Annotated in this window: 45 protein-coding genes and 4 tRNA genes (1 of these 49 running past the window's edge); 25 read left to right on the forward strand and 24 right to left on the reverse strand. The window is 66.2% G+C overall.

What is annotated here, in order from left to right; translation table 11 throughout:
• Positions 1-132: 132 nt before the first annotated feature.
• The 12 genes from folP to N5D91_RS14750 all read left to right on the forward strand — a co-directional run bounded on the left by folP (position 133) and on the right by N5D91_RS14750 (position 11,984).
• On the forward strand, positions 133-1,029 hold the full coding sequence (gene folP, locus N5D91_RS14695; RefSeq protein WP_164162093.1) for a dihydropteroate synthase: 897 nt from the start codon (positions 133-135) through the stop codon (positions 1,027-1,029).
• Complete coding sequence (miaA, locus tag N5D91_RS14700; RefSeq protein ID WP_180855348.1) at positions 1,029-1,982, forward strand: tRNA (adenosine(37)-N6)-dimethylallyltransferase MiaA; 954 nt, start codon at positions 1,029-1,031, stop codon at positions 1,980-1,982. Before folP ends, miaA begins: the two co-directional genes overlap by 1 nt.
• 96 nt (positions 1,983-2,078) lie before the next feature.
• Entirely contained in the window at positions 2,079-2,354 is a 276-nt protein-coding gene (gene hfq / locus N5D91_RS14705; protein ID WP_004152891.1) for an RNA chaperone Hfq, read from the forward strand.
• 14 nt (positions 2,355-2,368) lie between these two features.
• A complete protein-coding gene (gene hflX, locus N5D91_RS14710; RefSeq protein ID WP_180855347.1) occupies positions 2,369-3,679 on the forward strand; it encodes a ribosome rescue GTPase HflX in 1,311 nt (436 codons plus the stop codon).
• Between the two features lie 122 nt (positions 3,680-3,801).
• Positions 3,802-4,296, forward strand: a complete 495-nt coding sequence (locus N5D91_RS14715; RefSeq protein ID WP_180855346.1) for a nicotinamide-nucleotide amidohydrolase family protein — start codon at positions 3,802-3,804, stop codon at positions 4,294-4,296.
• Positions 4,297-4,330: 34 nt separating this feature from the next.
• Positions 4,331-6,013: a 2-polyprenylphenol 6-hydroxylase gene (gene ubiB, locus N5D91_RS14720; protein ID WP_180855350.1), complete on the forward strand. Its 1,683-nt coding sequence runs from the start codon at positions 4,331-4,333 to the stop codon at positions 6,011-6,013.
• 211 nt (positions 6,014-6,224) lie between these two features.
• Positions 6,225-6,860: a transcriptional repressor LexA gene (gene lexA, locus N5D91_RS14725; RefSeq protein WP_110711851.1), complete on the forward strand. Its 636-nt coding sequence runs from the start codon at positions 6,225-6,227 to the stop codon at positions 6,858-6,860.
• Between the two features lie 204 nt (positions 6,861-7,064).
• Positions 7,065-8,102, forward strand: a complete 1,038-nt coding sequence (gene recA / locus N5D91_RS14730) for a recombinase RecA (protein WP_010484252.1) — start codon at positions 7,065-7,067, stop codon at positions 8,100-8,102.
• Between the two features lie 110 nt (positions 8,103-8,212).
• Positions 8,213-8,704, forward strand: coding sequence for a recombination regulator RecX (recX, locus tag N5D91_RS14735; RefSeq protein ID WP_014036760.1), 492 nt, complete (start codon positions 8,213-8,215; stop codon positions 8,702-8,704).
• A 109-nt stretch (positions 8,705-8,813) separates the two neighbouring features.
• The gene (gene alaS / locus N5D91_RS14740) at positions 8,814-11,462 is read left to right on the forward strand and encodes an alanine--tRNA ligase (protein WP_180855345.1); all 2,649 of its coding nucleotides are present in this window, start codon (positions 8,814-8,816) and stop codon (positions 11,460-11,462) included.
• A 147-nt stretch (positions 11,463-11,609) separates the two neighbouring features.
• Positions 11,610-11,813, forward strand: coding sequence for a carbon storage regulator CsrA (gene csrA / locus N5D91_RS14745; protein ID WP_004152909.1), 204 nt, complete (start codon positions 11,610-11,612; stop codon positions 11,811-11,813).
• A 78-nt stretch (positions 11,814-11,891) separates the two neighbouring features.
• Positions 11,892-11,984, forward strand: a tRNA-Ser gene (locus N5D91_RS14750).
• Positions 11,985-12,068: 84 nt separating this feature from the next.
• Here the strand turns inward: N5D91_RS14750 and N5D91_RS14755 are convergent.
• Entirely contained in the window at positions 12,069-12,530 is a 462-nt protein-coding gene (locus N5D91_RS14755) for a DUF4189 domain-containing protein (RefSeq protein WP_180855344.1), read from the reverse strand.
• 121 nt (positions 12,531-12,651) lie between these two features.
• Entirely contained in the window at positions 12,652-14,982 is a 2,331-nt protein-coding gene (locus N5D91_RS14760) for a TonB-dependent receptor (RefSeq protein ID WP_180855343.1), read from the reverse strand.
• A gap of 139 nt (positions 14,983-15,121) precedes the next feature.
• On the opposite strand from N5D91_RS14760, the gene N5D91_RS14765 reads away from it, so the two are divergent.
• Positions 15,122-16,060 carry a helix-turn-helix transcriptional regulator gene (locus N5D91_RS14765; RefSeq protein ID WP_153855152.1) on the forward strand — a complete coding sequence of 313 codons (939 nt, stop codon included), beginning with the start codon at positions 15,122-15,124 and terminating at the stop codon, positions 16,058-16,060.
• A 111-nt stretch (positions 16,061-16,171) separates the two neighbouring features.
• Entirely contained in the window at positions 16,172-18,343 is a 2,172-nt protein-coding gene (locus N5D91_RS14770; RefSeq protein ID WP_164162090.1) for a TonB-dependent siderophore receptor, read from the forward strand.
• A 17-nt stretch (positions 18,344-18,360) separates the two neighbouring features.
• On the opposite strand, the gene N5D91_RS14775 is transcribed toward N5D91_RS14770, so the two are convergent.
• The 4 genes from N5D91_RS14775 to N5D91_RS14790 all read right to left on the reverse strand — a co-directional run bounded on the left by N5D91_RS14775 (position 18,361) and on the right by N5D91_RS14790 (position 24,468).
• Complete coding sequence (locus tag N5D91_RS14775) at positions 18,361-19,467, reverse strand: YdcF family protein (protein WP_110711889.1); 1,107 nt, start codon at positions 19,465-19,467, stop codon at positions 18,361-18,363.
• Positions 19,467-21,962 carry a TonB-dependent receptor gene (locus tag N5D91_RS14780; protein WP_153855150.1) on the reverse strand — a complete coding sequence of 832 codons (2,496 nt, stop codon included), beginning with the start codon at positions 21,960-21,962 and terminating at the stop codon, positions 19,467-19,469. The genes N5D91_RS14775 and N5D91_RS14780 overlap by 1 nt, the downstream gene beginning before the upstream one ends.
• An 86-nt stretch (positions 21,963-22,048) precedes the next feature.
• The gene (locus N5D91_RS14785) at positions 22,049-23,206 is read right to left on the reverse strand and encodes an ROK family protein (RefSeq protein ID WP_164162089.1); all 1,158 of its coding nucleotides are present in this window, start codon (positions 23,204-23,206) and stop codon (positions 22,049-22,051) included.
• Positions 23,203-24,468, reverse strand: a complete 1,266-nt coding sequence (locus N5D91_RS14790; protein WP_279922699.1) for an MFS transporter — start codon at positions 24,466-24,468, stop codon at positions 23,203-23,205. Before N5D91_RS14790 ends, N5D91_RS14785 begins: the two co-directional genes overlap by 4 nt.
• Before the next feature lie 154 nt (positions 24,469-24,622).
• Here N5D91_RS14790 and N5D91_RS14795 point away from each other — a divergent pair, with 154 nt between their 5' ends.
• Entirely contained in the window at positions 24,623-25,105 is a 483-nt protein-coding gene (locus N5D91_RS14795; RefSeq protein ID WP_153855149.1) for a LuxR family transcriptional regulator, read from the forward strand.
• A 51-nt stretch (positions 25,106-25,156) separates the two neighbouring features.
• Here N5D91_RS14795 and aceE read toward each other — a convergent pair whose 3' ends face one another.
• Both aceE and N5D91_RS14805 read right to left on the reverse strand, forming a co-directional pair.
• A complete protein-coding gene (gene aceE, locus N5D91_RS14800; RefSeq protein ID WP_180855341.1) occupies positions 25,157-27,829 on the reverse strand; it encodes a pyruvate dehydrogenase (acetyl-transferring), homodimeric type in 2,673 nt (890 codons plus the stop codon).
• A 244-nt stretch (positions 27,830-28,073) separates the two neighbouring features.
• Complete coding sequence (locus tag N5D91_RS14805) at positions 28,074-28,373, reverse strand: hypothetical protein (RefSeq protein ID WP_049422680.1); 300 nt, start codon at positions 28,371-28,373, stop codon at positions 28,074-28,076.
• 138 nt (positions 28,374-28,511) lie between these two features.
• Here N5D91_RS14805 and N5D91_RS14810 point away from each other — a divergent pair, with 138 nt between their 5' ends.
• The 4 genes from N5D91_RS14810 (at position 28,512) to N5D91_RS14825 (ending at position 34,727) form a co-directional block, all read left to right on the forward strand.
• Complete coding sequence (locus N5D91_RS14810) at positions 28,512-29,027, forward strand: sigma-70 family RNA polymerase sigma factor (protein ID WP_094000044.1); 516 nt, start codon at positions 28,512-28,514, stop codon at positions 29,025-29,027.
• Entirely contained in the window at positions 29,024-30,046 is a 1,023-nt protein-coding gene (locus N5D91_RS14815) for a FecR domain-containing protein (protein WP_279907748.1), read from the forward strand. Before N5D91_RS14810 ends, N5D91_RS14815 begins: the two co-directional genes overlap by 4 nt.
• A gap of 141 nt (positions 30,047-30,187) precedes the next feature.
• Entirely contained in the window at positions 30,188-33,121 is a 2,934-nt protein-coding gene (locus N5D91_RS14820; RefSeq protein ID WP_180855339.1) for a TonB-dependent receptor, read from the forward strand.
• A gap of 10 nt (positions 33,122-33,131) precedes the next feature.
• The gene (locus N5D91_RS14825) at positions 33,132-34,727 is read left to right on the forward strand and encodes an alkaline phosphatase D family protein (RefSeq protein WP_180855338.1); all 1,596 of its coding nucleotides are present in this window, start codon (positions 33,132-33,134) and stop codon (positions 34,725-34,727) included.
• A 114-nt stretch (positions 34,728-34,841) separates the two neighbouring features.
• On the opposite strand, the gene N5D91_RS14830 is transcribed toward N5D91_RS14825, so the two are convergent.
• The gene (locus N5D91_RS14830) at positions 34,842-36,950 is read right to left on the reverse strand and encodes a phospholipase C, phosphocholine-specific (protein WP_180855337.1); all 2,109 of its coding nucleotides are present in this window, start codon (positions 36,948-36,950) and stop codon (positions 34,842-34,844) included.
• A gap of 8 nt (positions 36,951-36,958) precedes the next feature.
• Entirely contained in the window at positions 36,959-39,337 is a 2,379-nt protein-coding gene (locus N5D91_RS14835) for a TonB-dependent receptor (protein ID WP_180855336.1), read from the reverse strand.
• 150 nt (positions 39,338-39,487) lie between these two features.
• On the opposite strand from N5D91_RS14835, the gene N5D91_RS14840 reads away from it, so the two are divergent.
• Positions 39,488-41,017: an OmpA family protein gene (locus N5D91_RS14840; protein ID WP_180855335.1), complete on the forward strand. Its 1,530-nt coding sequence runs from the start codon at positions 39,488-39,490 to the stop codon at positions 41,015-41,017.
• A gap of 12 nt (positions 41,018-41,029) precedes the next feature.
• Here the strand turns inward: N5D91_RS14840 and N5D91_RS14845 are convergent, their stop codons facing one another.
• Positions 41,030-41,956, reverse strand: coding sequence for a c-type cytochrome (locus N5D91_RS14845; RefSeq protein ID WP_153855145.1), 927 nt, complete (start codon positions 41,954-41,956; stop codon positions 41,030-41,032).
• Positions 41,953-43,299 carry a cytochrome c gene (locus N5D91_RS14850; RefSeq protein ID WP_180855334.1) on the reverse strand — a complete coding sequence of 449 codons (1,347 nt, stop codon included), beginning with the start codon at positions 43,297-43,299 and terminating at the stop codon, positions 41,953-41,955. Before N5D91_RS14850 ends, N5D91_RS14845 begins: the two co-directional genes overlap by 4 nt.
• Positions 43,300-43,484: 185 nt before the next feature.
• Between N5D91_RS14850 and N5D91_RS14855 the strand changes: the two genes are divergently transcribed.
• Positions 43,485-44,636: an alpha/beta fold hydrolase gene (locus N5D91_RS14855; RefSeq protein WP_110711901.1), complete on the forward strand. Its 1,152-nt coding sequence runs from the start codon at positions 43,485-43,487 to the stop codon at positions 44,634-44,636.
• Between the two features lie 84 nt (positions 44,637-44,720).
• On the opposite strand, the gene N5D91_RS14860 is transcribed toward N5D91_RS14855, so the two are convergent.
• Positions 44,721-45,860, reverse strand: a complete 1,140-nt coding sequence (locus N5D91_RS14860) for an MFS transporter (protein WP_180855349.1) — start codon at positions 45,858-45,860, stop codon at positions 44,721-44,723.
• A gap of 184 nt (positions 45,861-46,044) precedes the next feature.
• On the opposite strand from N5D91_RS14860, the gene N5D91_RS14865 reads away from it, so the two are divergent.
• Together N5D91_RS14865 and N5D91_RS14870 are read left to right on the forward strand one after the other, a co-directional pair.
• Positions 46,045-46,740 (forward strand): alpha/beta hydrolase, encoded by a 696-nt coding sequence (locus N5D91_RS14865; protein ID WP_180855333.1) that lies wholly within the window; start codon positions 46,045-46,047, stop codon positions 46,738-46,740.
• 147 nt (positions 46,741-46,887) lie between these two features.
• A complete protein-coding gene (locus tag N5D91_RS14870; RefSeq protein WP_180855332.1) occupies positions 46,888-49,092 on the forward strand; it encodes a TonB-dependent siderophore receptor in 2,205 nt (734 codons plus the stop codon).
• A 52-nt stretch (positions 49,093-49,144) separates the two neighbouring features.
• Here the strand turns inward: N5D91_RS14870 and N5D91_RS14875 are convergent, their stop codons facing one another.
• On the reverse strand, positions 49,145-49,846 hold the full coding sequence (locus N5D91_RS14875) for a pirin family protein (RefSeq protein ID WP_012510689.1): 702 nt from the start codon (positions 49,844-49,846) through the stop codon (positions 49,145-49,147).
• A gap of 140 nt (positions 49,847-49,986) precedes the next feature.
• Here N5D91_RS14875 and N5D91_RS14880 point away from each other — a divergent pair, with 140 nt between their 5' ends.
• Positions 49,987-50,907: a LysR family transcriptional regulator gene (locus N5D91_RS14880; protein WP_100443621.1), complete on the forward strand. Its 921-nt coding sequence runs from the start codon at positions 49,987-49,989 to the stop codon at positions 50,905-50,907.
• 628 nt (positions 50,908-51,535) lie between these two features.
• On the opposite strand, the gene N5D91_RS14885 is transcribed toward N5D91_RS14880, so the two are convergent.
• The 10 genes from N5D91_RS14885 to N5D91_RS14930 all read right to left on the reverse strand — a co-directional run bounded on the left by N5D91_RS14885 (position 51,536) and on the right by N5D91_RS14930 (position 57,485).
• Positions 51,536-51,612: transfer RNA gene (locus tag N5D91_RS14885), tRNA-Arg, on the reverse strand.
• 32 nt (positions 51,613-51,644) lie between these two features.
• Positions 51,645-51,721: transfer RNA gene (locus N5D91_RS14890), tRNA-Arg, on the reverse strand.
• A gap of 69 nt (positions 51,722-51,790) precedes the next feature.
• A tRNA-Arg gene (locus N5D91_RS14895) sits at positions 51,791-51,867 on the reverse strand.
• Entirely contained in the window at positions 51,858-52,784 is a 927-nt protein-coding gene (locus tag N5D91_RS14900) for an alpha/beta fold hydrolase (protein ID WP_180855537.1), read from the reverse strand. Before N5D91_RS14900 ends, N5D91_RS14895 begins: the two co-directional genes overlap by 10 nt.
• Complete coding sequence (gene thiD / locus N5D91_RS14905; protein WP_049423499.1) at positions 52,781-53,590, reverse strand: bifunctional hydroxymethylpyrimidine kinase/phosphomethylpyrimidine kinase; 810 nt, start codon at positions 53,588-53,590, stop codon at positions 52,781-52,783. The genes N5D91_RS14900 and thiD overlap by 4 nt, the downstream gene beginning before the upstream one ends.
• A 106-nt stretch (positions 53,591-53,696) precedes the next feature.
• Positions 53,697-54,365, reverse strand: a complete 669-nt coding sequence (locus tag N5D91_RS14910) for a YoaK family protein (protein ID WP_180855538.1) — start codon at positions 54,363-54,365, stop codon at positions 53,697-53,699.
• A gap of 12 nt (positions 54,366-54,377) precedes the next feature.
• Positions 54,378-54,884, reverse strand: a complete 507-nt coding sequence (locus tag N5D91_RS14915) for a hypothetical protein (protein ID WP_032128845.1) — start codon at positions 54,882-54,884, stop codon at positions 54,378-54,380.
• Complete coding sequence (locus tag N5D91_RS14920; protein WP_010484287.1) at positions 54,881-56,281, reverse strand: PhoH family protein; 1,401 nt, start codon at positions 56,279-56,281, stop codon at positions 54,881-54,883. Before N5D91_RS14920 ends, N5D91_RS14915 begins: the two co-directional genes overlap by 4 nt.
• 84 nt (positions 56,282-56,365) lie before the next feature.
• On the reverse strand, positions 56,366-56,845 hold the full coding sequence (locus N5D91_RS14925) for a peroxiredoxin (protein WP_049434212.1): 480 nt from the start codon (positions 56,843-56,845) through the stop codon (positions 56,366-56,368).
• Positions 56,846-56,924: 79 nt separating this feature from the next.
• A complete protein-coding gene (locus N5D91_RS14930; protein ID WP_005409051.1) occupies positions 56,925-57,485 on the reverse strand; it encodes a glycine cleavage system protein R in 561 nt (186 codons plus the stop codon).
• 164 nt (positions 57,486-57,649) lie between these two features.
• Between N5D91_RS14930 and dapA the strand changes: the two genes are divergently transcribed.
• A protein-coding gene (gene dapA / locus N5D91_RS14935) for a 4-hydroxy-tetrahydrodipicolinate synthase (RefSeq protein ID WP_110711908.1) crosses the window boundary here: on the forward strand, positions 57,650-57,671 show its 5' portion. 872 nt of this gene lie beyond the right edge of the window; the window shows 22 of its 894 coding nt (coding positions 1-22); its start codon is at positions 57,650-57,652; the stop codon falls past the right edge of the window.

Consider the following 57,671-nt stretch of genomic DNA (forward strand, 5'->3'; position numbering starts at 1 on the left):
CCCCCGCAACCGGACCCACCCCGCCATCCAACGGAATGCCGCACTTGCTGTTGCTGTCGCTCTGGCCTCTGCGGGTGCAGGGCGCCGCCCTGCCGAACTAAACTACCCGCCGTTGTCCCTGCAGGATTGCCCATGTTCGATACCTCGCCCCAGCTCGATTGCGCCGGCCGCATCCTGCGCCTCGACCGTGCCCGGGTCATGGGCATCGTCAACGTCACTCCGGATTCGTTCTCCGATGGCGGCGCGCACGACACCACCGAGGCCGCGGTCGCACATGGCCTGAAGCTGGTCGAGGAGGGCGCGGACCTGCTCGATATCGGCGGTGAATCCACCCGTCCGGGCGCCGCCCCGGTATCGGTCGAGGACGAGCTGCGCCGGGTGATTCCGGTGATCGAGCAGCTGGCCGCCCGTACCCAGGTGCCGATCAGCATCGATACCTTCAAGCCGGAGGTGATGCGTGCGGCGGTGGCCGCTGGCGCCGGCATGATCAACGACATCTACGGCCTGCGCCAGGAGGGGGCGCTGGACGCCGCCGCTGTAGCCGGCGTGCCGGTGGTGCTGATGCACATGCAGGGCGAACCCGGCCACATGCAGGCCGATCCACACTACGATGATGTGGTCGCCGAGGTGCATGGCTTCCTGGTGCAGCGCCTGTTCGCTGCCGAGATGGCCGGCATTGCGAAGAAGAACCTGCTGGTCGATCTCGGTTTCGGCTTCGGCAAGACCACCGCCCACAACATGACCCTGCTGGCGCGCTCCGAGCGCTTCCTGGAACTGGGCGTGCCGATGCTGGCCGGCTTGTCGCGCAAGCGCAGCCTGGGGGAACTGACCGGCCGCGACACGCCGTCCGAACGCGTGGCCGCGTCGGTGGCCGCGCACCTGATCGCGGTGCAGCGTGGTGCGCGCATCGTGCGCGTGCATGACGTAGCCGCCACTGTGGATGCGCTGAAGATCTGGCAGGCGGTCGAGGCGGTGCCGACGCCACGCGCCGACGCCACGCCGACGATCCGCTGGCCGGACGAAGACTGATGGGCATCGACCGGCGGCCGCTGGCGATCGCCGTCATGGGGCCGACCGCCAGTGGCAAGACCGCCACCGCGATCGCCCTGGCGAAGCAGCTGGATGGCGAGATCGTCAGCGTCGATTCGGCGCTGGTGTACCGGCACCTGGATATCGGTTCGGCCAAGCCGGATGCGGCCGAGCGCGCGCAGGCCCCCCACCATCTGCTGGACCTGCGCGATCTCTGGCAGACCTACTCGGCAGCCGAATTCGCCGCCGATGCCGGCCGGGTCGTGGCCGGCATCGTGGCACGCGGCAAGATGCCGATCCTGGCCGGTGGCACTGGCCTGTACTTCCGCGCCCTGTTGCAGGGCCTGTCGCCGATGCCGGAGGCCGATCCGGCGACGCGCGAAGCACTCAGCGCCGAGGCGGCCGAGCGTGGCTGGGCGGCACTGCACGCAGAGCTGGCCCAAGTCGATCCGGCGGCGGCCGCACGCATCCATGCTACCGACCCGCAGCGCATCCAGCGGGCGCTGGAGGTCTATCGCCTGACCGGCACCCCCATCACTGAATGGCAGCGCCGGCCGGGCGTGGCGCCGTTGCCGGTGCGCACCCTCAAGCTGATCCTGGCGCCGCGTGACCGCGCGGTGCTGCACCAGCGCATCGAGGCACGCTTCGACGCCATGCTGGCGCAGGGCTTCCTCGACGAGGTGCGGGCGTTGCGCGCGATGCCGGAAATGGCTGCCGTGGAGGCGCCGCTGGACCTGCCGGCAGTGCGCGCGGTCGGCTATCGCCAGGCCTGGGAGTACCTGGACGGGGAGGGCGATGCTGCCCGCTTCCGTGACAAGGCCATCTTCGCCACCCGCCAGCTGGCCAAGCGCCAGCTGACCTGGCTGCGCGGCGAGCTTGATGCGCGCTGGTTCGACCCCCATATCGACCACGAGCGCCTTGCCGGCGCGGTGTCGACCTTCGTCGCACGCTGAACCCCCGCCAGCCGTGTAACATCATCGGTCGGCGGGCGGCTCGGGGGCCGTGGCAACCGTCGGCAACCCAATAAGAACAATAATCAGGAGTGTGCAATGTCCAAGGGGCAATCGCTGCAGGATCCTTTCTTGAACGCACTGCGGCGCGAACGCGTGCCGGTTTCGGTGTACCTGGTGAACGGCATCAAGCTGCAGGGCACGATCGAGTCGTTCGACCAGTTCGTGGTCCTGCTGCGCAACACGGTCAGTCAGATGGTCTACAAGCACGCCATTTCCACGGTCGTTCCGGCACGCAACGTGAAGGTCGGTCCGGGTGGCGGTTACGTGCAGTCGGGTGAAGGTGGTCAGGCAGGTGATGAAGCAGACGAGTAATACCGGAGCGGTGAATGTTTGACCGCTCGAAAAAGGGTGAACACGCCCTGTTGATCCAGCCCCATTTCGGCAAGCTGGAAGACGATGTGCTGGAAGAATTCGGTGATCTGGCCCGCTCGGCTGGGGCCAGCATCGCCGCGACGATCACCGCGCGCCTGGATCGTCCGAATCCGTCGACCCTGATCGGCAGCGGCAAGCTGGACGAGATCAAGGCCGCGGCCGACGCCAGCGGTGCCGACCTGGTCCTGGTCAACCATGCGTTGAGCCCGGGCCAGGAGCGCAACCTGGAACGCTTCCTCGAGCGCCGGGTGATCGACCGAACCGGCCTGATCCTGGACATCTTCGCCCAGCGTGCGCATAGCCACGAAGGCAAGCTGCAGGTCGAGCTGGCGCAGCTGCGTCACCTGGCCACGCGGCTGGTGCGCGGCTGGACCCACCTGGAGCGCCAGCGCGGCGGTTCGATCGGCCTGCGCGGCCCGGGTGAAACCCAGCTGGAAACCGACCGCCGCCTGCTGCAGAAGCGGGTCGAGCAGCTGCAGAAGCGGCTGGAAAAGGTCGAGGTGCAGCGCACCCAGATGCGCCGTGCGCGCGTGCGCAGCGAGCTGCCGCGTGTCGCCCTGGTGGGCTACACCAACGCCGGCAAGTCGACCCTGTTCAACGCCATGACCGGCGCCGAGGCCTACGCCGCCGACCAGCTGTTTGCCACGCTGGACCCGACCGTGCGCCGCATCGCGGTGCCGGGCGGCAACGTGGTGCTGGCCGACACCGTCGGCTTCGTCCGCGATCTGCCGCATGACCTGGTCGCTGCGTTCCGCTCGACCCTGTCCGAGGCGCGCGAGGCCGATTTCCTGCTGCACGTGGTCGACGCCGCCGATCCGCACCGCGAGGAGCGCATCGCCCAGGTGGACGAGGTGCTGACCGCGGTCGGTGCCGGTGATCTGCCGCAGTTGCTGGTGTTCAACAAGATCGACCGCATCGAAGGTGCCGACGTCCGCCACGATGGCCAGGACGGTATCCCGGATGAGTCGCGCCGGGAGCGGGTGTGGATCTCCGCGCGTGACGGGCAGGGCCTGGAGCTGCTGCAGGCGGTGCTGGGCAAGCGCCTGGGCCTGCAGCATGTCACCGGCGAACTGCGCCTGCCGCCGGATGCCGGCCGCCTGCGTGCGCGCCTGCACCAGCTGGAAGTGATCCGCAGCGAGCAGGCCGACGAAGACGGCTGGCTGCTGCAGGTCGACCTGCCGATTGCCGAAGCCGAAAAACTGGCTGCCAGTGCCGACGGCGCGCCGATCCGGGCGCTGCTGCCGGAGAAACTGCCGGAGTGGTGAGGTAGCGGCCCATGCCCGGTAGTGCCGGCCGCTGGCCGGCAGCGCAACCGTGCCGGAGGGGCGCGACATCCCGCTGTCATCTGCGGTACAACGTGCAGGTTCTTCACCCCACCGTCATGCCGATGTCCATTCCCACCGACGCTGAACTCAACGCCCAGTCCGCCGCGCTCGGGCAGCGCCTGCAGCATGCCTCGCTGCAGCTGGTGACCGCTGAAAGCTGCAGTGGTGGCTGGATCGCCAAGTGCATGACCGACATCGCCGGTTCCTCGGCGTTCTTCGACTGCGGCATGGTGGTCTACAGCTACGAGGCCAAGCAGCGCCTGCTGGGCGTGCGTGCGCAGACGCTGGAGCAGTTCGGCGCGGTCAGCCGCGAAACCGTGCTGGAAATGGTGTCCGGTGCGCTGGTCAATTCCGGCGCCGGTATCGCCGTGGCGGTGACCGGCATCGCCGGTCCTGGTGGCGGCAGCCCGGACAAGCCTGTCGGCAGCGTCTGGATTGGCTGGAAGCGCCGCGGTGGCTACGCCCGTGCCGAGCTGTTCCAGTTCGACGGCGACCGCGAAGCCATCCGCCGGCAAACCGTGGCGGCGGCATTGCGCGGTATCGACGCCCAGCTGTGACATGCTGCTCCGGTAATCGTCCGGAGCACGCATGATGTGGGAAACGCTGGGCACGGTCCGTGACCTGGGCCGACTGCAGGAAATCGCCGTCGTCCTGATCCGCTATGGCTTCGGCGACGTGGTGCGGCGCATCGGCCTGGCCAGCACGCTGGAGCGGGCAGGGCGCCTGCTGCACTGGAACGAGGAGCGGCAGGAACTGTTGCGGATGACCGCGCCGGTGCGCGTGCGCAGCGCGATGCAGGATCTCGGCCCGACCTTCGTCAAGCTCGGCCAGGTACTGGCGACGCGCGTCGACCTGCTGCCGCCGGAATGGATCGCCGAGCTCTCTGAACTGCAGAACGCAGTGCCGGCGCTGCCGTACGCGGATATCCGCGAGCAGCTTGAGGCCGACCTTGGCGCATCGCCTTCAGAAGTGTTCGCCTTCCTCGATGAAACCCCGATGGCCGCCGCCTCCTTGGCGCAGGCCCACCGCGCGCGCCGGCATGACGGTCGCGAGGTGGTGCTGAAGGTGCGTCGCCCCGGCATCCGCGATGTGGTCGAGGCCGACCTGCGGCTGCTGGCCCGCCTGGCGGAGATCGTCGAGGCGCGCCTGCCGGACCTGCGCCGCTATCGCCCGGCCGAGGTGGTGCAGCAGTTCACCGTGTCGCTGCGTCGCGAGCTGGATTTCGCCGCCGAATGCCGCAATGCCGAGCGCATCGCGCGCAACTTCAAAGGCCGCGACGACATCCTGATTCCCGACGTGCACTGGCAGTGGACCTGCGAAAGCCTCAACGTGCAGGACTTCGTCGACGGCATTCCAGGGCGTGACCTGGCCGGCGTCGATGCGGCCGGGCTGGACCGGCGCGAACTGGCGCGGCGTGGAGCCGACATCGTGCTGAAGATGGTGCTGGAGGACGGCAGCTTCCATGCCGACCCGCACCCCGGCAACATCATCTACCTGCGTGACGGCCGGATCGGTGTGATCGATTTCGGCATGGTCGGTGCCTTGTCGGAAGTGCGGCGCTTCCAGGTCGCGCAGCTGCTGCACGGGCTGGTCGAGCAGGACCCGCAGGGTGTGGCCGACGTGCTGCTGGACTGGGCCGGCGGCGTGGAAGTGGACGAGAACCGGCTGCAGCACGACATCAGCCAGTTCGTCGACCAGTACCGTGGCGTGCCGCTGAAGGACCTGCGCATCGGTCTGATGCTGGGCGACATCACCCAGCTGCTGCGCAGCTACAGCCTGACCCTGCCGGCCGACCTGGCGCTGATGATCAAGGCGTTCCTGACCCTGGAAGGCATGGGGCGGCAGCTGGACCCGGATTTCGACATGGCCAGTGCCGCGCGCCCGTTCCTGGAACGGGTGGTGCTGCAGCGCTATGCGCCCAAGGCCCTGCTCAAGCGCGGCCGCCGCAGCCTGCTGGGTCTGGTCGACTTCGCCGGTGAACTGCCACGCGACCTGCGCAAGCTGGTCCAGGCCGCCCGCCGTGGGCGCCTGCAGCTGAAGGTGGAAACCACGGCGCTGCAGGGCTTCGGCGAGCAGGTGAACCGTGCGGCGAACCGGCTGGTGATGGGCATCGTCACCGCCGCATTGATCATCGGCTCGTCGATCGTGATGCACAGCGTTGGCGGCGTCTCCAGCCGTTGGCTGCTGGCACTGGGCGTGTGCGGCTTCATCGGCGCCGGCTTCTGCGGCGTCTGGATCCTGTTTTCGATATGGAGAAGCGGTAAACACACGTGAGTGTGTTTACCGCAGCGGTTCCCCCTGGGAACCGCGGAATCGCGCAGCGATTCCTGTAGAGCCGACCGCTGGTCGGCTGCCTTCGCCTTTGCATTTGCCGCCCGGCCATTCGCCCGATCACCGAGCATGGCCCGGCACTACAGATCCCCCATCGCCTGTCTGTCGTCTCCGGCACTTGCAGTTCCGCATGTTAGTAGTAATACTACTAACCATGGACCTGACCGACACCCAGCAGGCGATCCTGCAGTTGATCGCCGAGCGTATCGAGAGCGAAGGCGCGCCGCCGTCGCAGACTGAAATCGCACGTGCGTTTGGCTTCAAGGGCGTGCGCGCGGCCCAGTACCACCTGGAAGCCCTGGAGCAGGCCGGTGCGATCCGTCGCATCCCGGGCCAGGCCCGCGGCATCCGCCTGGTACAGGCGCCACCGGTCGAGAAGCTGGCCGAGCCGGGCCTGCCCGACAACGTCCTGCGCCTGCCGGTATTGGGCCGTGTCGCAGCCGGCCTGCCGATCGGTGCCGATATCGGCTCGGACGACTTCGTGGTGCTGGACCGGGTGTTCTTCTCGCCGGCACCGGATTACCTGTTGAAGGTGCAGGGCGATTCGATGATCGACGAGGGCATCTTCGACGGTGACCTGATCGGTGTGCACCGCACCCGCGATGCTCATTCCGGACAGATCGTGGTGGCCCGCATCGATGACGAGATCACCGTCAAGCTGCTGAAGATCGCCAAGGATCGTATCCGCCTGCTGCCGCGCAACCCCGACTACAAGCCGATCGAGGTGCTGCCGGATCAGGACTTCTCGATCGAGGGCCTCTATTGCGGCCTGCTGCGGCCCAACCGTTGACCCGTTCCATAGCGCATTACCCCGCGGTCTTTTGTGGCGATTCTCTGGTTCCACTGAGGTTGGTACGGATGTCCGATAATTCTTTTCAGAGCGCCGGGCAGAATCTCAGCCTGTGCGATACGTCCGACTTAAAGTGAACCCATGGCAAAGAAGACCCCCAAAGACAGCACCTCCAACGACACGACCTCTGCAAGGACCAATCCGATGGACGAGAACAAGAAGCGCGCCCTCGCTGCAGCTCTGGGCCAGATCGAAAAGCAGTTCGGCAAGGGCTCGGTGATGCGCATGGGCGACCGCGTGGTCGAACCCGTCGAAGCCATCCCGACCGGTTCGCTGATGCTCGACATCGCGCTGGGCATTGGTGGTCTGCCGAAGGGCCGTGTCGTTGAAATCTACGGGCCGGAATCCTCGGGCAAGACCACCTTGACCCTGCAGGCCATCGCCGAATGCCAGAAGATGGGCGGCACCGCGGCCTTCATCGACGCCGAGCACGCGCTGGACCCGATCTACGCCGCCAAGCTGGGCGTGAACGTGGATGACCTGCTGCTGTCGCAGCCGGATACCGGCGAGCAGGCGCTGGAAATCGCCGACATGCTCGTCCGTTCGGGTTCGGTGGACATCCTGGTGATCGACTCGGTCGCCGCGCTGACCCCGAAGGCCGAAATCGAAGGCGAGATGGGCGATCAGCTGCCGGGCCTGCAGGCCCGCCTGATGAGCCAGGCGCTGCGCAAGCTGACCGGCAACATCAAGCGCTCCAACACCCTGGTGGTCTTCATCAACCAGCTGCGCATGAAGATCGGTGTGATGATGCCGGGCCAGAGCCCGGAAACCACCACCGGCGGCAACGCGCTGAAGTTCTACGCCTCGGTGCGCCTGGACATCCGCCGCATCGGCGCGATCAAGAAGGGCGACGAGATCATCGGCAACCAGACCAAGATCAAGGTCGTCAAGAACAAGCTGGCGCCTCCGTTCAAGCAGGTCATCACCGAGATCCTGTACGGCGAAGGCATCAGCCGCGAGGGCGAGCTGATCGACATGGGTGTGGACGCCAAGCTGGTCGAGAAGGCCGGCGCCTGGTACAGCTACGGTGAGGAGCGCATCGGCCAGGGCAAGGACAACGCCCGTGGCTACCTGCGCGACAACCCGACGGTCGCTGCCAAGCTTGAAGCCGAGCTGCGCGAGAAGTTCCAGCCGACCGAAGCCAGCCGTGAGGAAGGCGACGACGAAGGCGACGACGAATAAGGCTTGCTGTGGGGCAGGGCGGCGCCGTCAGTGACGTCGCCCTGTCCCGCAGGTTCGAATCGCCCAGGGATGGGCAGGGCGCCACGGATGGCGCCACCCTTGGAGCACCGATGTCCGACGCCGACGACATTCCCACCGGCCGCAAGCGCCGGCCGCGCGAGCAGACGCCCGTGCAACGCGCTCTGGGCCTGCTGGTCCGCCGCGAGCACTCGCGCAAGGAACTCACCCGCAAGCTGACCGCACGTGGCATCGAAGATGAAGCCGCCCAGGCGGCTGTCGCCAAGCTGACCGAAGCTGGCTGGCAGGACGACACCCGTTTCGCCGAGAACCTGGTGCGGATGCGCGCCAACACCGGTTATGGCCCGATCCATGTCCGTGCCGAACTCGGTACCCACGGACTGGACAGCGCCGCGATTGCGGCGGCGATGGACAGCTATGAAGGCGACTGGCAGGAAAATGCCCGTGATCTGGTCCGCCGACGCTTCGGCGAGGCGGGTCCGCAGGACCTGACGCAGCGGCGCAAGGCCGCCGATCTGCTGGCCCGGCGGGGCTTCGACGGCGACAGCATCCGCCGTGCGACCCGCTACGACCCGGATGACTGAGACTGGCGGCGCCGGGCCTGATACCCTTTAGGTTTTCGGCGGTCCCTCGCGACCCTGGCCAACGCGGCCGGTGGTCCGGGCCCGCCGGCCCGCAGACTGCCAGCCCCCAATGAACGCATCCGCCAAATTCACGACTTCCCAGATCCGCAGCGACTTCCTTGAATTCTTCAAGGGCAAAGGCCACACCATCGTGCCGTCGGCGCCGCTGGTGCCGGGCAATGATCCGACCCTGCTGTTCACCAACTCCGGCATGGTGCAGTTCAAGGACGTGTTCCTTGGCGCGGAGAAGCGCAGCTACGTGCGCGCGGCCGACGTGCAGCGCTGCCTGCGCGCGGGCGGCAAGCACAACGACCTCGACCAGGTCGGCTACACCGCACGCCACCACACCTTCTTCGAAATGCTGGGCAACTGGTCGTTCGGCGACTACTTCAAGAAGGATGCGATCGCCTGGGCCTGGGAACTGCTGACCCAGGTCTGGAAGCTGCCGGCCGAGCGCCTGCTGGTCACCGTCTACCAGACCGATGACGAAGCGTACGCACTGTGGCGCGACATGGTCGGCGTGCCGGAAGAGCGCATCGTGCGCATCGGCGACAACAAGGGCGCACCGTTCGCTTCGGACAATTTCTGGCAGATGGCCGACACCGGTCCGTGCGGCCCGTGCACCGAGATTTTCTACGACCACGGTGACCATATCGCCGGCGGCCCCCCGGGCTCCCCGGACGAGGACGGCGACCGCTTCATCGAAATCTGGAACCTGGTGTTCATGCAGTTCGACCGCCAGCCGGATGGCACCCTGGTGCCGCTGCCGGCGCCGTGCGTGGATACCGGCATGGGCCTGGAGCGCCTGGCGGCGATCCTGCAGCACGTGCACACCAACTACGAGATCGACCTGTTCCAGGCCCTGATCCGCAAAGCCAGCGAACTGACCGGCACCGCCGACCTGGAGAACAAGTCGCTGCGCGTGATCGCCGACCACATCCGTGCCTGCTCGTTCCTGATCGTCGACGGCGTGCTGCCGTCCAACGAAGGCCGCGGCTACGTGCTGCGCCGTATCATCCGCCGCGCCCTGCGCCACGGCTGGATGCTGGGCGTGCGCCAGCCGTTCTTCAGCAAGCTGGTGCCGACCCTGGTCGAGCAGATGGGCGAGGCCTACCCGGAACTGCCGGCGGCGGTGGATACCGTCACCCGTGCGCTGCAGGCCGAGGAAGAGCGTTTCGCTGAAACCCTCGATGCCGGCATGAAGATCTTCGAGGACGTGGCCGGCAAGGCCAGCAATGGTGTGATCCCGGGTGTTGACGCGTTCCGCCTGTACGACACCTATGGCTTCCCGCTCGACCTGACCCAGGACATTGCCCGCGAGCGCGACCTGACCGTCGACATTGCCGGCTTCGACGCCGCGATGGAGCAGCAGCGCGAGACCGCGCGTGCGGCCGGCAAGTTCGGTGGCGGCGTGACGCTGCCGGCCGAGCTGGTGGCGACCCTCAGCCCGACCGTATTCCTGGGGTATGACCGCCTGCAGGCCGACGGCCTGAGCGTGCTGGCCCTGCTCAAGGACGGTCGTCCGGTGCAGTCGGCCGATGCCGGTGATGCGGTCATCGTGATCACCAACCAGACCCCGTTCTACGCCGAGTCCGGCGGCCAGGTCGGCGACACCGGCGTGCTCACCGGCAACGGCGTGCGCCTGGTGGTGGAAGACACCCAGAAGTTCGCCGGCCAGTTCCATGGCCACGTCGGCACCCTGTCCGAAGGCGGCCTGAAGGTCGGTGATGTGCTGTCCGGCCAGGTCGATGGCGAGCGCCGTGGCGCCACCATCCTCAACCACTCTGCCACCCACCTGCTGCACGCCGCCCTGCGCGAAGTGCTCGGCACCCACGTGCAGCAGAAGGGCTCGCTGGTCGCGCCGGACCGCCTGCGTTTCGACTTCTCGCACTTCCAGCCGATCAGTGTGGAAGAGTTGGCGGTGATCGAGCGCAAGGTCAACCAGCAGGTGCGTGCCAACAACGCCGCCGAAGTGCACACCATGGGCATGCAGGAAGCGCTGGACTTTGGCGCGATGGCTCTGTTCGGCGAGAAGTACGGCGAACACGTGCGCGTGCTGAAGATGGGTGACTACTCCACCGAGCTGTGCGGCGGTACCCACGTCAACCGCACCGGCGACATCGGCCTGTTCAAGATCACCTCCGAGGGCGGTGTCTCCGCTGGCGTGCGCCGTATCGAAGCGGTCACCGGCCAGGGCGCCCTGGACTACGTGGACGCCGAAGAGGCTCGCCTGGCCGAAGCCGCCGATCTGCTCGGCGGCAGCGCTGCCGACGTGGTCGAGAAGATCCGTGCCCTCGGCCAGCGCCAGAAGCAGCTGGAGCGCGAACTGGAAGCCGTGAAGGCCAAGGTTGCCGCCGGTGCCACGGCCGATCTGTCCGGCCAGGCGGTCGAGGTTGCCGGCGTGAAGGTGCTGGCTGCCCGCCTGGAGGGCTTCGATGCCAAGGCCCTGCGTGACGCCATGGACCGCCTGAAGCAGCAGCTGGGCGATGCGGTGATCGTGCTGGCCGGCGCCCAGGACGGCAAGGCCGCCCTGGTCGCGGGTGTGAACGGCAGCGCAATGGGCAAGGTCAAGGCCGGGGAACTGTTGTCCCATATCGCCGGTCAGATCGGGGGCAAGGGCGGCGGACGCCCGGACCTCGCCCAGGGTGGTGGCGAGGACGGGCCCGCCCTTGCCACTGCGCTGGCTGCAGTCGTCGAATGGGTCAGCCCCCGCCTGTGATGAACCTGGCCGTCCCCCTCCTTGTAGGAGCGGGACGGCTGACGGTACCATTGCGAATCTTTTCCCTTTGTCGTGGTAGCGCTTCTTGACGGAGCGTCAAGCCGGTGGGGGATACCCTTCCACACGGTTCCATGGAGACTTACAAAAATGTTGATCCTGACTCGCCGCGTCGGCGAAACCCTGATGATCGGAGACTCGGTGAGCGTCACCGTGCTTGGCGTCAAGGGTAACCAGGTGCGTATCGGCATCACCGCGCCGAAGGACGTCGCTGTGCATCGCGAAGAGATCTATCAGCGCATCCAGCGCGGTGACGAAGCCGGTGGCACCGGTAGCGAAAATTCTGCCGAATAACGCTTTACCTTCGCACTCGATTAACGTTATGATTCACGCCCCGCTGAGGTGCAACGCACCAGACGCGGAGAAAACCCCGGAGTGATGCCCGAGTGGCCGAAGGGGCTCCCCTGCTAAGGGAGTATAGGGTCAAAAGCTCTATCGAGGGTTCGAATCCCTCTCACTCCGCCAGATACAAAGAAGCGCCTGCAGATCCTCGATCTGCAGGCGTTTTTCTTTATCCGACACTCGAAAGTACAGCCGGCGTGGAGCTGACTATCCTGGCTGATCGGTGCGGGTGGCAGGCGTTGGCATGGGCGCGGGCGTCGCCGCTGGTGCCGGAGCGGGCGCACCAGGCAGCTGTGGCGGTTCAAGATAGCGAGGTGGGGTTTCCCGCCACAGCAAGGCAAGCGTGCAATCGTTGGCACGTTCCCTGCACATTCTTTCGGCCTTCCGCTGCGCGGCGTCCGCGGTCTTCTCACCCAGTGCAAAGCCCAACGCAATCGTGCCGGTCGCTATGGCCGAATAGCCTTCGCTGCTGGTGCTGGCGGACTGACCGCAATTGCGCGATCGCGCTGCGCAGTAGTGCAGCGACTGCTGCATCGCAGTGGTGAGGGAAGATTGGTTCATCGAATAGCCGTAGCGGCCATCCTTGTCGTAGGTGATCGCAGACGCAGCACTTGCGCCTGATGAAACGGACAACAACAGCGCCAGTGAAACCGCATGCTTCCAATTCATCACGCTCTCCTTTTCTGCCGATGGTGAATCAACCGGGGAGCGTGGCGCAACCACGCAGGGGGTGCGATGGACGACGCCTGCAGGCCGTCTGCCTGCAGGCGTATACCGATGCATCCGGTTGTCAGAGCTTCACCGTCACACCCACCTGGAAGCCCCGCCCGGGCAACGGTGCGATGTACTTCAACGGCGAATTGTGCGGCCGTGCTTCTTCATTGAGCAGGTTGCTGCCGTTGACGAACACCTCCACGCCGGCGATGTAGCTGTTGCGTACCGGCAGTTCGCGACTGACCTGCAGGTCGACCAGGTTGAACGCATCCAGCGGCACTTCCTCGCTCACGTTGCGGCCGAGGTACTTCTGCGTGTCGTAGTAGGTGCTGGACAGCTGCGCCTTCCAGCCCTCGCGCTGCCATTGCAGGTTGGCACCGTAGCGGTTGGTCGGCATGTTCGGCAGGTACTCGCCGTCATTGTGGGCACGCAGCGAATCGGGGCGGTCGGCCTTGTTCTTCACCAGGTCGGCGAAGGCGGACACATTCAACGTGCCGAAGCGGCCCAGGTCCAATGCCTGCGAAGCATCGATCTCGAAGCCCTTCACCGTGGTGTCGGTCTGCTTCCAGTACTTCAGTGGCAGGCGGTTGGCGGTCTGCAGGCCGGAGTAGCCGAGGTAGAGATAATTCTCGTACTTCATCCGGTACGCGGTGGCGGACAGCTCGAAACCACCGAGGTGGAACAGGCCGGTCAGTTCCAGGTTTTTCGCGCGCTCCGGTTCGAGGTTCTGGTTGCCTTCTTCCTGGGTCATCACCGAATAGTGAGCATTGCTCGCATACAGCTCGTTGATCTCCGGTGCGCGCTGCGAGGACGAGTAGCGCACCTTGGCCGCGAACAACGGACCGAGCTCGACATACGATCCCAGGCTGTAGCTGTTGAGCCGGTAGTCACGGTCCTGCAGTTTGGTGTTGGCGGCATTGCGCGCGGTCTTGAAGCGGCTGGGCTGCAGCTTGTGGTCGATGCGCTCGTGACGCACGCCGGCATCGAAGGTGGCCCAGCCGAAGTCGAGCGTTTCCTTCAGGAACACCGCATTGCTGCGGGTGTCCACGTCCGGCAGGTAGCGCTGAGAACCACTGCCGGTGACATCACGCGACTGATGGCTGAAACCGAGCAGGCCGCTGAGCGGGCCGATGCGTTGATGGCTGAGCAGCAGCTCGGCCTGGGTGCTCTCGAAATCGTAGTCGTTGGCCTTGGTGGCGCCCAGCCGCTCGCCTGAGGTGTTGTCCAGCTTGGAAACGCGGAGTTCCGCGCGCTCGAACCACGGTAGTGGATCACGCAGCAGGGCTTCCAGCGCGTAGCGCTGTTGCTTGATCACCACGCCCACCGGCAGGCCATCGGCATAGTTGGAACCGAACGACAGGTTCTGCATCGAGAAGCCTGGAACGCCGTACTCGCTGTCCTTGGCATCAATGCTGACACCCACGTAGCCACGGTCGAAGAACAGGGTCGAGCCGAAGGCCACCTGACTGTTGCGCGCATAGCTGTTGCCCAGCCGGTGATGGTAGTCGGGCGTCACATCGTTGTTGATCTGCTTCTGCACATACGACGGCGTGCCGGGCACGTAGGCCGGGTTGACCGGATTGATGTAGGTGCGGCGCTGCCAGACCGACGTCGGATTGTTGGTGTAGAAGGAGAAATCACCATCGGCCCAGTCCGGGTTCTCGGTCATGAACTGGTCGATGTACGGCTGCGAGGCCTTGTTGTAGAGCTGCTGGACGCGCGCCTCTTTCTGGCAGGCGTCGGCCAGTGCCGAATTGACGCCCCCGCCGGCCGGGAACAGCCTGGTGTTGCAGACGCTGGCCTTGCTGTTGCCGGGGATGTCGTAGTGCGAGATCCGCTGGCGCGACACCTGCAGGTTGGTGGACACGTTGCGCTGGTTGTTGAAGTTCATGCGGAAGCCCTGCGCGTCGGCCGCGTTGAAGCCCTTGCGCAGGACCAGTTCCATCGACTGGTCCTTGTCTTCCATGCTGCGCGAGATCAGGCCCGAGTCGATCTCCACGCTGCCACCGATCGCATTGCCGCCGTAGCGCACGGTGTCGGAAGACTTGTTGACGGTGACACTGCGTACGAACAGCGGATCGAACGGGATGTTGATGTCGCCGCTGATCGCGTTCATGCCCAGAATCGACTGGCCGTCCTGCAGGATCTGCACGCGGTTGCCACTGAGGCTGCGGATGACCGGGGCGCCCGCGTTCGGCCCGAAGGCGCTGCTCTGCACACCGGAGACGTGTTCGAGCAGGCCGCCGAGGGTGCGATTCTGTGCCTGCGGATTGTCGACGGTGACCCGGCTGTCGATGCGCGAGGGTTGGGAGGCCTGGACCTGGAGGGTGGGAAGGGTGGGTTCGTTCGCGGCCTGGGCGGTGTGGACGGCGAACAGAATGGCTGCAGCAAGGAGATGGCGGCGCATGACACGATCCGTGAAGTTGATGTGAAATGTTATAACGTAACTATTTGTATCGACAAGGGCGGATTGGGCCTTGCCATCGGGACTGGATATGAGAACGGTTCTCATATGAGAATGGCGGGTGATTCTTCACGGGCGCACCATGCACAGCCTCACCCTGGCCGACCTCGACCGCCTGGGCCGCAGCAGCGGCTTCCGCTATCGGCTGCCTGCGCGGGCGGCTTCCGATCTGTCGGGCGAGGATTGCGTGGTGCAGGGCAGGGTCGAGCAGCGTCGCCTGCGTCCGGGCGTCCATCTGGCGCTATCGGACGTGATCGCACGCCAGCCGTTCGAGGCCACGTCCGAGTCGCCGCCTGCCTTCTCGGCAATCGTGATGCTGGAGGGCCGCGCAGGTGCGCGCCTGGCGGGGCAGGCGGTGATCGGCATGGGTCCGGGCGCTGGCGCGATGGTGCGGGCCGACGCTACGCCGATGACCGCGATACACCCAGCGGGCCAACGGATGCGCAGCCTGAATGTCTCGCTGGACGCACCGGCCGAGCTGGACGATCCGATCATCACCGAACTGCTATCCGCCGCGCATCGCAGCGGTGGCCAGCAGCTGCGCAGCTGGCAGGTGCCCGGGCATCTCGAGCACGCCGCCGACCAGGTGTTGTCGGGCACCTGGCAGGGCGCAATGCATGCACTTTTGTGCGAAGGCATTGGCCTGCAGATGCTGGCCATGGCGCTGGGCGCGCCGGCACCGGAGGCATCGCCCGACCTGCGCGTTTCAGCACGTGATCGCCGCATGCTGCAGCGGGTGATCGACTGCCTGCAGGCGGCGCCGGCCGCCGACCACAGCCTGGAGGATCTGGCGCGCCTGGCCTGCATGAGCTCGAGCAGCCTGCGGCTGAAGTTCCAGCAGGTGCACCGGTGTTCGGTGTTCGCTTGGCTGCGCGAGCGGCGCCTGCAGTTGGCCTGCGAGCAGCTGCGGCAAGGCTGCAGCGTGCAGCAGGCCGCGCATTTCGTCGGCTACCGGCACGCCACCAATTTCGCGACCGCATTCCGCGCGCGCTACGGCATCGCACCCAGCGAGCTTCGCTGAGTCCGGGCCATCGTCGGCAGTGCGCATACGCCTGCTGCGTCCGCGCATACGTGTGCTCACGCTCAAATGACAATAATTCTCATCCAGCCTTTCCTTCCCGCTGGATCTCCCATGCCTGCCTGCTTCCGCCCGTGTGCCCTGGCTACCGCCATCGGCACGACCCTGGCGCTGTTCAACGCTGCCCACGCCGCCGAACGCGCCCCTGCCGCGACGACCTCCCAGCTCCCGACCGTGCAGGTCACTGCCGACCTTGATGGCAGCACCGAAACGTCGCGTTCGTACACCACCGATTCGATGGGCACGGCGACCGGGCTGTCACTGACCTCGCGGCAGACCCCGCAATCCGTCAGCGTGGTCACCCGCCAGCAGATCGAGGACCGTGGCCTGCTCAGCACCGCCGATGCCCTGGCGACCGCACCCGGCATCTCGGTCACGCGCAGCGACGCCAACCGCTATTCGTTCTCCGCACGCGGCTTCGACATCGACAACTACCAGTTCGATGGCGTGGTGATGCCGGTGTTGTCGCCATGGAACTTCGGCGAGAACAACCTGGACATGGTGGTGTACGACCGCATCGAGATCGTGCGCGGTGCCAATGGCCTGATGACCGGCGCCGGCAATCCCTCGGCGGCGGTGAACTATGTGCGCAAGCGCCCGCTGCGCGAGTTCGCTGCCAGTGGTGGCATCAGCCTCGGCAGCTGGGACGCACGGCGCGCGTGGGCGGATGTGTCCAGCCCGTTGAGCCGGGAAGGACGCGTGCGTGGTCGCCTGGTGGCCGCGCACGCAGAGGGTGACAGCTACACCGCCGGCCTGGACAGCACCGCAAGGACACTCTACGGCGTGGTCAGTGTGGATCTGGGCGAGGACACCGGATTGATCGCCGGTATCTCCTACCAGGGCAGCGACAACCGTGGCTTCGGCAGCGGCTTCGCGTTGTTCAACGCCGACGGCACGCGTACCCGCTTCGACCGCTCGGTATCGGCCACCGCGCCGTGGGCACGGATGACCACCGATACCCGCAACGGCTTCTTCGACTTCAACCATCGCTTCGGTAACGACTGGCAGGCACGCGTGTCCTACAGCCGCTCGCATACCGACATGGAGATGAAGCATCTCTACCGGGGCGGCTATCCCGATCCGGTGACCGGGGCGATGCCCACTGGCAACAGCTTCACCCGCTACGACGGTCCGGTGCGCCGCGAAGCGATCAGCGCCAGCCTGACCGGTCCGTTCCAGCTGTTCGGCCGCCAGCACACGGCGTCCATCGGCTGGTCGCGTTCGCGTGACGAGATCGCGCTCGGCCAGTACCGCGCGCTGGCGCCGCTGCCGCCGTTGGCCAGCTATCTGGACTGGCACGGGCCGGGCACGCCGGAGCCGACGTGGGCCAGCAGCAAGACCCAGGCCGATGACCTGGACAACCATCAGAGCGGTGCCTACGCGGTGGCGCGCTTGTCGCTGGCCGATCCGCTGCACGTGATCGTCGGTGCCCGCCTGAGCAACTGGGAGACCGATCAGGTCTACTTCGGCGCCAAGCGGAAGTACCGCTACCGCAACGAGTTCGTACCGTATGCAGGCGTGGTCTGGGACCTCAACGGCTACAGCAGCGTGTACGCCAGCTACACCGGCATCTTCAAGCCGCAGAACAACCGCAATGAATCCGGACAGATCCTCGACCCGGTCAGCGGCCGCAGCTACGAGCTGGGCCTCAAGGGCAGCTGGCTGCAGGAACGCTTGAATGCGTCGGCGGCGTTGTTCCGCACCCAACAGGACAACCTGGCCGAAGCCACCGGTGGGTTGGTTGAAGGCAGCACACAAGCGGCCTACCGCGCGGTGAAGGGCGCAACCGTGGACGGCCTGGAGCTGGAACTGGCCGGCGAGCCGCTGCCGGGCTGGAGCCTGGGCACCAGCTTCACCACCTTCATCGCGCAGGACGCGCAGGGCCGTGCGATCAACACTGCCAAGCCGCGCAGCCTGTTCAAGCTGTTCACCACCTGGCGGCTGCCGGGTGCCTGGGACCGGCTGACGATCGGCGGTGGCGTGGACTGGCAGAACCGCATGTACCAGACCGCCACCGCGCCCGGGAATCGCCGGGTGCCGGTGGAGCAGCCCAGCTACGCGCTGGTGAACCTGATGGCGCGCTACCAGTTCAGTTCCAATGTGTCGGCGGCGGTCAACATCAACAACCTGTTTGACCGCCACTACTACTCGCAGATCGGCTTCTACAACCAGGGCTGGTACGGCGCGCCGCGAAACGTGATGTTCACGCTGAAGGTCGGCTATTGAGGCGGCAGTGGCGAGGTTCAGGGATCCAGTGGATCCATCGGGTCGATGCGAAGTGATTCGGGCGCTGGCACGAAGGTGATCGCGTACGCTGAAATGCGTGAACCGACCTTGCCGGGAACGTAGCCCAGCTCACGGCGGTTGCGGTCACTGAACCCGCTGCTGGCGACCGAATCGATATGCGACGGACTGCTCACCACCAGTGCCGGTTGCCGCGGCGGTGCCTGCAGGGCCGCCAGCAGCCGGGCTGCATTGCGCAGGTTGGTGGTGGTGTGGCGGGCATACGGTTCGATGATGATCGCATCTGCGGGAATGCCGAAGCGCGCGATCAGCGCTTCGCGCATCTGCACCGCTTCGACGCTGCGGGTGCCGCGTGGATGCACGGCGCCACCGGAGACGATGATGAAAGGTGCATCGCCCGCCGCATAGCGCTGCGCAGCGGCCTTCAGGCGCAGCTTGCTGCCAGCGCTGAGCGGGGTGGTCAGCTCGTCCGGGCCCTGCCCAAGCACGATGATCGATGTGTACGGATGCGCGGACCAATCGAGCTGCCGCGCGCGCGCGAATGGCGCGGCGTTCATTCCCGCGTTGATGGGCTCGAAGCGGATCGCGTCGAGGCGATCATTGGCATCGAGCAGGCCCACCGCCACCGCGATGCTGCGATCGAATGCGGTGTAGGCCGCGCTGGCGTCCACTTCGCTCATCTGCATGGCAATGGCAACATCGCCGGCCAGTCGCGTGCTGCCCGCCGCACCGACCGGGCCGTCGATGGCGTCGTAGCGGGGCGGCTGGCCGTGGCCGTAGACGGAGAGGATGTTGTTGAGGCCCGCAAGCTCTCTTTCGATGGCATCGGCGCGTGCCGGAACCGCGGTGGTCAGCAGGCCTGCCTGCGCCGGCGTCCAGTGTGCCGCCTCAAGTGTGCAGGCCGCCGTCCGGCAGCCAGTCATGCGCTGGGTGCGTTCGACCATGAGGGCGCGCGCAGGGGCGGGCAGTGCGTCGTGCTTCAGCTGCACCAGGGTTGGAAACAAGCGCCCGGCCAGTGCCGTGCTGTCGTGGTCGTCAGCGGCCGCCGCAAGCGGCAGCGCTGCCGTGGCAAGCAGGGCGAGGGACAAGCTCAATCGTCGATGCATCACCAGCTCCTGCTGACCATCAGGCGGACGTTGCGGCCGAACAGCGGCCGTCCATAGATTGCCTCGGCCGAACCCTGTCCGGCCAGGGCGTCGGTGCGGGTGTTGCCCTCGGTGAGCCCCTTTTCATTGGTCAGGTTGTCGCCCACCAGCTGTGCGCCCCAGTTGCCGCGCTTCCATGAAACGCCCAGGCCCAGGGTCTGGTAGGCAGGCAGCGCTGTCTGGTTGAACAGATCGACGTAGGACTTGCCGACTACGTCATAGCGCAGCCAGGTCTCGAACTGGTCCTGGCCGTGCTGGAAACTGAAAGTCGGTCGCAGGTTGCCGTAGAGCTTGGGTTCGCGAACGATCTGCTTGCCATTGACCGCCGCCGGATCGGCACCGGAATCGTTCTGCAGGCTGTCGTACTGCGGATCGCTGACCGTGATCGAACCGGCGATGCTGAACCAGTCCAGCGGTCGGAACAGGCCATCCAGTTCGATGCCCTTGGAGACGGCGGTACCGATGAAGGGCACCGACTGGTCATTGCGGCCGGTCGTCGGATTGAAGGCAACGAAGGACGCGTTGAGTGGATCGAACTTCGTATAGAACGCGGTCAGGTACAGGTAGGACCGGCCAAAAGCCGCCTTCAGGCCCAGCTCGTACTGGTCCAGCTGGGTCTGCACGATGGTCGGATCGATCGAGCGCGCCACCGACGAATTGGGAACGATCTCCATGTGCGACACGCGGGCGTAGGCGCCCACTGCAGGGGTGAAGTCGAAGTTCGCACCGACCGTCCAGTTGGTGGCGGACGGATTCAGGCGATGGTTCTGGACGACGCCGGTGAACCGGCGTGTGGTGTTGTCGGCCAGTGTGCTGCGATCGCCGAGGTCGACCTGGGCGGTCTGCTCCGCATAGCCTTCATAGCGGTAGCGTTCATGGCGGATACCGGCATCAAGCTTGAAGCGGTCCGTCAGTGCCCACGTGTCATTGGCGTAGACCGCGAACATGCGGGCATCGACCTTGCCGCGATTGAGGGTGGTGGTATAGCGCAGCGTGCCCTTGTCGGTGACATATCCCAGCGGCGTGCCATCGTTGCCGTAGGCGACCAGATCCAGCAGGCGTGGCTTGCCGCGCATCTCCATCAGCATGTCCTGGTACAGGCTGAAGGACGTGGTGCCGAAGAAGGCGGTGTACGCACCGATGTTCAGGTCGTGGCTGCCCCAGGCCGTTTCAAACAGCCGTGTCGCACTGAAGTCGGCCTGGCCGGAGTAGAAGTCCGAATCAGCGGCGCGGTACTGGGCCGAGATCACCAGGCCGGAGTCGGCGTAGGGATCGTAGGCGCTGGTGCCATTGCTGCCGGCCAGTGCGTAGCCCATCCGCGCGACGCCGGCACCGAAGGCGCTGCGGGCCGCGCCCAGATAGCCGTTGGCGAAAGTGCGTGCGTCGACCGGGTTGGTGGTCGAGTACAGCGCGTCGAAGGTATTGCGGCCCTTGGTGTAGCCGGTTTTCAGCGAGATCGTCCAATCGCTGGCGGTGTTCTCGTACTGGAAGCCGATGTTGCCGAAGCGCATGTGGCGGCCATCGGCCAGGTCGCGGTTCATGCCCTGCAGGACACCGCCGCCATCGAGGTACTTCAGGTTGACGCTGCGCAGCGACGGCGAGTTCAGCGTACCGTCGAAGTAGTCGATGTACGGATCCAGCGACACGCTGGGATTGCGAGGGTCGGCGACCGGGATCGGCAGGTAGAACGTATTGTGGTCGTCAACGAAGGTGCCGCTGACCTTGAACCAGCTGGTGTCGTCGAAGTAGTGCTTGATGTTGCCGCGGATCTGCCCGCCCTTGTCGTTCGGGAAGCCGTTGTCGCGGTAGCCATCGTGCTGGCGCAGGAAGCCACCGACGGCGTAGAAGGTGTCCTTGCCCAGCGCGCCGGACTGGTACATCTCGCCGCGGTACAGCCCGGTATCGCCGATGGTCAGCTGCGCCTTGCCGTGGGTCTCTTCCGAGCCTTCGGCCAGGATGTTGTTGACGATGGCGCCGCCGCTGCTCGCGTAGATGGGCGCCGGGCCCCCACGTACGATCTCCACCCGTTGGTTCATCACGTCGAACCGGTTCATGCCGTCGCCGGAATTGAAGAAGTGGCCATCCAGCTCCTGGTAGAGCGGCAGGCCGTCCTGCTGGAAGGCGATGAAGCCACGATCGGTGGGAATGCCGCGCAGCCGGGTGATGTTCTGCACCTCGCCGCCGGTGGCCTCGACATGGATGCCGGGAACCGAGCCGAGCAGGTCGGCGTAGCTTTTCGGTGCGAGCTTCTGCACGTCTTCGCGGCTGAGTGAATTGACGGCGAAGGACGCATCGAAGCGACGCTGGGTGCGTGCCGCACCGGTGACCACCACCGCATCCAGCGTTGCAGCGTCGGCGCTGTCCTTGTTCTGGACGGGGGCGTCCTGCGCAGACGCGCTGCCGTGCAGGGAGATCAGGGCCAGGGAGATGCCCAGGACCAGGGGGCTGATGTTCATCGGAGGGCGGCCATGCAGGGAAGGGGGACCGCTGCACGGTAGGTCCGGGCGATGACGGAATTGTTTACTTCGGCGGAAATAAACAATTAAGCGATGGCGTCGGCGCCCAGCTGATGGATCGGCAGCAGCGCCGCGCCCACCGATACCGCGGATCCTCCCAGCCGTGACACATGCACCTGCGGCAGGCGCAGGCTGTCAAGCGCACTGCTCCAGCGTGCCGGTTGCTGCAGGTGTTGCCCCAACACTTCCAGCACCTGCCTCGGCAGTGAGCCGGACAGGATCACGGCGCCAGGATCGAGCCATGCCACACCGGTATTGGCCGCCACGCCCAGCTGGTTGCCCGCGCGTTCTGCCCAGGCATTGATGATGCCGGCATGGGTGTGCAGGCAGGCCTCCAGTTCGAACAGCGATGGAATCCCAGCGCCGGCGTCGCGCAACGTGGCCAGCAGGTCGATGCCCGAGGGGCGCGGCGCGTCCATGCGGAACAGGCGACCGATATCCCCGGCATTGCCGAATTCACCGCGCATCACATCACGTCGATGGATCACGCCACCGCCCACGCCGTGGCCGACATACAGCAGCAGCGCCGACGCGCAGTCGCGGATCAGTCCGCTGTCGTAGTACTCCGCCAGCGCCGCCAGGGTCGCATCGTTCTCCACCCAGACCGGGAAGCCGAAGTAGTCTTCGAAGAACTGGTCGTTGTCGATATCGCGCCAGCCACGCAGCCAGTCCACTGCGTGCCGGCGTGCCGGACCGGTTTCGACCACGGGCCCGGGGACCGCCACGCCGAGGCCGAGGAAACGGGCGCGCATGAGCCCGGTGCGGCTGGTGAGGCTGCGCAGGCGCTGGTCCACCGCGTGCACGAAGTCGCGTGGATCCGCGCTGTCGAATGCGGTTGCATCGCGGGCGATGACCTGGCCGGCAAAATCCACCAGCGCGATCTCCAGCCAACCGGGGTGCACCGTGGCACCGGCGGCATAGCCACCCCGCCCGGACAGTGCCAGTGGCACCGATGGACGCCCCCGTTGGCCATCGGACAGTTGTCCCTGTTCCTCGATCACTTCCAGCATCAACAGTTCACGCGCCAGGCGGGTCAATGCGCCGTTGTGCATGCCCAGCTGGTGGGCGATGGTGATGCGGGGAATCGCACCCATCGTGCGCAGCAGCCAGATGATGCGTTTGTGGTCGGCATCCAGGGCGATCAGTGGTTTGCGGCGCAGCCGCGACGTCGGGGCCAGGCTCACGGGCGCTGGCCCTCGGTGCGTGCCGCTGGCATGGGCCACGCCAATGCGGCCAGCGAAAGCAGGCTGCCGACGGCGACCAGCGAAACCAGCGCGACCGAGGTGTCCAGATCGCCTGCCTGTATGCCGGGTAGCACCTCGCCCAGCAGCAATGAAGAAGCCGCGATGGACAGTTTCATGGTTCCAGTGAGCAGCGCAAAACAACTGAGGTCATCCTCGCGCCCGCTGCGGGCGGCATGACGACGGGCGATCAGCGCGGTGCGCCGCCACAGCACCAGGCCGACACTGGCCACCGCCGCCCCATGGACAGCGGCACACGCAATCGCTACAGGCAGGGAGGGCTTGGCCTGGTAAACGCAGACGGCAGCGATGGCCAGCACCGACATCAGCGCGATCAGGCCTGTCTCGCTGCACAGCGGGGGGCGCAGGCGCAGATGGAGCCAAGGCGCGACCACCATGCCCGCGACCATGGCGAAGGTCAGCGCTGCGCCCTGGTCGGCAAAGGGAAACAGGCGCCCGGCCAGGCCCACCAGCGCCGTCTCTGCCGCTGCGGCCAGCAGAACCGGCAGCAGTGCCGTCAGCGGCAAGGCGCCGGCAACGGGCCTGCTGGTTGTGGCGGGCTGTGCGGGCGTGGCGACGCAGGTCAGGGGAAGCGCGGCGGCCGCGATCAGGATGCCGATGATCATGCAGATCAGCAGTGCGCTGCCACTGCCTGCAGATTCAGGTGCACCGACCACGCCGAACAGTGCTGCAGCGATGCACAGCTTGGAGATCGGTACCACTACCGCGCGAGCGGAAACGTAGCGCATGGCCTCGTTCTCGTCGCGGGGCAACAGCGAAGTCAATGCATTCTGGGCCACGTCGTAAACCGCATAGCAGGTACGGAATAAGAGCGAGGCGGCCAGCAGCGGCAGGAAGGCGGGCTCGGTCGCGGTGCTCGGACTGAACAGCAGGCAGGCGCTGGCCGCGGTACCGAGGCCGCCGACCAGCTGCAGGCGCAAGGCGAGGCGCTGCTGGTTGCGAAGGCGGGTGAATACGGCGGCCAGCAGCAGGTCGAGAACGCTGCTGTAGGCCAGGGAGATCGCCAGCAGCTGGCCGGTGTGGGCAGCCGATAGTCCCAGCCGCGCGTGCAGGTAGAAGCCGAGTGCCAGGTCCACGAACGACCAGACCAGAGTGCGGGCGAAGTGGCCGGCGGCATAGAGGTGCCGTGGCGAGGGCTGCGCGTTCAACGCCGTGTATGGGAAGGATTGCCGGAGATCCGGCATCGTTCTACTACCCCTGTGTGACAGCGGCCTGACATGGTGCGAGGTCGGCCATTCAGCGAGTGGCTTGCAGCACACGCCGCAGGCGCGCAGCATTCCCCCTGCTGCGCCCCACAACGCCTCACGCAGAGTCTTCTTCACCGGAACGGAGCCACGTATGAAGCTGTTGTCCGCTGTGTTGTTGTCTGCGCTTTCACTCCCCGCCGTTACGGCGCTGGCAGAGGAGGGGGCGCCCTCACCGCTGCTGGGGCGCTGGTCGCTGGATATCGCTACGTCTGCGTTGCCCGAGGCGCAGCGCCCGAAGCAGGTGGTGCTGGAGTTCAAGGACGCCGGTGCGGGGCGTTGGAGTTCACATGTGGACATCGTCCTGCACGACGGCAAGACCATGAAATCCGACGGCACGCTGGCCCTGGATGGCACGCCGGGCGCCCTGTCCGGCACCTATGGCGCGGACAAGGCCAACCTGAAACTGCCGGCGCCGAACACCCTGGTGATGCAGCTGGTGGACCACGGCACGCCGGCCTCCACCCGTATCTATACCGTGGCGGCTGACCGCTCGACGATGACCGAGACCAAGGCGTTCTACAGCCACGACGGTACGCCGATCCTGCAGACCAATCTGTTCAAGCGGATGCCGTAGCGATGCTGCGTTCACCACGCCCGCAGAACGGGCGTGGTGAATGCTGCAGCCTTACACCGCGGCCGGGTCGCGCTTGCCGGTGTCGATGCCGTACTTGTCGATGGCCTCCTGCACCCGCGAGCGCTCGATGCGCCCTTCGTCGGCCAGCGACTTCAGGGCGGCCAGCACGATGAAGTGACGATCCACTTCGAAGAACGTGCGCAGCGACTCACGCGTGTCGGAGCGGCCGAAGCCATCGGTGCCCAAGGCGGTGAAGCGGCGGTCGTTGATGAAGGGACGGATCTGGTCGCCGACGATCTTCATGTAGTCGGTGGCCACCACCACCGGGCCTTCATGGCCCTGCAGGCACTGCTGCACGTAGGGCACGCGGGGCTCCTCGGCCGGATGCAGCAGGTTCCAGCGCTCGGCGGCCAGGCCATTGCGGCGCAGTTCGGTCAGGCTGGTCGCGCTCCATACATCGCTGGCGATGCCGAAGTCCTGCTGCAGCAGTTCTGCCGCGGCTTCCACTTCGCGCAGGATCGAACCGCTGCCCATCAGCTGCACGCGTGGCTGCGAGTCGCTGTCGGCGGCCGCCGGGTGCAGCAGGTACAGGCCCTTCAGGATGCCGGCCTCGGCGCCCTCGGGCAGCGCCGGCTGCGGATAGTTCTCGTTGAGTACGGTGATGTAGTAGTAGATGTCTTCCTGCTCGACGTACATGCGGCGCAGACCGTCGTGGATGATCACCGCCAGCTCGTAGTTGTAGGTCGGGTCGTAGGACACACAGCTTGGGATCACCGACGACAGCACGTGGCTGTGGCCGTCGTCATGCTGCAGGCCTTCGCCCATCAGCGTGGTGCGGCCGGAGGTGGCACCCAGCAGGAAGCCACGGGTGCGCGCATCGGCGGCGGCCCAGGCCAGGTCACCGACGCGCTGCAGGCCGAACATCGAGTAGAAGATGTAGAACGGGATCGTCGCCAGGCCGTGGTTGCTGTAGGCGGTGCCGGCGGCGATCCACGAGCAGATCGCGCCGGATTCGTTGATGCCTTCCTGCAGGATCTGGCCGTCCTTGGCTTCCTTGTAGTAGCTCAGTTGGCCGGCATCCTGCGGGGTATACAGCTGGCCGAGGTACGAATGGATGCCGATCTGGCGGAACAGGCCTTCCATGCCGAAGGTGCGCGATTCATCGGGCACGATCGGAATGACCAGTTTTCCCAGCTCTGCGTCCTTCAGCAGGCTGGTGAGGATGCGCACGAAGCCCATGGTGGTGGATTGGCCGCGATCGCCGCTGCCCTGCAGCTGGGTGTTGAAGATCGACAGCGGCGGCAGCGGCAGCGGATCGACCTTGGCCAGGCGCGCGGGCAGTTGCCCGCCCTGGATGCGGCGGCGCTCGGCGAAGTAGATGGCTTCGGCGCTGCCCGGTTCCGGGCGCAGGTACGGCATGTCCTCCAGCTGGTCGTCGCTGACCGGCAGGTTGAAGCGGTCGCGGAAGGCGCGCACCGCGTCGGCGCTCATCTTCTTCAGCTGATGGTTGATGTTCTGGCCTTCACCGGCTTCACCCATGCCGAAACCCTTGACCGTCTTGGCCAGGATCACGGTGGGCCGGCCGCTGGTGTTCACTGCCTGCTGGTAGGCGGCGTACACCTTCTGCGGATCATGGCCACCACGCGCCAGCGCCCAGATATCGTCGTCGCTCATGTGCGCGACCAGCTCCAGCAGTTCAGGGTAACGGCCGAAGAAGTGCTCGCGCACGTAGGCACCGTTCTGCGACTTGAAGGTCTGGTAGTCGCCGTCCACGCATTCCATCATGCGCTGGCGCAGCAGGCCGCTGTGGTCGCGGGCCAGCAGGTCGTCCCAGCCGCTGCCCCAGATCAGCTTGATCACGTTCCAGCCGGCCGCGCGGAAGGTGCCTTCCAGTTCCTGGATGACCTTGGCGTTGCCGCGCACCGGACCGTCCAGGCGCTGCAGGTTGCAGTTGACCACGAACACGATGTTGTCCAGCCGCTCGCGGCCGGCCAGCGAGATCGCCGCCAGCGACTCGGGCTGGTCCATCTCGCCGTCGCCGAGGAAGGCCCAGACCTTGCGGCCCTGGTGTTCTTTCAGGCCGCGGTATTCCAGGTAGCGCATGTAGCGCGCCTGGTAGGCGGCGGTCAGCGGGCCCAGCCCCATCGACACGGTGGGGAACTGCCAGAACTCCGGCATCAATCGCGGGTGTGGATACGAGGACAGGCCTTCGCGACCGGCTTCGCGGCGGAAGTTGTCCATGCGCGCCGGATCGATGCGGCCTTCCACGTACGCGCGGCCATAGATGCCCGGCGCGGAGTGGCCCTGGATGTAGATCATGTCGCCGTCGAAGGTGTCGGTACGGCCACGGAAGAAATGATCGAAGCCCACGTCGTACAGCACTGCCGCCGACTGGTAGGTGGCGATGTGGCCGCCGACGTTGGAATGCTTGCCGGCACGCAGCACCATCACCATCGCGTTCCAGCGGATCATCGCATTCAGGCGGCGCTCGATGGCCAGGTCACCCGGGTAGGCCGGCTGGCGCTCGGGCGGGATGGTGTTGACGTAAGCGGTCCATGCACGGGTATGCAGGTCGCCGTGCTGCTGCGCATCCAGCTCGCTGAGCTGGTCGATCAGGTAGTGCGCGCGCGGCCGGCCACCGGTCTGCATCACCGCTTCCAGTGATTCACGCCACTCGCGGGTTTCCAGCGGATCGGTATCGAAGGGAATGAGCGCTTGGTTCATGACTGTCTCCAGAGGGCGCCGGTCGGACTTCTGCCTGGGCGACAACACCGGCAGGGCGCACAGCACTGGAGCGGGGTCGCAACGGCGGAGCCGTGACGCGAAGGGCGACCGTCGCGGTCACCGAGAAGACAAGCGTAGGCCCGGCCCCCCGGCTTCGATAGGCGGGCCCGGCTTGGGTCTCTGGCAAGCAAGGGTTGGCACGGCGCGCCGTATCATGGGCGGGCGTGCTGGGTGCGGCCGCTGATCAGGCCGGTGACAGGCCCGGGAAGAACATCGGGATGACCGCCACACCAATGCCCAGCAGGCACCAGGCCACGATCGGCAGCCAGCCCGAGAGCTGCTGGCAGCGTTCCGGCAAGCGGCGTCCTCCGATCCACAGCAGCAGGGTGAGCAGGCCCAGCGCGTAGGCGAGGGCGACGACCACCGGATGCACGTGGACGACCCGGCTGGGCGGCCACATCTGCTGCTGGTAGGCGGTGGTGTGTGCGACCAGCAGCAGGAACAGCAGGCTGCTGAGGGTGTTGATGGCGGTGCGTGCGTTCATTGCGGGGCACTCCTTGTGCCGGCTGCTGGAAACTGCAGGGGCGGCATTCTAGCGGCTGCGTGCCGGCAGTTGAAACGCCACTGTCATCGATGACCGTCACCCTGCGGTGCTTTCCAGCCTTGGGGTGGTTGGCCGGCCGTGAACAGCGTGAGGATCTGGGAGAAGAGCTATGCGCTGCGGCGGCGGCTGCTGCGCGGCTTCTTCCTGCGCCGTGGTTCTGCCAGCGAAGATGCCGAGGATCTGGCGCAGGAGGTTTACCTGCGGCTGCTGCGCAGCACCGGTGAGCATGCCGACGCGGTCGAGAACCCGGAAGCCTACCTGTTCACCGTGGCGGCCAACCTGGCGCGCGAGCACGCGCGCGCGCGTTCGTCGCTGCCGCCGCTGGAGGACGTCGATCTCCTGGCCGAAGTGCTGAAGAGCGAAGAAGACGTCGAAGGCGAATTCGAGCGCGCGCAGCGCTGGAACGATATCCGCACCACCATCGCACGGCTGCCGGCCACCACGCGGCGGGTGATGGAGCTGCATTACCGCGACGGGCTGGACTGCCCGGCAATCAGCCAACAGTTGCAGGTGTCGGTGCACATGGTGCGCAAGCATATCGGCAAGGGGCTGGAAGCCTGCAGGAAGGCGCTGGGCGCCAGGGAGCTCACATGAAACGGAATCCATCGGGTGCGGCCGACGACGCGATCGCCAGCGAGGCCATGGACTGGTTCCAGCGCAATCGCGAGGGCGTGCTGGGCGACGCCGAGCGGGTTGCGTTGCTGGACTGGATGAAGCGCTCGCCGGAGCATGTGCGCGCCTATATGCACGCCCTCGCACTGCACCGGCAGGTTGGTGAGGCGCTGCAATCGGCATTGGCTGAAGAGGCGCCGGTGCCGCCACAGCAGGCCGCTGCCAAGGTCGTGCCGCTGTTCGGACACGCACAGGCCCCGCTGCGCAGTGCGCCGCACAGCCGTCGCACGCGTTGGTGGGGGGCGGCTGCCGCAGCCTGTATCGCCCTGCTCGGCGTGGGCCTGGTACCGCAGCTGATGCCCACCGAGCAGCTGTACAGCGCCGACCATGGTGAACTGCGTGACCTGGTGCTGCCCGACCAGACCCGGGTGCGGCTGAACGCGGACAGCCGCCTGCGGGTGCGCATGGGCGGGTTCAGCCGCAAGGCGGAACTGCTGCAGGGCGAGGCGACGTTCGACATCGCACGCGATCGGCGCCCGTTCGAAGTGCAGGTGAACGGGTTGCAGATCCGCGATATCGGCACGGTGTTCGACGTGTCGCGACGGCTGCAGGGCACCCGCATCGGTGTGGTTTCCGGCGAGGTGGAAGTATGGAGCCAGGGTGCGGATGCGCGGCGTCTTGCACAGCTGGGCAAAGGCCAGGTGGTGCAGGTCGACGCGCGCAGCCATGCCGTGGAGTCGTTGGATGTGCCGCTGTCGATGCTGCTGGACTGGCAGCAACGCAAGGTCTCTTTCCTGGACGAGCGGCTGGATGAGGTGGCCGCCGCCTTCAACCGCCACAACCAGGTGCAGGTGCGGGTGCTGGATGAAGGTGCGGCGTCGGCGCGGTTGTCCGGCAGCCTGGATGCGCATCGCATCGGTGCGCTGCAGGCCTTCCTCGAACGCGACCCGCGTTTCGTGGTGAGGCGCGAAGGGGACACGGTGCGGGTCGGCAGTCGCTGAGGGCGGCGCGGCCGTGCACTGTCAGAAAAGATTCATCGAATCCGCGTTCTCCACTTCGGTGGAAGCGGGCTCTTACATGGGAGAAGCCGCTGTCGAGATGCACAGCGGCACCTGCTGCTTTCTCTCTTCCAAGGACCCGTGATGCGCAACACGCTTTACCTGTCGATCATCCTCGCCCTGTCTCCGTGCAGCGTACCGTCGGCTTTCGCGGCCGGTAGCGAAGGGCTGGAGGCGCGAGTGGCTACCCCGATCGCGGCGCAGCCGCTGGCGCGCGCGCTGGAGCAGTTGTCGCGCAGTTCCGGCGTGCAGTTCCTGTACTCGGCCAGCGGCGATGCCCGCATGGCCGGGGCGGTGCCGCGCGGTGCCACCGTCAAGCAGGCGCTGGACGCGCTGCTGGCAGGGACCGGCCTGGGCTACACCGTGGTGGATGGCAATGTCATCGCCATCGATCCGGCACCGGCACGCAACGAACCGAAGCCGGCCGCGCCGAAGCCGCGCGAGGCCGAGGCGATGGTGGCGCCGACCCTGGGCACGGTGAAGGTGATTGCCGCGCACGAGGTGATCGACCAGAAGAAGACCTCGCCGGTGATCAAGGATTCGGTGGTCTACGACGAGATGGACAGCTACGGCGACGAGACGCTGGCCGAAAGCCTGATGGCCGCGCCGGGCCTGAGTGCCGTGGAGGATGCCGGTGAGCCCCGTTACGTGACGGTGCGTGGCGTGCAGGCCAACCTCAACTACACCACCATCGATGGCATCGCGATTGCCAGCGTGGGTGGAAGTGGCTCCGGTGAGCGCATGAACAACTTGCAGCTGATTCCCAGCGACATCGGCACCCGCACCGACATCTACAAGAGCTTCAGCGCGGAGCAGGCGCCGGATGCGATCGGCGGCGTGATCGACATCATCAGCCGCAGTGCCTTCGACCGGTCCGGCAAGTACGTGTTCGCCGATGTGGCTGGCATCTATTCCACGGCCGAGACCAATGTCGAGCGCAGCGCCGGTGGCAACCACGAGACCCTGGGTCACTTCGGCAAGAGCGCCAAGATGGTGTTCTCCAACCAGTTCGGCGCGGACCAGGAATTCGGCCTTGTTGCGGTAGCGCGCTATGAGCAGCGTTCGCGCAACAGCGTCAAGCGCTGGGTGGAGTCGAACTACTACTACAACGACGCCGGCAAGTACCTCACCGACGGCAGCACCGGGCCGGACGAGGCCAAGGGCTGGAACGGGCTGCGTGCGCCCGGCAATTTCAGCACTGGCACCTACACCAACTTCATCACCAACTTCGGTGGCTCGGCCAAGCTGGAATGGAAGCCGTCGGACGATCCGTTCTACGCGTCGCTGCTGCTGTACTCGTACCGGTTCTACGAGAACTCGACGATGAACAAGACCGATCTGTATGGCAATGCCAAGTTTCCGATCCGCAACCAGACCGAAGACAGCGGCACCACCCAGATCAACAGCATCTACATCAAGAACCGCCACGACCGCTGGGACCGCAACAACCGCGGTGCCATCGCCAGCTTCAACTGGGACCTGGGTGACCGCTCGCGGCTGACCCTGCGCGGTGGCCACACCGAAGAGACCTTCCACAACAGCCAGGTCTACTGGGGGGTACGCGCCTACCCGAGCAACCTGCTCGTCGATTACGAGAACGACAGCCACGGCTTTCCCAATGCGGTGGCGGTTTCCGATTCCAGCCTGCTGACCAGCTCGGCGTTCAAGCTCAACCCGGCACAGGCCTATGTCTCGCCGCGCGACGCCAAGGAGAGCATCGACAACCTGCGTGCCGACTTCAGCTACAACATCGACGCCGATGCGCGTGGCTTTGGCCTGGCCGCCGGTGCCGAGTACCGTCACCTGAAGATCTGGCAGGACATCGACTTCGACTACTACAAGAGCAGTGCGACGCTGAACGATTACCTGTACCCGGGTTCGACCCTGCTGGGCAGCGTGCCGGGCTTCCCGCTGATCGACAACCGCAAGTGGAACGAGGAGCTGGCACCGAGGCTGGGCAGCAACAACGCGGCCTATCCCAATGCCAACTTCACCAGCGACTACAAGTACGTGGAGGACATCACCAATGCCTATGTATCCGCGCACTACGCCTGGGACCGGCTGCTGCTGATCGGCGGCCTGCGCTACGACCACACGCGCTTCGATGCCTACAGCCCGTTCAGCGACGATGGCGGCACCACCTATACCTCTGCTTTCCGCAAGGCGAGCGGCGGCTACAACAACCTGCTGCCGTCATTGAATGCGACGTTCAAGCTCACCGAGGACCAGCGCCTGCGCTTCTCCGCCAGCCGCACGCTGGGCCGGCCGACGCCGAGCAACATCGCCCAGGCCACCAGCACCAGCTGTGGCGATGACGAGGAGGGCAGGGGCTTCTGCACGATCAAGCAGGGCAACGTCAACCTGCAGCCGCGACGTTCCACCAACATCGACCTGGCGTGGGACCTGTACTTCAATGGCAATAACGGCCTGGTCTCGATCGCGCTGTTCGACAAGGTGATCAAGGACGACATCTACACCCTGACCACCTTCGAGAACGTGGGTGACACGCGCTACCGGGTCACCCAGCCGATGAACACCGATGAGTCCAGGCTGCGCGGCGTCGAGTTCGCGGTCGCCAACCGCAACCTGCAGTGGGGCCGCCAGCGCTTCGACATGTACTTCAACGCGACGCGGCTGGAAGGCCAGACCAACTACCGGATCAGTGATGGTACCGAGCGTCGCCTGGACCGTCTGTTGTACCAGCCGGACTGGTCGCTCAACGGCTCGGTGATCTGGCGCATGCCGTGGAAGAGCGCGCAGCTGCGTCTGTCTGGTACCTACCGCAGCCGGATGCTGGTCGACTTTGGTGATACCCAATGGCTGGATTCGTACTACGACCCGTACATGACCTTCAACATGGCCTTCAGCCACAAGGTCAGCAGGCACGTGACGCTGAAGTACGAGGCCAAGAACCTGTTCAACACGCAGCCGACCTACAGCACCGGTCCGAATGGGCGCTTCCGTACCGAGATCGACGACTACGGCCGCTTCTTCTACTTCCACATCATCTACAACTGAGGGCGCAGCCGTGGATACGATCAATCGCAGGCGATTCCTGGCCCTGGCCGGCCTGTCCGCTGCCGGCGCGTGGATGGGCACGGCGCACGCGCTGGCCGCACAGACCGATGCCGCCGCGCTGAACCCGCGCAACCTGCTGGCGTCGCCGCGGTTCGCCAGCACGCCGTTCACCCTGGGCGTGGCCTCGGGTGATCCTTCGGCCGATGGCATGGTGCTGTGGACACGGCTGGCGACCGAGCCGCTGGTGTTCGGCGGTGGCATGCCGACCCGGCCGATGGTGGTCGAATGGCAGCTGGCCGCGGACGAGGGCATGCGCAAGGTGGTACGCCAGGGTTCGGCGATGGCGCATCCCGAACTCGGTCACGCCGTGCACGTGGAGCTGGGTGGGTTGGCGCCCGCACGGCCTTACTGGTACCGCTTCACCGTAGGCGGCCACGCCAGTGCGGTCGGTTGCACCCGCACGCTGCCCGCAGCCACGGCCGCAGTGGATCGCGTGCGTTTTGCGGTGGCCGGTTGCCAGCACTACGAAGAAGGCCACTACACCGCGTGGCGGCGCATTGCCGAGGAACCGCTGGATTTCGTCTTCCACTACGGTGATTACATCTACGAAGGCGAAAGCCAGCCGGGCCTGCGGAAAATGAACGGCCAGCCGTTCACCAACCTGCGCAATCATGTCGGGCCGCAGACCTACACGCTGGACGACTACCGTCGCCGCTACGCCCAGTACAAGAGCGATGCCGACCTGCAGGCCGCGCATGCGTCGGCGCCGTGGTTCGTCACCTTCGATGACCATGAAGTGGACAACAACTGGGCCGGCGCCGAAGACCAGGACGATACGCCCAGCGAAGTGTTCCTGCTGCGCCGTGCACAGGCGTTCCAGGCCTACTACGAGAACATGCCACTGCGCCGTTCGGCGTTCCCGCGCGATGGCCACATGCAGATGTACCGGCGCGCACGCTATGGCACGCTGATGGACCTGCACCTGCTCGACACACGCCAGTACCGCAGCAAGCAGGTAAACATGGCGCTGCGCGAGGAGGTGGAATCGCCGGAGCGCAGCATTGTGGGTGCGAAGCAGGAGCGCTGGCTGTTCGACGGCCTGGCCGATGCCGCACCGCGCTGGCACACCATTGCCCACCAGGTGGCGTTGGGCAACTACATGCGCGAGAAGGACGGGATGGTGCAGTCGTCCGACGACCAATGGTCGGGCTATCTGGACAGCCGCCGGCGCCTGCTCGATCACATCCAGAAGGTCGGATTCGGCAACGTGGTGACGGCGTGTGGCGACGCGCACCGGCATTACGCCAGCGACCTGGTGCAGGACCATCGTGATTCAGGCGTGGTCTCCAGTGAGTTCCTCGCCACTTCGATCACTTCGGGGGCCGACGGCCAGGGCGTGGATGCGTACGCAAGGAATCAGCTCGCGCACAGCCCTTATCTAAGGACGACCACCGACAAGCGTGGCTATGTGCTGTGCGATGTCACCCGTGATGCGTGGATCGGCGACATGAAAACGCTGGATACCGTGATGCAGCCAGATGGCGCACTGGAGAGCTGGAAGCGCTATGCGGTGGAGCACGGTCGGCCGGGGCTGCAGGAGGCCTGATCAGGCACGCCCCCTTGTAGAGTCGAGCCATGCTCGACTGCTTTTCGATCGTTCTTCGATCATTGACCGGAAAAAGCAGTCGAGCATGGCTCGACTCTACAAGGGCGGAGCGGCTCAATCGTGCTCGAACCGCAGTGGTTCGCTGCCCATCGCCGGGTCACTGGTGCCAGGACGCCCATCCTCGGCACGGCCCGCGAGGCGCAGCACACTCTCACCTGCGCTGACCTGCAGGTCATACCAGCCGGCGGTAGGCGTTGCATCCCACGCCAACGACGTCTCTGCATGCGCGGGCAGTGCCAGCGTCTGCTCGGGCATGTGCCCGGCATAGGCACCGGCTTGCACGCGCACTTGCTGTGCGCTGTCACCCAGATTGCGCAGGTGCAGCCGCAGCTGGCTGCCAGCATGTTCAACCATGGCCTGCACGGCAGGTGCCTTGGTCGCCCCCTGGAAATGGCGGTGGAAGCCATTCGGGCCCAGCAGCCAAAGGTCGTAGCGACCGTGTACATCCAGCGGCCAGCGCTCCTGCAGTGCTGTGCCCGGTACCAGTGTATAGCGGCGTGGCACCGCACCCAGCCGCAGCCGATCGTAGACATGCAGGACCGCCGCCGCACCTTCGCAGGACAACACCAGTTCCACGCCCGTTGTGTCGATCGCGGCAATCGATGCCTGCGGCCGATAGGGCAGGGCACGCGCCGGGCGTACGCCACGTTCCTGTTGTGCCGGTTCCAGCCCCTCCGGCAACGTCGGCACGGTGCGTCCCGGCAGGGCGGCGGCACGTGCGGCCACCGCGCTCACGTCGGGCAGGCCGCGTACGAACGGACGGGTATCGCGCTGGGCGAAGTCGAAGGCGTTGCTCAGGTCTCCGCAGACCGCACGGCGCCAGGGTGAGATATCCGGTGCGGCCACGCCGAAGCGGCGTTCGATCAGCCGTATGACCGAGGTGTGGTCGTACACCTGCGAATCGACCCAGCCACCGCGGCTCCATGGCGAGATCACGTACAGCGGCACGCGCGGACCCAGCCCATAGGGGCGGCCGCGCAGCTCGGCGGCGTCGTACTTCTCGTCGCCCGGTGCCGGATGGCGGTGGTACTCGCCTTCGGTACTGACCGAAGACGCACCCGCCCAGCCACCGTTTATCGGTGACGGCGGTGCCGGTGGCGGCATGTGGTCGAAGAAGCCGTCGTTCTCGTCGAACATCAGCAGCAGGGCGGTGCGGCTCCACACCTCCGGATCGGCGGTCAGTGCATCCAGCACGCGTGCGGTATAGGCCGCGCCCTGGGCCGGGCTGGAGGGGCCGGGATGCTCGCTGCCGGCCGCGTCGGCAATGATGAAGCTGACCTGCGGCAGACGCCCATCGACCACGTCCTGGCGCAGCTGCGCCAGGCCACGGGTGCTGACGCCACGTGCGCGCAGCTGCGGGTCATGCCCCGGCGCAGCGCGGTAGGCCTGGCGGAACGCCTCGAAACCCGCCAGCGGGTTGTCGGTGAAGTTGTCGGCCATGTCCTGGTAGATCTGCCAGGACACACCCGCCTTCTGCAGGCGTTCGACATAGCTGGTCCAGCGATACGACGCCGGATGCCCGCCGTGCTCGGGGAAGTTGTCGTGCGAGTTGGCGATCACCGGGCCGCCAGCACGCGCGTGTGCATCATTGTGACCGGTCCACAGGAACACCCGGTTCGGGTTGGTTCCGGCCTGCATCGCGCAGTGGTAGGCGTCGCAGATGGTGAAGGCATCGGCCAGGGCGAACTGGAAGGGCAGGTCGCTGCGCTGGAAGTAGCCCATCGAGTGGTTCTGCTTGGCCTTCGGCCATTGCCCCATGCGTCCGTGGTCCCAGGCCCGTTGTGCATCCGGCCAGGTGTGCGGCGTGCCCTCCACCCGCATGTAGCCGAAGTGCGCAGCGGTATCCAGCGGGAATGGTGCGATCGCACGCTTGCCGCTGGCATCGGGTTGCAGCCACAGGCTGCGCGTGCGGCCGCCGGCCTGCAGTGCCGGCGCGGGAGCCACGAAGCGATCGCCGAAACCCCGTACGCCCGGCAGCGTGCCGAAGTAGTGGTCGAACGAGCGGTTCTCCTGCATGAACACCACGATGTGCTGCAGGTCTTCGAGGCTGCGCGTCTGCGCGGCGGGGGCGATCGCTGCGGCCCGGGCGATGCTGGGCAGCAGCGGGGAAAGGCCGGCGGCAACGCCGGCCTGCAACAACCGGCGTCGGCCGATATCAGTCACGGGCTCACTCACAGGTCCACACGGAAGGAGATGCCGACAGTGCGCGGGGCGCCGATGAAGGCGTTGTCGCGGCCGTCCACCCCTGCAAGATACCGCTTGTCGGTGAGGTTGCTCACCACCAGGTTGGCACCCATGCCCTTCAGGCGCGGCGACAGGCCCTGCAGGTCGAAGCCGATATTGGCGTTGAACACGGTGGCCGAAGGCAGCTTGTTGACGTTGGCGGCATCGAGGTAGCGCGTGCCCAGGTAGCGACCGGACAGGCCGAAGTTCCAGTTTTCGCCCTGCCAGTCGGCCGACAGCACCAGGGTCTGCTCGGGCTGGCCGATCACCTTGGCACCGTCGACGATGCCCAGCTGGGTATCACGTGCGGCATCGCCACTGCCCAGGTACTTGGAGCGGTTGTAGGTATAGGCGGCGTTGAGGCGCCAGCCGTTGTCCCAGCCATAGCCGAACGCCGCCTCCAGGCCGTTGCTTTCCACGCCGCCGAAGTTCTCGTAGACACCGTCGGTCTCGCCGAGGTAGTCGATGCCGCTGACGAAGCCGGCCGGCAGGTAGACGATGCGGTTATCGAACTTGATGTTGTACAGGGTGACCGAGGCGGTCAGCGGCCAGCGGCTGATGCGCATGCCCACTTCGATGTTGTCGGCGGTCTCCGGCTCGACGTTGCGGAAGCGCTGCGGGTCGGTCTCGCCGAGCACGCCGGAGGGAATGGCGGCGAAGTTCTGCGAGAAGCCAGCGAACAGCTCCATGCCTTCCATGCCGGGCGCCCAGGTGAAGCCGGTGGACAGCAGCGGATCGGACCTGGAATCGGATTTGACGTGCTCGCTGGCACCGATCACGCGGCGGCGCGACTGGTCGACGAAGAACTGCTTCACGCCCAGGCGTGCGCTGAACGGCCCGAAGCGGGCCACGTCCTCGACGTAGTACATCTGCTCGTCAACCTTGTACTTGTCCTCGAACTGCACCCAGTACGGCTGGTGATCGAAGGCGATGTCCTGGCCGACGTTGAGCAGGCGGTGCCAGTCGCGGCGCGCCGAGCGGTCCAGCTTCTCCACCCACAGGCCGCCGCGGATCGTGTTGTCGACCGCACCGAAGGTCTGCCGCCATTCGACGTCGGCGGTCACGCCCATGCGGTCGTTGTCGTAGTGGGTGTGGCGATACGACTGCGCGCCCAGTACGTTGCCGGCATAGCAGTTCGGATCGTACTCGGCAGTGAAGCCCAGCCGCGGCGTGCAGCTGGCCAGGCGCTGCGCGGCGCTGCCGTCGGGATTGACGAAGAAGATCTGGCCGCGGTTGCTGCCGCCATACACGGTCTTTCCACCGATGTACTCCGACTCGGGGCGACCGGCACCATCATTGCTGACCTGCGCCAGGTACGGTGGCAGCCAGTCGCCACGACCTTCCATGCGGTGCCCGTAAGCCGCCACCGAGGCCTTGAAGCCGTTGCCGCCGTCGAAGGCCGCGCGCAGGTAGCCGAAGGTGTTCTCGCGCAGCGCGCGCGAACCGGAGCGGTAGTTCTGGTCCAGGTAGGGGATGCCGGTGAGGGTGCCGACCAGGTTGTCGCGGTCCGGATTGGTGGCGAAGCCCTTCGGCGAGACGCTGGTGTACTCGGGCTCGTCGGCATCGTTGTAGGACAGGTAGCCGGTCAGCGTCCAGCGATCCAGCTCGGTGATGAACTTGCCGGCGATGTGGTCGTTGCTGGTCTTGCCGCTGCCGTCGATCCAGTCGTGCACGCGTGCCGATGAGGCGCTGACCCAGGCGCGGGTGTGGCCGCCGAGCAGGCCGGTGTCGTAGCGTACGTAGTACTTGCGTGCCTCGTTGTCACCGGCACCGACGACGAAGCGCAGGCGGCTGTCCTGCAGTGGGTCGCTGGTGAGGAAGTTGAGCGTGCCACCCAGCGCCTCGTTCGAGCGCGAGGAGATGTCGGCGGTGCCCTGGCTGACTTCCACCGTCTCCAGGTCCAGGGTGTCGATGTAGCGGTTGGCGAGCGAGCCGCCGCCGTAGCCGGAGCCGCCATTGGGCAGGCCGTCGATGGTGGTGCCGATCTGCTGGGTGTCACGGTTGGTCACGAAGCCGCGCATGCTGATCTGCGTACCCCACACCGACGAACCGGTGGCATCGGCCTCGCTGACCACCACGCCGGGCACTTCGTTGAGCGCGTCGTTGACGCTGCTCATCACGGTCTGCCGGTTCAGCGTCTCCGCGCGTACCGAGGTCTTGGCGTAGCTGGTGGCCTGGCCGATCACCTGGACCTGGTCGAGGGTGCGTGCATCGCTGCTGCGCGCTTCGCCCGTATCGCCCTGCGGTGCGTCGGCCAGGGCGTCCAGTGCGGGGGCGATCAGCAGGGCAAGCAGCGAGACACGGGGAAAGCGCGCAATCGTTCGCATCGAAACCGGACCTTCAAAAGGGGGAAGCTCTGGAGTGTCGGCAGCGGCAATGACATCGGCATGACGTGGCGGCGCACGAACGATGGCACTGTGGGGACGGTCACGGCCTTCGGTTATGCTCGGCGCTTCAATGGAGCTGAGGTGGTGGCGATGCAGAAGCGGTCGAGGATCTGGCTGGGGGGCGCAGCACTGGTGCTGCTGGCAGGGTGCAACCGGACGCCGGCAGGCGAACAGGCGGCCGCACCGCCGCCATCGGCTGCAGGCGAGAGCGCCGCCGCGGCGGCAGCGCCGGCGGGTTCATTGGCAGCGGCCGACGGCACCGCACTCACCGACCGCGATGGCAAGCCGGTGCCGCTGGTGCCGTTCGACACCAGCAGCGTGCCGCTGAGCGATACCGCGCTGGGCGGACTGCCGTTCTTCAGCCTGCCGCAGGGCTACGCGCCGCAGAACGCCCCGCACCCGCGCGCCTGGGCGCGCTTCCCGTTCCGGATGGGCGAGGGTGTGCATTGGGTGGAAGGTCCGAGCTGGTCGGCACGCATCGTGACCGACAGTGAGGCGGCCCCCGACAAGGCGTTCTCCGCGCTGGAAGTACAGCGCAACTTCGACGGTGTGATCACCGCCGCTGGCGGCCGCAAGGTCTTTGAAGGCAAGCTGCTGCGCGACATCTACTACGGCCGGCAACTGGAAGGCGAGATCGGTGGTGGCTTCATCGATGCGGTGAACGGTGAACAGGACGCACCCACCACCGTCTATGTGCTGCGCCAGGCCAACCGCACCGTGTGGGTGCAGCTGGCGGTGGACAGCAACGGCGCCGGTCTGGTGGTCGTGGATGACGTTCCGTTCAAGGCCACCGCGCAGTGGTCGGACAGTTTCCCGCACCTGTCCCTGCCGGCCGGCTATCGTGAGCGCAACACGCCCGAGCAGCGTGATTTCGATGCCTTCCCGTTCTGGACCGGAGATCACTTCGAACCGGTCGAGGGCCGCACCTTCGCTGCCGATTTCGACAAGGGCGAGCGCGAATACTCGATGCATGAAGTACGCCGCAACCTTGAGGCGATGATGGCCCAGGTCAACGGCACCAAGGTGTTCGAGGGGCGCATCCCGCACGAGGCGGCCGAGGGCGTGTCGAAGCAGGTGCAGTCGTCCTACGGCAACGCGGCCAGCTACAGCTGGGACAACTACGACACCGTGGTCTATCGCGTCGATCTGGCTGATGGCCGCCAGGTGTGGGTGCATGCTCGCCTGGAATACCTCAGCGCAGGCTGGGTCGTGGTCGAGCGCAAAGGCTTCACCCAGACGGCGGCGCTGCTGCCGGCCGATGCGTTGAAGAAGAAGCTGGACAGCGACGGCCGCGTGGCGATCCAGGTCAACTTCGCTACCGACAAGGCGCAGATCCTGCCGACGTCCGAACCGCAACTGGCGCAGGTGCTGGACCTGCTCCGTGCCGACCCGTCGCTGAAACTGTCGATTGAAGGCCACACCGACAACAGTGGCGCGGCCGCGCACAACCGCAGCTTGTCCGAGGATCGGGCCCGGTCGGTGGTGGCGGCGTTGACCGCCAAGGGCATCGCCGCCGACCGCCTGCAGGCGGCCGGCTTCGGTGCCGACAGGCCGGTAGCCGACAATGGCAGCGAGCAAGGCAAAGCGCGCAATCGCCGGGTCGAGCTGGTCAAGCGCTGAACCACGCCCTCCTCAGTACCGCGCGTCCTTGGGTTTCGGGTCGCGCGGCCAGTCCTTGCTCTTGTTGGCGAAGTCCGGCCGCGGCTGGTTGATGAAGTAGCTGGCGATGTCCACCGCATCCTGGTCGGGCATCACCTGCTGACCCAGTGGTGGCTCGCGGGTCACCGCCGGCGGCATGTTGTGCTTGACGAAACCGGCCGCCTTGTACAGGCGCGCCATGCCGGCGCCGATGTTGAAGCTGTGGTCGCCCCACAGTGGCGGGAAGGCGATATCACCGCTGGCATCGCGCCGGCCTTCGCCGTTGTCGCCATGGCAGGCGGCACACTGCACGGCGTACAGCGCCTGGCCACGGATCGGGTCCGGGGTCAGCGTGCTGTCGATGGGGCCCTCGCTGGGGGCGGCCACCTTTGCACCGTCTGGCACGGGACTGCTCAGCCACGCCATGTAGTCGAGCATCGCGCGCATCTGCGGTGAGTCCTTCGGTAGCGGCTTGCCGTTCATTGAGCGCTGCAGGCAGCCATTGATGCGCTCGGTCAGCCCGATCACCTTGCCCGGACGCGGCATGTAACGCGGATAGGCGCCGCCGCCGGTGTTGAAGTAGTGGTTGCCGAACGGTCGCTTGCCCTCGGCCATGTGGCACGAATTGCAGTTCAGATCGTTGCCGACGTTGTCCGGCAGCAGGCGCGCGGTCTCGTTGAGGATGCGGCGTCCAAGCATCACCGATTCTGCATTGCCCAGCCCGGCGATTTCTTCGGCGCTGGGCGCGTGGTAGTGCCCGACCACCTTGCCCTGCGCATCGAGGATATCGATCGTGCTGGCTACGGCAGCATCCAGGTCCGGGTACAGATGGCGATAGGCGAGGGTGCCGGCACCGGCCAGCAGCATGAGGGTGACCACGCTGCCGACCAGCAGGCGGGAGCGTTTGCGCGAACGTTTCATCGTGCGGCCTCCTGCGGAACGTAGTGCACCGGCTTGTCACGCACCACCCTGCGCATGCGCGCCACGTCGACCTCGCTCACTGCACTGGCCTGGTTGCCCCAGCTGCTGCGGATGAAGGTCAGGATCTGTGCCAGCTGCGCATTCGGCAGCTGCTCGAAGCCGGGCATGGTGAAGGCCATGCGGTCGTGCGCGGTATGCGGCGTGCGGCCGCCGATCAGGGTTACCTGTACCAGCGAGCTGGGATCATCGGCGAACACGATCGAGTTGCCGGCCAGGGCCGGGTAGATGCGGGGCATGCCGCGGCCGTCGGCGCGATGGCAGGCCTGGCAATGCTCGGCATAGGCCAGCGAGCCGGCCACGCGATAGTCGCCACTGCGTAGTGCGGCGGTGGTGGTGTCGGTACCCGGTGACCACTGTGCGTTGCGGCCCTCGCGTGCCGGCAGCTGTTTCAGGTAGCGGGCCATCGCCAGCAGGTCGGCGTCGGACAGGTACTGGGTGCTGTGCTCGACCACATCGCCCATGCCACCGAAGGCCGCGGAGCGATCGGTGCGTCCGGTGCGCAGGAAGTCGACGATCTCGCCCTCGCTCCAGCTGGCGAGGCCGGTCGACTCGTTGCGCAGGTTCTTCGCGTACCAGCCTTCGAGCACCGAGCCGGACAGGAACTGGCGGCTGCCATCATCGGCCATCGCCTTTTCCTGGAACGCCAGGCCACGTGGCGTGTGGCAGGCACCGCAGTGGGCCAGGCCTTCCACCAGTTCGGCGCCGCGCTGCTGGCCGGCATCCAACGACGGATCCGGGTTGAACGTGCGCGGGCGTGCGAACAGCAGCTGCCACCAGGCCAGTGGCCAGCGCATGCTGGCCGGCCACGGGATCGTGCTGTCGGCGTTGTCCTGCTTCACCGGCTGCACCGAGCCCATGAAATAGGCGTACAGCGCCTTGATCTCGGCATCGCTGGCGATCACATACGAGGCATACGGCATCGCCGGATACAGCGGCTGGCCATCGTGACGGATGCCGCGGCGCACCGCGCGCTCGAAGTCGGCGTAGTCGTAGGCACCGATGCCGGTGTCCGGATCGGGCGTGATGTTGGTCGAATAGATCGTGCCCATCGGCGTCTGCATGCCGAGGCCACCGGCGAACGGCTTGCCGCCGGGCGCGGTGTGGCAGGCGGCGCAGTCGGCGGCGCGCGACAGGTACTGCCCCTGCGCGATCAGTGCCGGGTCGTGGGTGTCGACCTGCGCCGTCTGTCGCGGTGCGAACCAGTAGGGCGTGGTGCGGGCGATGCCGTAGGCGGCGGCCAGCATGGCGGCCAGGGCAATGGCGAGCTTGAACGAGGTGCGCATGGCGGCACTGTGGGCAATCCCGCGCGCGCGTTCATTGATCCGGATCAATGACTGAACGGATACAGCTTGTACGCCAAGCTGAATCGTTCCTGCGCTGTCATCAAGCCGTCATCCGCGCGCGATAGATGACCGGTCTATCGGGGCGTTAACGTCCCAGCCTGTCTGATTCACCCCTATGACGTGATATGAAGCGCCTGCTGCTGCTGTTGCTGGCGTGCGCCGGCCTGTGGTTGGCTGCATGCTCCTCCTCCATCAATGCCTCGTCCACCTCACTCGCCGATCGGCTGATCGCACCGGGTGGCGTATCGACCCTGCTCGATCGCCCGCGCATTGCCGCGGCCATCGCCGAACTGCCCAACCGCCATGGCTTCGCGCCGGGCCGCGATGGCGTGCCGATCTTCTGGCGTGTGTTCGATCCCGGCGATTACGGCGCGCGTTACCACTACCTGCCGCAGCGCCATGAGAACGGCCTGCCGCTGGATACCGGCCTGAGCCTGGCGGTGCCGCAGCCGTTCCGCGCGCAGACGCCGCGCGGCACCGTAGTGCTGCTGCACGGCTGGATGATGAACGGTGATTCGATGCTGCCGTGGTCGCTGCAGCTGGCCGAGTCCGGCTACCGCGTGATCACCCTGGACCTGCGCAACCATGGCCAGTCCGGTGCCGGTCCGTCCGGATACGGCACCTACGAATCCGATGACGTGGTTGATGTGATCGGTGAGCTGCGTGCACGCGGTGAAGTGACCGGTCCGTTGTACCTGTTCGGTGTGTCCTACGGCGCGGCCACGGCGGTGTTCACCGCCGACAAGCTGGGCGACCAGGTGGAAGGCGTGGTGGCGATGGAATCGTTCGCCAATGCCGGTGTGGCGATCCGCACCATGATCCCGCACCTGATGGGACTGCAGCCGGAAGGCCTGAAGGCGCAGGCGGTGGCGTCGTACGCGCGCTGGCGCTACGGCGGCCAGGACATCAACCAGGTGATCGCCGCCGCCAGCCGCCGCATCGATGTTGACCTGGACCGCGTGGACGTGGCGCGCGCGCTGGCCGATACCCGCGCCTGCGTACTGCTGCTGCACGGGCAGGGCGACCAGCACATTCCGGTCAGCCAGGGCCGCGAACTGGCCCAGGCCAATCCGCGCGCGCACTACATCGAGATGCGCGGCGAGGACCACATCACCCTGCCGCTGCGACTGGACCTGCTGGCGGGCGTGGTCGATGACTGGATGGCGCGCGACGAGCACCATCCGCAGAGCGCGTGCCCGGCACCACAGCTGCCGGCCCAGGCCGAGTGGCTGGTGCACGACACCAACCTGCCGGTGAAGGCTCCAACGCGCGGTTGAACAAAAAAGGGGACGGAGGGGATTAAGTCGTTTCCCGCACACCTGGGCCAGAAACGACTTAATCCCCTCCGTCCCCTTTTTCTGTCAGGGCAGGCGTCGTGCCAGTGAGCGCGCCGACGCGGCGACGCCCAGCAGCAACGCGGCCACGCACAGGAAGGCGAAGCCGAGGCTGGTGGCGTGTGCGAGTGCGCCGATCGCGGCCGGACCGGCGAGGATGCCGGCATACCCCAGCGTGGTGACCGCGGTGATGGCGATGCTCTCCGGCATCACCCGCTGTTGGCCCGCCATCGAGAACAGCGCCGGCACGATGTTGGCGCAGCCCAGCCCGACCAGTACGTAGCCGGCCAGCGCCACCGGGAACGATGGGACCAGCGTCGCCAGGGTGAATCCCGCAGCCGCGGTGATGCCGCCGAAGACCAGGGTGCGGGTCCGGCCGAGGCGCTCGACGATGCCGTCGCCGAACAGGCGCATCGCGGTCATCGCCAGGGTGAACAGTGCGAAGCCGGCACCGGCCTGGTCACGTGGCACCTGCCGCACTTCGGCGAGGAACACCGCGCTCCAGTCCAGCATCGAGCCCTCGGCGAGGAACACCACGAAGGCCAGCACGCCGATGAACAGCACCACGCCATGCGGCAGTGCCAGCAGGGGGCCTTCATGCAGGATCCGTTGTGGGCGCCAGTGCGGTGCCGACAGCACTGCCACCAGCAGCAGTGCCGCCACCGACACCAGCGCGGCCAGCCAGAGTGGAGTGCCGAGGATCAGCAGGCCCGTCATGCAACCGGCACCGACGAAACCACCGATGCTGTAGAAGGCGTGGAAGCCGGACATCATCGCGCGTCCGGCGTCGCGCTCGACCGCGACCGCCTGCATGTTCATCGCACAATCCAGTGCACCGACGCCGGCGCCGAACACGAACAGGGCCGCGCCCAGCGCTACCGGAGAGGGCGCCAGCACCAGCAAGGGCAGGGCGCACAGCATCATCGCGCAGGTGATCACCATCACCCGGCGGCATCCCAGCCGCCCGGTCAGCGCACCTGCCAGTGGCATCGCCAGCAGTGAGCCGAGCCCGAGGCACAGCAGCACCGCGCCGAGGCTGGCGTCGGACAGCCCGGCCTTGGCCTTGGCGTAGGGCACCATCGGCGCCCATGCGGCGGTGGCGAATCCAGGGATGAAGAAGGCGGCACGGGTGGCGTGCTGTTGGGCACGTGGGGATGAAGGCGTCATGCGCGGTGCGAAGCTCCAGGGGGTGTTCATGAAAACGTTTTCAGGACGGCTCGGCAAGTGCCATGCGTGACATCGGGCGACGCATACGATTGCAGTGACCCGATCGCGTCACTGGCGATTAACGTCGCCCACGGACAGTGGCGACACGGTCGGCATTCCGCCGCCCGCTGCCGGAGACCTGTACATGAGCACGACACCGACCATCCTCCTCGTCCATGGCTTCTGGGGCGGGGCCGCACACTGGGCCAAGGTGATCCTGGAACTGCATCGCAACGGCCATGACCGTGTGCAGGCGGTGGAGCTGCCGCTCACGTCGTTGGCTGATGATGCAGGACGCACCCGGAAAATGATCCGGCAGATCGACGGGCCGGTGCTGCTGGTCGGTCACTCCTATGGCGGCGCGGTGATCAGCCAGGCTGGCAACGAGGACAACGTGAAGGGCCTGGTCTACATCGCCGCTTTCGCGCCTGATGCCGGCGAGAGCCCTGGTGGCATTACCCAGCAGCACCTGCCGGAGGCGGCGCCGAACCTGGCACCGGACAGCGATGGCTACCTGTGGCTGCGTGCGGACAAGTTCCATGAGAGCTTCTGCCAGGATCTGAGCGAAGACGAGGGCCGGGTGATGGCGGTGACCCAGAAGGCACCGCTGGCCAGCACCTTCGGTGATGTGGTGAGCGACCCGGCGTGGAAGCACAGGCCGAGCTGGTACCAGCTGTCCCGCCACGACCGCATGATCGCGCCGGAGAACCAGAGGGCCATGGCCACGCGCATGCAGCCCAAACGACTGCTGGAGCTGGATGCCAGCCATGCCTCGCTGGCCTCGCAGCCGAAGGACGTGACCGCGCTGATCCTGGAGGCCTGCGCCGCCATCGGCGGCTGAGCCTGCGGCAGCGCGCCGCACCACAGCACATCGCACGACAGCCGGGGCGCAGGGGAGTACACTCCTGCGCCTGCGGCCATCCGGCCGCGTCCCCGTCTTCCCTCCAGCCGCCGCCAGAGGATCCCACCCGATCGTGGAGGTCCCGTCGTGCTGTCTGTGCCTGATGCCCGTATTCCGTCCCCCTTGCCGCGTCGCCGTGCGTTGCCGCAGGCGCTTGCCCAGGGCCTGCTGATCACCGCACTGGCCAGCAGCGGCATCGCAGCCGCGCAGTCCACCACCGAGCCGGACAAGGCCGCCGAGGCCCCGGCATCGCAGACCCTGCAGACCGTGCAGGTCACCGCCAACCTGCTCGGCACCATCACCGAGGGTAGCGGCGCGTACACGCCCGGCACCATCGCCACCGCTACCCGCCTGGTGCTGACGCCACGGCAGACCCCGCAGACCATCAGCGTCATTACCCGCGCTCAGATGGACGACTTTGGCCTGAACGGCATTGATGACGTGATGCGGGTGACCCCGGGCATCAGCATCGTCACCTACGACAGCGAGCGCACCGAGTACTACGCACGTGGATTTGCCGTGCAGAACTTCCAGTACGACGGCATCCCGATGTCGCGTGACTCGGCCTATTCGGCGGGCAACACGCTCAGCGATACCGCGATCTATGACCGCATCGAAGTGCTCAAGGGCGCAACTGGCCTGCTGACCGGCATGGGCGATCCGGGTGCGACCATCAACCTGGTGCGCAAGAAGCCGGGCAAGGACTTCGCTGGCAGTGCGACGCTGGGTGTCGGCCGCTGGGATGACTATCGTGCCGAGATCGATGTGGGTGGCCCGTTGACCGCCGATGGGCGTGTCCGCGGCCGCGCGGTCGGTGCGTGGCAGGACAAGCATTCCAATCTCGACTTCTACCAGCGCACCAGCAAGGTGGGCTACGCGGTGCTGGAAGCCGATCTGGGCGAGCGCACCCTGCTGACCGTGGGGGGCGATACGATGGACAGCGACCCGAAGGGCTCGACCTGGGGTGGCATCCCGCTGCTGGACAGCCAGGGCAACTTCAACGACATGCCGCGTTCGTTCAACAACGGCACCCATTGGAGTGGCTGGCGCCAGTACGTGCGAACCGGTTTCGCCACACTGGAACATACGTTCAGCAATGACTGGATTGCCAAGCTGCAGCTCAACCATCAGGTCAACGGCTACGACGCGGCGCTGGCGGGGGCGGCCGGTGGCAATCCCGATCCGATCACTGGTGAAGGGGTTTCGTTGTGGCTGGGCAAGTACGTTGGCAAGACCGTCAGCAACGCGGCCGACTTCTACCTGAGCGGTCATTTCGGCCTGTTCGGCCGCGAGCATGAGTTGGTGGTCGGTGGCAGTGCCTCGCGCAAGCGCTGGACCAATACCGGCTACTCGCCGCAGCCGGGCTACCCGACAGAAGTACCCGACTACCGCGCATGGCAGGGCGACATTCCCGAGCCGGAGTGGCAGCGCAGCTACAGCAACAACGAAGTGACGCGTGAGAACGGCCTGTACGTGGTCGGCGGTTTCGACGTGGCCGATCCACTGAAGGTGATCGTGGGCAGCCGCCTGGCCAGCTACCGCTCGCCGGACACGCGCGAGACCGGCGTGTTCGTGCCGTATGCCGGTGTGGTCTACGACCTCGGTGAGCACTATTCGGTGTACGCCAGCTACAGCACCATCTTCAAACCGCATAGCGAACGCGACGAGCAGGGCAAGGCACTGGATCCGCTGGAAGGCCGCAGCTACGAGATGGGCCTGAAGGCCGAGTTCCTCGATGGGCGCTTCAACGCCAGTGCGGCGCTGTTCCAGCTCGACCAGGACAACTTTGCCCAGCCCACCGGCGGCAAGACACCGGACGGTCAGGATGCCTATCGCGCGCTGATGGGCGTGCGTACCAAGGGCTACGAGCTGGAAATGTCTGGCCAGCTGGCGGAAGGCTGGCAGGTGCAGGGTGGGTTCTCGCACAAGATCGCCCGCCAGGCCGGTGCCAAGGTCACCACGCTGGAACCGGAAAACCAGTTCAGCCTGCACACCAGCTATCGCCTGCGTGGCGACTGGAAAGGCCTGACGCTGGGCGGTGGTGCGCGCTGGCAGGATTCCACTTTCGGCGAGATCACCAACCCGGCCACGCAGGCCAAGGTGGTGCATCGCACCCAACCCTACTGGCTGCTCGATGCAATGGCGCGCTATGAATTCAACGATCGCCTGTCGGCCACGCTCAACGTCAACAACCTGCTGGACAAGCGGTACTACACGATCTTCAGCTGGTACAGCACCTATACCTGGGGTGAGCCGCGCAACGTGCGGTTGAGCTTGAATTACAGGTTCTGACGCGGCTCTACACATACGCCCGCGATGCTTTTCGGCATCGCGGGCGTTGTCGTTACAGCGGCAGGTCGAACACCAGCACTTCGGCGTCGTTGCCGTTTTCCAGGGTCAGCTGCGCTTCGTCGCTGACCTGCAGCGCATCACCGGCTTCCAGAGTGATGCCATTGACCTGCAGCTGGCCACGCGCCACCTGCACATAGGCGCCACGGCCGTTGCCGAGGGCGTGGTGCAGCTTCTGGCCGCCATCGAGGATGGTGGCGAAGATGCGGGCATCCTGGTGGATGCGCAGCGAACCGTCGGCACCGTCCGGCGAGGCGATCAGGCGCAGCTGGCCGCGCTTGGTTTCCGGGGCGAAGTGGGTCTCCTCGTAGGACGGCGTGATGTTCTCCGCGTCCGGGAAGATCCAGATCTGCAGGAAGTGCACGGTCTCGTCGGCCGAGTGGTTGAATTCACTATGGCTGACACCGCTGCCGGCGCTCATGCGCTGCACGTCGCCGTAGCGCAGCACCGAGCCGGTGCCCATCGAGTCCTTGTGCTCCAGCGCGCCGCCCAGCACATAGGAAACGATCTCCATGTTGCTGTGGCTGTGGGTGCCGAAGCCCTGGCCGCCGATCACCTTGTCTTCGTTGATCACCCGCAGCGGTCCGAAGCTGACGTACCGGGGGTCGTAGTAGTTGGCGAAGGAGAAGGTATGGCGCGAGGACAGCCAGCCATGCTCGGCCAGGCCACGGGTAGCGCTCTTGCGGATCTGCAGCATGATGGAATCTCCTTGTTCGATGGTTTCGATGGGGCGGGGTGGGGCGGTAGTTGCCGTGTTTCCCCGTTGGAGAGAAGTATCCGCTTGCGGCCGGGGTTTGAAAAACGGATAGTTTTGACAGCCATCATCGAAAAATTCGAATGCTCAAGCTCAGCCTCGATGCCCTGCAGATCCTGGACGCCATCGACCGCCGCGGCTCGTTCGCCGGTGCCGGCAAGGCCCTGCACAAGGTGCCTTCGACCATCTCCTACACCGTGGCCAAGCTGGAGGAGGACCTGGGCGTACAGCTGTTCGACCGGGTCGGCCCGCGCGCCGAGCCGACCGAGGCTGGCCGCGCGCTGCTGGACGAAGGACGGCACCTGCTGCGCGCGGCCCGGGAGCTGGAACTGCGGGTGCGCCGGGTGGCGTCGGGCTGGGAGACCGAACTGACCCTGGCGGTGGACTCGGTGTTCCCGACCTGGCTGCTCGGCCCGGACATCGCCGCGTTTCGTGAGGCCGAGGCACCGACCCGGCTGCGGTTGATCGGCGAGGCCCTGTCCGGTACCTGGGAGGCCTTGCTGGACCGCCGTGCCGACCTGCTGGTCGGTGCGCCGGGCGAGGGTCCCAGCGGCGGCGGTTACGTGGTCGAGCCGCTGGGCACGGTGGAGTTCGTGTTCGCGGTCGCCCCCGACCATCCGTTGGCTGCAGTGCCGGGTGTGCTCGGTCGCGAGCAGCTGGTCGAACACTGCGCGATCGCGGTCTCCGATTCGGCGCGACGGCTGCTGCCGCGCACGGTCGGCCTGTTGATGGGGCAGGAGATGCTGACGGTGCCGGACATGGCCAGCAAGCTGAAGCTGCAGTGCGAAGGCGTGGGCTTCGGTTTCCTGCCCGAGCCGTGCGCGCGCGCTGCGGTGGCGCGTGGCCAGCTGGTGATCCGTGAGGTGGAGGAGCACAAGCCGGAAGAGACCTTCTGGCTGGCCTGGCGCACCGGCGAGGATGGTGCCGCACTGCGCTGGTGGCGAGAGCGCCTGCGCAGGCCGGAGCTGCTGTCGCAGTGGTGGCAGGCAATGGCCAGGGGGTAGGGGTTTGGCAGGGCTGCGCCCTGCACCCGCTACGAGCTGGAGCAACAGCAACAGCAACAGCAACAGCAACAGCAACAGCAGAAGCTGGTTTCCTGTGGGGGGGGGGCGGGGTGGGTCCGGTTGCGGGGGTCGCTGCAAGTACGTCCATGTAAGCTCGGTCGCCGCATCCATGCGGCTCACGCCCCCGCAACCGGACCCACCCCGCCTTCGACAGTTTTCCGCGATCTGTCGGAACGGCGTACTGCTCTGGTAGGTGTCGACCTTGGTCGACACGGTAGATCCACGCCATGCGTGGATGCTTTTCGATCAATTGTCGAAATATTCGATTCCGATGGAGTCATCCACGCATGGCGTGGATCTACCAGATCGCGGAAATCTGTCAGAGGTGGGGCGGCATGGGCAGGCAGGACCGTTGGCGGCATGGATGCCGCCATCGAGCCCCCATGGATGGGTTTACGGCGTGTCCTGCCTGTCCATGTCGCCCCGCCAACCCACGGAATGCCAGCTTCTGCTGTTGCCGTTGCCGTTGCCGTTGCCTTGGCTTGAAGCATCTGCAGGTGCAGGGCGCAGCCCTGCCGAAAAACACACATAAAAAAACAGCAGGCCGGGGCCTGCTGTTTCGGTGTAATGGTGCGCCCGGAGAGATTCGAACTCCCGACCGCCTGGTTCGTAGCCAGGTACTCTATCCAACTGAGCTACGGGCGCCAATTACATAAACTTGTTGTGCTGACTGTGTATGGTGCGCCCGGAGAGATTCGAACTCCCGACCGCCTGGTTCGTAGCCAGGTACTCTATCCAACTGAGCTACGGGCGCGCGGTACACAATCAACTTACTGCTTAATTTTACTGCATTTCCAGCGGCGGATGCTGAAAACCTGTCGAGTGGTGCGCCCGGAGAGATTCGAACTCCCGACCGCCTGGTTCGTAGCCAGGTACTCTATCCAACTGAGCTACGGGCGCCCTGCGACAGGAGCGGAATTATGCGGATGTCGGCGCGTACCGTCAACAGTTTTGTGAAAATTTTCATCCAACTGAATGAAAAAGCTGTCAGCCACGGCGTTCGGGGCCTTCAGCCAAGCGAAGTGGTCGGCGCGCGTGCCCAGTTCCTGCGCGGACAGCACGCGCAGTTGCGCGGCCACATTCGGCAGTTTCGCCAGCAACGTCTGCATCGAACCGATCGGTGCCAGCCAGTCCTGTTCCATCAACACCGCCTGTGCGCTGCCATGCACGCGCGCCATCTGCGCATCGAGGTCTTCGTCCATGCCGGCCGCGGCATAGTGGTTGTTCAGGCCCACGCGCGCCCAGTCGGCGATCAGTCCGCGTGCTTCGGTGCCACCGAAGCCGAGGCGGCGACCATGCAGCACGCCCTGGCGCTGCGCGAGCCACGGCAGGAAGCGGTAGACCAGCGGCAGCAGCCAGCCGCGCGGTGGTGGGAAGCCACGCCAGAACGGTGAGCCGCTGGCCGCCAGCCACAGCCGGTTGAAGTGCTGCGGGTTGCGGCCGGCATGCACGCAGGCCAGCTGCCCACCGAGGCTGTGTCCACCGATGATCCAGGACAGGGCGCCGGCTTCGTCATCCGCTGCGGCCAGGACGGCCTGGCTGGCCGGCAGATCCTGTTCGAGTACTTCGCGATAGCCCCAGTCCTGCGTGCGCGACGGGCGCAGCGAGCTGCTGCCGTTGCCGCGCCACTCATGCAGGTACACCGCCACGCCCTTCGCAGCCAGCGCCTGCGCCAGCGGCAGGTAGTGGCGCGCGGCCACGCCCAGCGCCGGCAGCCACAGCAGGCGCACGATGGGCTGTGCGGGCACGCAGGCGATCACTTCGTAGCGATGGCCATCAGTGCACTGCACGGCAACGACGTCCGGTGCGAGACTCATGCGTGCGGTGCCGCGCCGAAGTGATCCAGCACCAGCACCTCGCTGCGGCCAGGCGCGTAGCCCTGCTGCAGGCCGCGCGCAACGTAGTCGATGCCGGCTTCGCAGGCATTGGCCAGGCTCAGGCCGTTGCACAGCTGCGCGGCGATGGCCGAGGCCAGCGTGCAGCCTGTGCCATGTGCGTCCAGCGGCAGGCGGGCGTGAATGAATTCTTCGCTGCTGACGCCGTCGAAGTAGCGATCGATCACGCGGTTGCCTTCCTGCAGGTGGCCGCCTTTCAGCAGCACCGCACCGGCACCGAGATCGAGCAGGGCGGAGGCAGCCTGTTCGGCGTCATCGCCGTTGCCGATCTTCCGGCCGATCAGGAGTTCTGCTTCCGGGGTATTGGGCGTAACCAGCGTCGCCAACGGCAGCAGGCGTTCGCGCATGGCCTTGAGCGCACTTTCCTCCAGCAGGCGGGCGCCGCTGGTGGCGACCATCACCGGGTCCAGCACCACGTGCGGCGGGCGATGCTTTTCCAGGGCGTCGGCGACCGCATGGATCACCTCGGCGTTGGCCAGCATGCCGAGTTTCACGGCATGGATGTCGAAGTCATCGAAGCAGGCTTCGATCTGCGCCTGCAGGAATGCGATTGGTGGCACGTGCACGGCGGTGACGCCACGGGTGTTCTGTGCGGTCAGTGCAGCGAACACGGCCAAGCCATGCACGCGGTGCGCGGCGAAGGCCTTGAGATCGGCGGGGACGCCGGCGCCACCGCCGGAGTCGGATCCGGCGATGGTGAGGGCGGAAACGGGAGTGGTCGGGCTCATCCGGCGATTGTGCCGTGGTCACCGCAAAGACGGTAGCGTCGATGCGGGAGATGGGGTCAGATCCCTTTTCCGCAGGAAAAGGGATCTGACCCCTGGAGCGCGGCCCTCAATGCCGCCAACGCGCCCACTGCTGGTACAGCACATAGCCCAGCCCGGTCAGGCCGGTCAGCAGGGCGGGGGCGAGCAGGGCGTCGTATTGCCAGCGCATGAACAACCAGGCGCCGATGATGCCGCCGCCGAGGAAGCCGCTGATGATCAGGCCGCTGAGGGTCAGCCGTCGAACCTGCAGCGGCAGTCCACGCAGCAGGTGGCCCAGGCCGATGCCGAGGTCGGTGAACATGCCGCTGAGGTGGGTGGTGCGCACCACCGCGCCACTGAAGGTGGTGGCCATCGCGTTCTGCAGGCCGCAGGCCATGGCGGCGGCCAGTGCGCCCCAGATCTGATGCTGTTCGAACAGCGGAATGGCCATCAGCAGCAGTGCCGATTCCAGCGCCAGCGCGACGCCGTAGCGGCGGCCCAGCTGCAATGCGCTGTCCTGGATCAGCAGGCCGCTGAGCATCGCGCCCAGCGAGAACGCGATCAACAGTCCCCATAGATGGCCGACTGCGCGCCAGTCGCCCTGGGCCAGCGCCATGCCGAGCTGGCTGGTGCTGCCGGTCATGTGGCTGACCGCCTGGTGCTCGAAACCGAGGAAGCCGACCACGTTGACCATGCCGGCCACGCACGAGAGCGCGACCGCGCCAATCCAGACCCAGGTGGGCAGGCGTATTCCCATCGGCGGGGCCCCTCAGGGCCCGCCGAAGCCGCCGTTGAACTGCAGCTCGCTGAAGGTGTTGCTGGCCGGGTCGAATACCGCGCCCCAGAACTGCGTGCCGCCGTCACAGACGCGGATCGCTTCCCGTGCCGGGTTGATGCCGCTGTCGTCGGGCAGATGGAAGGCGTTGATGTAGATCAGACGCTTGCCGGCGCTTTCGATGCCGACGTACTGGCGGTCGAAGTCCAGCACCTTCGGTACCTGTGATTCCAGCGACGACAGCTGCGCTTCCAGCTGGTCGATCTGCTGCCGGCTGGGCGCCCAGTAACCACTGACCCGCCCGGCCTCGCGGCCGGGACTGGGGCGCGAGCAGGTATCGAGCACCTGCGCGGCGATGATCGGGCGGGTGACCACCCAGGATTGGCCGGTACGCTCGGCGGTCGGCACGCTGGCCGGGCCGCGCGTGGTGGTGCAGGCACCCAGGACGGCTGCGAGGGCGATCGCAGCCGTGGGCAGCAGCAGGCGGGTGCAGCGGTTCACAACACCTCCGAAGCGTAATCGGCCAGGCGTGAGCGTTCGCCTCGGCGCAGGGTGATGTGCGCACTATGCGGCCAGTTCTTGAAGCGATCCACCGCGTAGGTCAGGCCCGAGGTGGTCTCGGTCAGGTACGGGGTGTCGATCTGCTCGACGTTGCCCAGGCAGACGATCTTGGTACCGGGGCCGGCACGGGTGATCAGCGTCTTCATCTGCTTCGGGGTGAGGTTCTGCGCCTCGTCCAGGATCAGGTAGCGCGACAGGAAGGTGCGGCCGCGCATGAAGTTCATCGAGCGGATCTTGATGCGGCTGGCCAGCAGGTCGTTGGTCGCCTGGCGCCCCCAGGTGCCGCCTTCCTGGTTGTGCGTGAGCACTTCCAGGTTGTCGGTCAGTGCGCCCATCCACGGCGTCATCTTCTCTTCCTCGGTGCCGGGCAGGAAGCCGATGTCCTCGCCGACGCTGACCGTGGCGCGGGTCATGATGATCTCGCGGTAGCGCTGCTGGTCCATCGTCTGCGCCAGGCCGGCGGCCAGCGCCAGCAGGGTCTTGCCGGTGCCGGCGGTACCCAGCAGCGTCACGAAGTCGATCTCCGGATCCATCAGTGCGTTGAGCGCGAAGTTCTGCTCGCGGTTGCGTGCGCTGATGCCCCACACGGCGTGGCTGCCGTGGCGGAAATCATCGACCAGCGACAGCACCACCTTGCCGTCGCCGACCACGCGGCTGACGCGCAGCTCGACTTCATCTTCGCCAGGCAGGTAGACGTACTGGTTCGGGTACCACTCCTCGCCATCCTGGGCCAGGATTTCGTAATGCGTGCGGCCCTTGTCGCTCCAGCTGCGCAGGTCATCGCCGTGGCGCTTCCAGAAGTCTTCCGGCAGCTCGGTGGCGCCGGTGTAGAGCAGGCTGAAATCGTCCAGCGCACGGTCGTTCTCGTAGTCCTCGGACACGATGCCGGCGATCGCGGCCTTGATCCGCAGGTTGATGTCCTTGGAAACGAACACCACCGGCAGGTCCGGGGTTTCTTCCTTCAGCGCCAGGATCGCGCCGAGGATGGCGTTGTCCGGGATGACCTTGCCGAAGCTCTTGCCGGCGTCGAAATGGCTGGTCTGGAAGCGCAGCTTGCCGGCGCTCTGCTTGCCGCGCAGCTGCAGGCCATTGGGACGCTGCAGCGGAATGCCGTCGGCCAGGTTGTCCAGGCCGGATTCCTGCACCAGCTCGTTGAGGAAGCGGCTCACCTGGCGGGCGTTGCGGCTCGCTTCGGAGGTGCCCTTCTTGCCGTTGTCCAGCTCCTCGATCACCTGCATGGGCAGGTAGACGTCGTGCTCCTCGAATTTGAACAGCGCGGTGGGATCGTGCATCAGCACGTTGGTATCCAGCACGTAGATGCGCTTGCCTCGGGTCATCGTCGATTCCTGGTTACGGACAGGGAAAAACCACCACGGCCTGCCGCGGGGCAGGGTGATGGCAGACACAGTAGGCAGTGGGACTCACTTGGACTGGGAGGCCTTCAGTTCGGCGAGAACGGCATCGGCATGGCCGGCAACCTTGACCTTGCGCCAGGACTGCACGATGCGGCTGTCGGGGGAAATCAGGAAGGTGCTGCGTTCGATGCCACGTACCTGCTTGCCGTACATGTTCTTCATCCTGATCACGTCGAAGGCGCTGCACAGCGCTTCGTCGCCATCGCTGACCAGCGGGAAGTTGAAGCCCTGCTTGGCGCAGAAGTTGTCGTGCGACTTCACCGAGTCGCGCGAGACACCGAGTACCACCGCGCCTGCCTTCTTGAATTTCGGCAGCAGTGCGTTGAAGTCGATGCCTTCGGTGGTGCAGCCGGGGGTGCTGTCCTTGGGGTAGAAGTACAGCACCAGCCAGTGGCCGGCGTAGTCGCCGAGGGTTGCCTGTTCGCCACCGGACAGCGCCAGCGGCAGGGAGAGGGTGGTGCTGTCCAGGGTATCGCCGTTGTTCATGAGGTCCTTCTGTCGAGCCTGGGTTCTTTCTACGACAATTGCATGAAACGCCACGCGCCCGTGAGAGGCGCGCGAAGAATCAGAATTTCATCGGGTCCATGATCGCGTCCAGGTTCAGGTGGTCGCAGAATTCAAGGAAGTCGTCGCGCAGTGCGGCGATGTGCATGTTGGCCGGGACGCCAATGGTGACCTGCGCGCTGAACATCTCCGCACCGGTCTGCATGGCGCGGTAGCGCGTGCTCTGCAGGTTCTCGATGGTGATGCCCTGGCGGTCGAAGAAATCGGCCAGCTGGAACAGGATGCCGGGTTTGTCGGCGGCGATCACTTCGACGATGTACGGCAGCAGGTTGGACTGCGCCTGCTTGGCGGCGGTGCGGTACCAGACCAGTTTCAGGCCCTCTTCGCGCTCCAGCCGGGTCAGCATCGCTTCCAGCTTGGCCACCGAGTCCCAGGAGCCGGTGGCCAGGGCGGTGACCGAGACATCGCGGCCGACCGTGGCCAGGCGTGCGTCCACCAGATTGCAGCCGCTGTCGGCAATGCGGCGGGTGACGGACAGCAGGGGGGACTCCGGATGCGTCGTGTAGGCGTTGATCAGGAGGTGGTTTTCGCTCGGCGCGGGGCGCGGGGTGGTGTCGGTCAAGGCGATTCCGGGTAATGCATGCGTTAGTCTGAATGCCCGCCTGAGGCGGGGATCCACCGGTGTCCAGCATACTTGCCCGTGCTTTCGCGCCGCAAGTAACATTCAGGTCGCCCCCGGCCTTTCGTGGCGGGCGTTTTCCCTTCCCAGCCAAGAGCAGCACGTCCTTGTCCCTTTCCGGCCTCATCA

It is taken from the genome of Stenotrophomonas sp. GD03794, from assembly GCF_029842145.1.
Taxonomy (GTDB): domain Bacteria; phylum Pseudomonadota; class Gammaproteobacteria; order Xanthomonadales; family Xanthomonadaceae; genus Stenotrophomonas; species Stenotrophomonas riyadhensis.

Excerpts from the sequence above, each read along its gene's own strand:
- folP (WP_164162093.1), top strand. The coding sequence starts at position 133 with ATGTTCGATACCTCGCCCCAGCTCGATTGCGCCGGCCGCATCCTGCGC.
- miaA (WP_180855348.1), top strand. The coding sequence starts at position 1,029 with ATGGGCATCGACCGGCGGCCGCTGGCGATCGCCGTCATGGGGCCGACC.
- hfq (WP_004152891.1), top strand. The coding sequence starts at position 2,079 with ATGTCCAAGGGGCAATCGCTGCAGGATCCTTTCTTGAACGCACTGCGG.
- hflX (WP_180855347.1), top strand. The coding sequence starts at position 2,369 with ATGTTTGACCGCTCGAAAAAGGGTGAACACGCCCTGTTGATCCAGCCC.
- N5D91_RS14715 (WP_180855346.1), top strand. The coding sequence starts at position 3,802 with ATGTCCATTCCCACCGACGCTGAACTCAACGCCCAGTCCGCCGCGCTC.
- ubiB (WP_180855350.1), top strand. The coding sequence starts at position 4,331 with ATGTGGGAAACGCTGGGCACGGTCCGTGACCTGGGCCGACTGCAGGAA.
- lexA (WP_110711851.1), top strand. The coding sequence starts at position 6,225 with ATGGACCTGACCGACACCCAGCAGGCGATCCTGCAGTTGATCGCCGAG.
- recA (WP_010484252.1), top strand. The coding sequence starts at position 7,065 with ATGGACGAGAACAAGAAGCGCGCCCTCGCTGCAGCTCTGGGCCAGATC.
- recX (WP_014036760.1), top strand. The coding sequence starts at position 8,213 with ATGTCCGACGCCGACGACATTCCCACCGGCCGCAAGCGCCGGCCGCGC.
- alaS (WP_180855345.1), top strand. The coding sequence starts at position 8,814 with ATGAACGCATCCGCCAAATTCACGACTTCCCAGATCCGCAGCGACTTC.
- csrA (WP_004152909.1), top strand. The coding sequence starts at position 11,610 with ATGTTGATCCTGACTCGCCGCGTCGGCGAAACCCTGATGATCGGAGAC.
- N5D91_RS14755 (WP_180855344.1), bottom strand. The coding sequence starts at position 12,530 with ATGAATTGGAAGCATGCGGTTTCACTGGCGCTGTTGTTGTCCGTTTCA.
- N5D91_RS14760 (WP_180855343.1), bottom strand. The coding sequence starts at position 14,982 with ATGCGCCGCCATCTCCTTGCTGCAGCCATTCTGTTCGCCGTCCACACC.
- N5D91_RS14765 (WP_153855152.1), top strand. The coding sequence starts at position 15,122 with ATGCACAGCCTCACCCTGGCCGACCTCGACCGCCTGGGCCGCAGCAGC.
- N5D91_RS14770 (WP_164162090.1), top strand. The coding sequence starts at position 16,172 with ATGCCTGCCTGCTTCCGCCCGTGTGCCCTGGCTACCGCCATCGGCACG.
- N5D91_RS14775 (WP_110711889.1), bottom strand. The coding sequence starts at position 19,467 with ATGCATCGACGATTGAGCTTGTCCCTCGCCCTGCTTGCCACGGCAGCG.
- N5D91_RS14780 (WP_153855150.1), bottom strand. The coding sequence starts at position 21,962 with ATGAACATCAGCCCCCTGGTCCTGGGCATCTCCCTGGCCCTGATCTCC.
- N5D91_RS14790 (WP_279922699.1), bottom strand. The coding sequence starts at position 24,468 with ATGCCGGATCTCCGGCAATCCTTCCCATACACGGCGTTGAACGCGCAG.
- N5D91_RS14795 (WP_153855149.1), top strand. The coding sequence starts at position 24,623 with ATGAAGCTGTTGTCCGCTGTGTTGTTGTCTGCGCTTTCACTCCCCGCC.
- aceE (WP_180855341.1), bottom strand. The coding sequence starts at position 27,829 with ATGAACCAAGCGCTCATTCCCTTCGATACCGATCCGCTGGAAACCCGC.
- N5D91_RS14805 (WP_049422680.1), bottom strand. The coding sequence starts at position 28,373 with ATGAACGCACGCACCGCCATCAACACCCTCAGCAGCCTGCTGTTCCTG.
- N5D91_RS14815 (WP_279907748.1), top strand. The coding sequence starts at position 29,024 with ATGAAACGGAATCCATCGGGTGCGGCCGACGACGCGATCGCCAGCGAG.
- N5D91_RS14820 (WP_180855339.1), top strand. The coding sequence starts at position 30,188 with ATGCGCAACACGCTTTACCTGTCGATCATCCTCGCCCTGTCTCCGTGC.
- N5D91_RS14835 (WP_180855336.1), bottom strand. The coding sequence starts at position 39,337 with ATGCGAACGATTGCGCGCTTTCCCCGTGTCTCGCTGCTTGCCCTGCTG.
- N5D91_RS14840 (WP_180855335.1), top strand. The coding sequence starts at position 39,488 with ATGCAGAAGCGGTCGAGGATCTGGCTGGGGGGCGCAGCACTGGTGCTG.
- N5D91_RS14845 (WP_153855145.1), bottom strand. The coding sequence starts at position 41,956 with ATGAAACGTTCGCGCAAACGCTCCCGCCTGCTGGTCGGCAGCGTGGTC.
- N5D91_RS14850 (WP_180855334.1), bottom strand. The coding sequence starts at position 43,299 with ATGCGCACCTCGTTCAAGCTCGCCATTGCCCTGGCCGCCATGCTGGCC.
- N5D91_RS14855 (WP_110711901.1), top strand. The coding sequence starts at position 43,485 with ATGAAGCGCCTGCTGCTGCTGTTGCTGGCGTGCGCCGGCCTGTGGTTG.
- N5D91_RS14860 (WP_180855349.1), bottom strand. The coding sequence starts at position 45,860 with ATGACGCCTTCATCCCCACGTGCCCAACAGCACGCCACCCGTGCCGCC.
- N5D91_RS14865 (WP_180855333.1), top strand. The coding sequence starts at position 46,045 with ATGAGCACGACACCGACCATCCTCCTCGTCCATGGCTTCTGGGGCGGG.
- N5D91_RS14875 (WP_012510689.1), bottom strand. The coding sequence starts at position 49,846 with ATGCTGCAGATCCGCAAGAGCGCTACCCGTGGCCTGGCCGAGCATGGC.
- N5D91_RS14880 (WP_100443621.1), top strand. The coding sequence starts at position 49,987 with ATGCTCAAGCTCAGCCTCGATGCCCTGCAGATCCTGGACGCCATCGAC.
- N5D91_RS14900 (WP_180855537.1), bottom strand. The coding sequence starts at position 52,784 with ATGAGTCTCGCACCGGACGTCGTTGCCGTGCAGTGCACTGATGGCCAT.
- thiD (WP_049423499.1), bottom strand. The coding sequence starts at position 53,590 with ATGAGCCCGACCACTCCCGTTTCCGCCCTCACCATCGCCGGATCCGAC.
- N5D91_RS14910 (WP_180855538.1), bottom strand. The coding sequence starts at position 54,365 with ATGGGAATACGCCTGCCCACCTGGGTCTGGATTGGCGCGGTCGCGCTC.
- N5D91_RS14920 (WP_010484287.1), bottom strand. The coding sequence starts at position 56,281 with ATGACCCGAGGCAAGCGCATCTACGTGCTGGATACCAACGTGCTGATG.
- N5D91_RS14925 (WP_049434212.1), bottom strand. The coding sequence starts at position 56,845 with ATGAACAACGGCGATACCCTGGACAGCACCACCCTCTCCCTGCCGCTG.